A 57,671-nucleotide genomic window follows, 5' to 3' on the forward strand; every position below is an offset into this window, starting at 1 on the left:
TTTTTTATACCTTATTCACTCCGGCAGATATAGGTAGGATAACGCCGGTCCTGAATCAGCCACACGGCGGGTGAAAGTTCCGAAATCGTCAGGTAGTAGCGAGCGGTCGGCCAGGCAAAGCTTCCCCACTGGGCATCGGGGGTGTTGTCATTGTGTCGACGCCAGGTTTTGGTGTAACTCAATACAATGACGTTGTCATCGTCCCGCCGCTCCCACGTAAAGTCTACATCCCTGTCAATAATCAAATTTTGCCCCCCAGCTCTTGCCGCACCTTTGTAGGTGGTCAAGCCTGTACCGTCCCGATGAAAATAGAACTGGGCAATGGTATTGACCTTCACTTCACTTGTTTTTCCCTCATTGCGCGTAAAGTTAAATTCAGTGCTGCAGGCCAGCACATCGCTTTTGCCGACCGCGCCGCAAAAGTAGAACAGCGCCAGCGCGCCGCCAACCACAGCACCGCCCAATCCAAAAAGAAGCCTTATTTTCATTTTTCGGCCCCACTTTTATAGCGAATAGTCTTGCACAGGCTGGTTTTACTGACCGGGCAGGCACCGATGAACATTTCATCGGCGGTGGCGAGCGAAAAACGAGCGCTGAAATAATAAATATCGTACTCCTCGCGCTCACAAGCCACGTTATTGGCCTCCAGTCGCTCAGCTAATTTCGAGAGCACTAACGGTCGTCCATGATCGTTGATAATCCAGACACTACAACGTGCGATTTTTTCCTCGACCGGCTTTAATTTCGCCGGAACGGTTATCTCCTGCGGGCGGCTAAGGTAAATGCCCGCCCCCAACGCTGCGACGATCAATGTCGCTATAATCAACCACCTTTTCAGGTAAGTGCGCCGGGGCTGTATGTCTGGTTGCATGGAAGGGGATTGCGGCTCAGCGGTTTGAATGTTCTCACCAAGCTGAAAAATCACATCGGCATCAAAACGGAATCCATAGCGCGGGACAGTGACGATAAATTCGTGCCCCTCTCCCAGAGACTGGAAGCTTTTACGCAGTTCGCTCACCGCTTTATTAAGATTATTTCCGGATGGCGTAAAGCCAAACTCTTCCCATACGCGAGTGATCAATTCCTCCCGGCTCAGGTCGCGTCCTCGGTGTTTAATAAATTCCTGTAAAAGACGAACGGCTGGCGCCGAAAGTGTTAATACAGTCTCAGGTTGTCCAACAAGGCTTATTGCATGTGCTTCAGGATCAAATAACAACGAATTATTGCATATAAAAAACATCTTTTATTCTCGGCTGTAACCGCATGCTTTTTATTCCCTGGTACATCGACATGAAAACCACCTCCTGATCTGCTTGTTTTTTCATCAGAAGGAATTTTCTTCCCATCCTTGGCCGCGGTATTTTCGCTTAACTATACAACCTTAAAGCCAAAAAAGCAGGATAAAAAACTGTATATAACGAGTTAACTAATACAAATTTTCACAAACCGCTGTTCTGGTTAAAGTTTCCCTGCCCTGAAGCGATACGAAAGCAGACGGTGTCCTGGTGTTAACGCGCCGCCTTTAAACTCAGAGCAGGCAGACTGATTGTGAAACAGAAAAAAAGAGTGAGCATGACAACCGCCTTTTATGTCGCCGCGCTGTCATTGCCATTTTTCTCAGAAATGACAATGGCCAATATGAGCGTGTATCCCATGGAACTGAATGTAGACAGTTCCGGTGCGGCACAAATTAAGGTGGCTTCAAAAACGGATGATATTCAGTTCATTCGGGTGAGGCAAAAGAAAATTCTTAATCCCGGCACAGCTCAGGAAAAAGAAATTGACGTGGCGTCATGGAAAGAAGATGGCGTGGTGGTTACGCCCGAAAAATTTGCCCTCGCGGCCGGCGCGATGCGCGTAGTTCGTCTGGTATCACTTATGCCTCCGAAAAAAGAGACCACCTGGCGCGTCTATTTTGAAGGGGTAAAACAACCAGACAGCATTATTCCGGGCAAGGCAGAAAGCCCTGCCGCGATGGCGACATTGGGCGTCAACGTGATTTGGGGCGCACTGGTCCATATTGCTCCAGAAGAAAACGTAATTTCACTGTCGTTCGACCCTCGCCGCGGGACGTTAAAAAACAATGGCACGCTGCGTGTACCGCTCAGAGAGATTGGTATTTGTGATGCAAATTCATCGTGTAAATGGATAAAAGAAGACGCGACGATTTATCCGGATACTGAACGGAAATTAAAAACACTCACAATGAGCCATGGCCAGAAATATAAATTCCGCTACTTCAACTGGGTAAATAAAACCGCTGAAGAAGCTGACTTACCCGTCGTGCAATAACACGACATCACAGTAAAAACCCACGTAGTTCGTTGAAAGAGCCAAGGTGCTCATTTGTAAATATGGAGATATCAATGCGTAAGTATATTAAACCTCTGATGATCGTTGCCGCGATGACCTCGTCCTTTAGCGCGCTGGCAATTCAAAAAGATATTACCGTTAACGCCAGCGTTGACTCACAGTTGGATATGACCCAGGCCGATAACACGCCGCTGCCGGCCAGCATCGACATGCAGTACCTGCCTGGTCGTGGTCTGGAAAGCTACCGTCTTAACACCAAGGTGTGGTCCAACTCCGCCACCAGCAACGTCAAAGTGCGCCTCGTTAGTGCGGCAAAACTCACCAACACGGATGGTGACCAGATTGTACCAATGACGGTCATTCTGGGTGATAAAACACTGTCTACCACCGATGCTGAATTTACCGGAACTGAACTGTTCCCTGGCAGCATTGAAAACGGTTCCGCAGTACTGCCGCTGACCATTTCGCAAACCACTAAAGGCATTCTGAAAACCGGTCAGTACAGCGGCGTTGTCAGCCTGATGCTGACGCAGGCGACAACCACGGAAGGCGGTGCGTAACACCACAGTACCTAAGGAATAACGTCAGAGGGTGCCCACCCTCTGACGTCAGGATGATGTCGAGGCTCGGTCATGGCGTTTCACAGAAATACTCTCCTCTTAGTTGCTTTGTTACCCGCATCCATCCAACTCGCCTGCGCAGAGATGGCCGTCCCGGCAGGTTTTGAAGATCTGGCGAAAACACAGCGCCTGTGGACAGAAGTCAATCTCTATGGCGAGTCGCTTGGCCTTTTTGAAACGGATATCACGCTTGAAACAGTAAGTTTTGTCACGCCTGAAACCGTGGTCACGGCCATCAAACGGCAGTTTAATGACGATCCTGCCCTCATTGCCACCGTGTCTGCAGCCCTGGCCGTTCCACTGGCCCGTAACGGCAATCTGGCATGCAGCAGCAATGGCTCCGCAACGGGGTGCGATTACCTTGATACCCAGCGCGCGGCCATTATCTATGATGAAAATAACGCCCGTATTAATCTTTTTTTCGACAAGAAATTTCTGCCTAAACAAACCACTGAAAGCCAGTGGTATCAGCCCACGCAGGACACCGAGAATGCGTTAATCCATCAGCAGAATATCAATTTTGTTGCCGACAGGGATTACCAGTCAGCCACCGTTCAGGGCAATGGCGCACTGGCACTCACCCAGGACGGCTACTTTAACCTCGACTGGACCTGGATGGGGCAACGTTCGAAGCACCAGCAGCAACAGGAGATAACCGTCAACAATGCCTGGTTTCGTCAGGATATCTGGCGCCAATACTATGTTCAGTTGGGCGAGATGGACACTCGCGATCTGTTCAGCAATGCCGGCGGGAATATCAATCTCAGCCAACTGCCGCTGGGTAAAATTCGCGGCTTGCGCACAGGCTCAACAAGGGCATGGATCAATCCGGTTCAGCAGTCAAAGGGTACGCCTATCACCGTATTGCTTTCTCATGATGCGCGTATTGACGCCCGCCGGGGTAATCAACTGCTGGCCAGTTTTTATCTGAATGCCGGGGCGCAGACCCTGGACACCCGTTCGTTCCCGGACGGGAGCTATACCGTGACGTTGTCCGTCTATGAAAATAACCGGCTGACGCGCACCGAGCAGGTACCGTTTACCCGAACCGGCATTACACCTTTCGATCGCGTCGAGTGGTTCCTGCAGGCAGGCGAAACTGACAATAACGATCAAAACGACAAACGCAGCGCGGTCGCGCAAGCGGGCATCCGCCTGCCCGTCACTCCAACGCTGGCGCTGACCAGCGGCGCAACAATAAAAAAAAACCAGCGTTTTCTGGAAAATGCGCTCGACTGGAGCCGCGGTTTCAACACCGGCCCGATCGATGGCGTGCTAAGTACCCGCTTTAGCTACCTATACGGCACCGAAGGTCAACGCGGCAATATTCAGCAAATCAGCTATAACGACGGTTTTTCACTGAGCTTCTATCGCAACGCGTTATCAGCAGAAAACTGCAATACCCGAAGCGCAGGGTTTGACGCCGTGAATGGCTGTTACCGAAGCCTGTCGGTCATGTTCTCCGTCCCTGTCGGCACCTGGTACGCGAGTCTGGGGTATTCAGATAACCGCAACGAAGGACGTTACGTTGCTCGTCGGGAACTCCCGGACAGCGACGATCGCCACGATGCGGGCTTGCCATGGGAGTCGGTTTATATGACCCGCTCGCGCACGCGGGCCTGGCAGGGCGGCTTAAGTACAGCTTTCAACGCTCGCGGCCTGAACATCAACAGCAGCATTAACCTTTTCATGCGAAACGATGACTCCCGCGCAGGTAGGGATAAAGGCGGCTACCTGAGCGTAAGCCTGTCAATGGCGCATAACCGTCAGGGCGATGCGACGAGTTATACCTCTCTGGGCGCGACGTGGCAGCACCAGCAGCATGAAAAAAACCAGCTGAGCTACAACGTGGCGCACAACTGGTATGCCGATGCACGTGGTGAAAATGAGTATGGACTGAGCGCGTCAGGCATTAACAGCGATTCGCTCAATGCCTCTGCCTATACGCGCCAGGGCGGACGCTATGGCAACGGTAGTCTGACCGTCAGCGACGCCTGGGATCGTCAGGATGGGCGTCATACTCTGAGCAGCAGCGGCAATTACAGTTCAACGCTCGCGCTATCTCGCTCTGGCCTGTGGCTGGGCCGTTGGAGCGACGGACGCCCTGCTTCAGCCATCGCAGTTAACGTTGCCACGCCGGAAGATTCCCAGGATCCGCGCGTCGCTGTGTCGCTGGATAACGGCGGCAGCGCAGATATCCCAGGCAATAGCCGCGCCCTCTTCGCCGTGCCTGGCTATCAGCAGACGACGTTGACGATTAACGAATCGCTGGATGTCTCCCGAGGTGCCAGCAGTGAAATCACACAAGGTTCCGGCAGTAGAACATTGTTTATGGTGCCAGGCAAACTGCTCCGTCGGCACGTGCAAACCACCGCAAGCTACACATGGCTCGGCCAGTTAACCGACGAACAACATTCGCCGTTTATTGGCGGCGTGCCCCTGAACGTAAACGGCTGGAGCGACCTTGGCAACGGCGGGTTTAGCGCCCAAAGCAACGCTCTGCTGCATAACCTCTACCTGGTGCGTCAGCAGCAGTTTTATCAGTGCGCGCTAAACGTGAAGAGTATGCGCGACATCGTGCGTTATGTCGGGTCGATCCCTTGCCGGGAATTAACCTTCTCTGCCCTGCCGGATACGGTCCAGCAACAGGCGCAGCTAATGCTCGCCGGACGTAGCGTGCCGACCGGCCCGACTGCCATGAACGCAGACAACCTCACTAAAGGGAAATGATGTGAACAAAAGCCTTATTATTTTACTTTTCCTGCTCCTGTGGGCTGGCCAGACGCTGGCCGGCGTCCCGGCCGGAAGAAACTCCAGCGTCGGTATAAGCTACGATCGCATGGCACCGCCCGCGCGTTTCGATATCTGGCTTCATGAATCAGGCGGCTATGATGCCGCCGATCCGCAAAAGTGGGGACGCAATACCCTGACCTGCTTATCCCGTACCGATACCACCTATGGCGCCTGTATGACCGCCCCGGTGTGGTTCTCGGCGAACCCGGCCGCGCCTTATACCATCAACTTACGTTTTACGCATACCCTTACCAACAAAACGGTGGATATTAAGGTGTATGGCGATCACTACCTGTTTATCAATAACAAAGTCTTTACCTTTGCCAGTTTTGTCACGGGGGGGACAACTACTATTGCAGCCTGGAACAGAGAACCCTACTTCGATTTCTATATCGTGAAAAGCGAACTGGAAAAGCTCGCTCTGCCGGGTATCTGGACCGCCACGCTGAAACAGAATCTGCGTGAGTGGGGGAGCGCCGACTGTGGCGGCGACTACAATGACGTGAATGTCGGATGCCCGGGCTATCTCACCCTCGCCAACTGGCAGGCAAATATTCGCATTGAGGTGGTCGATCCGGGTAATCAGCAGATTTATCTGCCCGCATTTCCACACTCAACGCCTGTCGTAAACCTCAACCTCACCAACTTCCCGGGGCGGCCCGGCGGCAGCGAGATCCAGGGGGAAAACACGCTGGATATGTGCTTGTACGACGGAAAAAACAGTACCAGCACTCGCACTTATCTGCGGTTTGAGGACAACGAGCTCAACGCTTCAGGCCGTGCCGAAGGCGCGTTTTCAATCCGGCGACGTGGCGGAAGTCAGACCGATGCGCGGGATCGTCTCGACTATCAGGTCTTTGTCACCAATCCCATCACTGGCGCAACCGAAACTGTCGCTAACGGTAAAACCGTGGTCTGGCAAGGCACCAACGATCCACAGTATCTGCGTCAGGTCGTGCTGCCCGGCGGGCGCGAGGGCGTACTGTGCGTACCCGCCCCTATTATCCTGAAAACGCCTGCCTTTGCCGCCAGCAGCAAAAATGCCGGGGATTACACCGGTACGCTACGCATTATTTACACGCCCAGTACGTTATAAAGAGGCCGCCGTGAATTACGTCATTCTTGATAATAATCGTTTTTATGCCGAAGGGTTGCGCTATGCCCTTCTGCGTCGTAACGCGCCGACTCAGGTGAAGTGCGGCACGGTAAAGTGGCGTCGTTCGCTGCTGGCCTGCGACACCCTCGTTGTACGTTGCCGCTTTTCCGTCACGAGAACGCATCTGGCGCTGGTCGACATTCTGCTGCAACTGGAGGCCAGGTGCTGGGAGGGAACCGTTTATCTGGTGTGCAATGAAAAAGGCTGGGCACTGGCAACGCATTTGCGAAAGCGTTTTACCACGCTGACCTTGTATATCATTGATGACCGAATTGCCGTCGTGGATGCGGCGTATATGTTTGCTAAAGAGCCCCGTCGGGTACGCAGCCTGAATTGTTGCCTGACAGGCATGGAGTTCAATGTTCTCGACAGGCTGGTTAACGGACAATCGGTAAAACATGTTGCGCATATGACGCAGATTAGCGAAAAGCAGGTATCGACGTATAAATGTAACGCGCTGAAGAAGCTTAATGCCAACAATCTGCTACAGCTTCTTCTGTAGGGCAAGGTTTCTCACGCCGCCCCTTATTTGCTAGACTAGGGGCGGTTTTTACTTTATCGACAGAGCACTATGTTCATTTTTGCAGGCCAGGAAATTGAGACCGATAGCGAAGGCTATCTGAAAGATACCACGTTGTGGAACGAGCCGCTGGCGGAGAAAATCGCCGAAAACGAAGGTATCGACCTCTCCCCTGAACACTGGGAAGTGGTGCGTTTCGTACGCGAGTTTTATCTGGAGTTTAATACTTCCCCCGCTATCCGCATGCTGGTAAAAGCGATGGCCAACAAGTTTGGCGAAGAGAAAGGCAACAGCCGTTATCTTTACCGTCTGTTCCCAAAAGGTCCGGCCAAGCAGGCGACTAAAATTGCCGGCCTGCCGAAACCGGTCAAATGTATTTAATAACGGATACTAAATCCCTTTAGCTCGTCGCCAGGGCGGTGTGGCTCACTGAGAACCCGTTCTACCCTGGCGCTGCTCGGGCCTCCGGCTTTTAACCACTTCATTAGCTGTTCCACCCGATCGCTTTCGCCGCAGGCGACAACCTCTACGCTGCCGTCATCCATATTTTTAGCGTATCCGGTCAATCCCAGTCGTTGCGCTTCATGCTGCGTGGTGTAGCGAAATCCTACCCCCTGAACCCGACCATAGACCCAGGCGATTATGCAGACTTTCGACATTGCGGTTCTCCTAATCAACATAAATGAAGGAACAGTTACAAGGCCTCAGCGCACCTGTTTCGGCAGGCATCCGTAATGCTGGCGGAATCTTGCGGTAAATCGTGAGCCTGACAGATAGCCACAGCGTAACGCAATTTCGCCAATCGGCAGCGTGGTCGATTGTAGTTGAGAGAGCGCGCAGGACATGCGCACCTCTTCGACTATCTGCCGGTAACTCTGCGATTCCATCTGTAATCGTCGGCGTAATGTTGAAGTACCGATGGACAAGTGACCGGCAATCTCCTGAGCTGTCCATAGCTTAGCAGGGGATAACATAATAAGTTGTCGCACCTGTTCAGTCAGATTAAACCGTCGCTCGATAAGCAGAGGCCCCGCCACACCATCATGCAGTAGCGCCAGCAATAATCCCATCGCCTGATGCTCCTGCAATTTTGCAGGTAAGTCCTGGCGTACAGCGTCCAGCAGGCTTTCCCACATAAATGCCAGTCCGTTACTCATGGGCGTGCATAGCGACGTCAATTTTGCCGGAGGGAAATCCTTGACCCAGTTATTTTTAAACGTGCTAATGATGCTCGTCGACAGCAACAGCAAATCCGAGCGAAATGCTCCCTGCTCCGGCTGATTAATAATCTCCAGAGGCGTATTCGCCGGGATGATAATCAGCTCACCCGGCCCTGCAACCAGACGATTGTCATCCTGAATAATGACCTTACTTCCCTGCGTAATATGGCAAATAGCAGCAGAAAACAGTTTAACCTGGTGCAGGCGGTGCAGATGGCCGGAACGCACCTCAGCGGTGGTAAGGTTGTTATGGCGAAAATGGACATCCTGCACCAGTGTATCCTCTTTATTTTCTTGCGTAAGTGGCGGTTAATTCCGCTTTGGCGATCACGTGGCTGTTCAGCATAAAACCGACCAGCGCACCGCTGGCGTTACTGTCAATTGGCAACGCGTCGGTATTTAACGCCCACACGGTAAACTGATAGCGATGAGGTTTATCGCCCGGTGGTGGACAGGCGCCGCCAAATCCAGCATAACCGAAATCATTGCGTCCCTGAACTGCTCCAGCGGGTAACTTATCCATGCTGGCTCCGCCAGGAAGCGTGTGGACCTGAGCCGGAATATTTACGATGGTCCAGTGCCACCAGCCGCTTCCCGTTGGCGCATCAGGATCAAACAGCGTAATGGCAAAGCTTTTGGCATCAACTGGCGGATTTTGCCAGCTCAGCTGCGGGGAAATATTGTCGCCACTGCAGCCAAACCCCTTAAACACTTGTTTTTGAGTTAATTGCAGGTTAGCGGGTATATCGGCGCTGCTGAGGCGAAATGTCGAGGCGGCAGAGGCATCAAAACTCAACGCGACAATAGCGGCGGTAGCCAGAGAGTAGACAGCTTTCATTACATTTCCTTTTTCTGATTAAGAAATAGCAATGTAAACGGTGGGTATAAAAGAAACTGTGCCTCTGTGATAGCGTTTTGTGCCGAAACGCCCAGCGCCATACGCTGATGATTGACCTCATCATCTGTGCTACTCTACGCGCCATTTTATTTTAATGGTTTCAGGTTGGTACTTTACTCCAGCCCGCGTCACTGTTTGTGAGAGGTTGCTCCGCATGACTGAATCTACAATTCCACATTATCCTCGTTTAGTGTTAGCCAAAGGGCGCGATAAATCATTACTGCGCCGCCATCCGTGGGTATTTTCCGGTGCTGTCGCACGTATGGAAGGTAAAGCCAACCTCGGTGAAACCATCGATATTGTTGACCATCAGGGTAAATGGTTAGCACGCGGCGCGTACTCACCTGCGTCGCAGATCCGTGCCCGCGTCTGGACATTCGACAAGTCTGAATCCATCGATATTGATTTCTTCACCCGTCGTCTGCAACAGGCGCAAACATGGCGCGACTGGCTGGCGAAAAAAGACGGGTTGAACAGCTATCGTCTGATCGCAGGAGAATCCGATGGTCTGCCGGGCATCACCATTGACCGCTTCGGCAACTTTCTGGTATTGCAACTGCTCAGCGCCGGTGCTGAATATCAACGCGCCGCGCTGATTAGCGCTCTGCAAGTTGTGTTCCCGGACTGCGCTATTTATGACCGTAGTGATGTGGCCGTGCGTAAAAAAGAAGGTATGGAGCTGACCCAAGGGCCAGTAACGGGAGAACTGCCGCCAGCCCTGCTGCCTATCGAAGAGCACGGGATGAAGCTGCTGGTTGATATTCAGCACGGTCACAAAACCGGTTACTACCTTGATCAACGCGACAGCCGTCTGGCCACACGTCGTTATGTAGAAAATCAACGGGTTCTGAACTGTTTCTCTTATACCGGCGGCTTTGCGGTCTCGGCATTAATGGGCGGATGCCGTCAGGTGGTCAGCGTCGATACCTCTCAGGAAGCGCTTGATATTGCCCGCCAGAACGTAGAACTGAACAAGCTGGATCTGAGCAAAGCCGAATTTGTGCGTGATGACGTATTCAAACTGCTGCGCGCTTATCGCGATCGCGGTGAGAAATTTGATGTCATTGTGATGGATCCGCCGAAGTTCGTCGAAAACAAAAGCCAGTTAATGGGCGCCTGCCGCGGCTATAAGGACATCAATATGCTGGCTATTCAGTTGCTCAACCCCGGCGGCGTATTGCTGACATTCTCCTGCTCCGGACTGATGACCACCGATTTATTTCAGAAAATCATCGCTGATGCCGCAATAGATGCTGGTCGTGATGTACAATTTATAGAGCAGTTCCGTCAGGCCGCCGATCACCCGGTGATCGCTACCTACCCGGAAGGGCTGTATCTGAAAGGGTTTGCCTGTCGCATCATGTAACTTGAAAAGTGGAATATTACCCTTACATAGAGGGTATCTATTTCCCGGGAGGTGACTATGATTGCCAGCAAATTCGGTATCGGCCAGCAGGTCCGCCATTCCCTGTTAGGTTACCTCGGAGTGGTCGTGGATATCGACCCGGAATATTCGCTTGATGAACCGTCAGCCGATGAGCTGGCGGTTAACGACGAACTTCGCGCCGCTCCCTGGTATCACGTGGTGATGGAAGACGATAATGGTCTGCCGGTGCATACGTATCTGGCCGAAGCACAGCTGAGTGGCGAGCTACAGGAAGAACATCCGGAGCAACCGTCGATGGATGAACTGGCGCGAACAATCCGTAAACAGCTTCAGGCTCCGCGTCTGCGTAATTGATGCGAACACAAGCCCGATGGCAATTCGCGTATCGGGTTTATGCTGCTCATCCGCCCAGCAACACGGGCCGGATGAGCAACGTGCCTAAGGCAACAACACAACCTTACTTCGCCAGTCCCAGCCGTGGGATCTCAATCGCCGGACAGCGATCCATGACCACCGCCAGCCCCGCGTCACGTGCCAGTACGGCTGCCTGCTCGTTAATTACGCCAAGCTGCATCCATAAGGTCTTCGCACCGATGGCGATAGCCTCCTGAGCAACGCCCCACGCCGCTTCAGAATTACGAAAGACATCAACCATATCCACTTTCTCCGGCACATCCGCCAGCGTCGCGTACCCCTGCTGCCCCAACAGCGTTTTCCCGGCAACTTTTGGCGAAACGGGGATAACGTGATAGCCCTGATCGAGTAAATACTTCATTACCCGATAGCTTGGACGATCGGGTTTATCGCTTGCACCAACCAGTGCAATCGTACGGGTAGATGTCAAAATGCCAGCAATATCGGTCTCTTTCATCGTCTTCCTCCAGGCTGTTTAACAAAGTGTACGACAAACCTGGCCTTGCAACCATTCATCCCATACTGGCGCATGAGAGCTAAACTCAAAAATATGTCTATATGTTAGTAAACGTGACCAGTGAAAAAATTAGATACATCTGATGCAGATATTTTCTGGACAGGAGAAACCTATGAAAGCCGGCATTATGACAGCCTTGATTGCTCTGTGTTTGCCGGTAACTGTTTTTGCCACCTCTTTGCGTCTGTCGAGTGAAATTGATCTTCTGGTGCTGGATGGAAAAAAAGTCTCCAGCTCATTACTGCGTGGCGCCGACAGTATTGAGCTGGAAAATGGTCGGCACCAGCTTGTATTTCGCGTAGAAAAAACCCTTCGCCTGTCCAGCCACGAAGAACGTCTGTATATTTCCCCTCCGCTGGTTATCAGCTTTGATACCCAGCTCGTCAGCCAGGTTAATTTTCACCTTCCGCGTCTGAACAATGAGCGGGACGCATCACATTTCGATGATGCACCGCGTGTGGAACTGCTGGATGGGGACGCCATGCCCATCCCCGTTAAGCTGGATATTCTGTCAATCACCTCCACGGCGAAAATCGTGGATTATGAAATGGAAACTGAGCGCTATAACAAAGCGGCTAAACATGCGTCATTGCCACAATTCGCCACCATGATGGCCGACGACAGCTCGCTGCTTTCTGGGGTGTCTGAACTGGATCGGGTGCCGCCTCAGTCGCAAACGCTGACCGAGCAACGATTAAAATTTTGGTTTGAGCAGGCCGACGCCCAAACGCGAAGTAACTTTCTGCAATGGGCCCAGAAACAGCCTTCTTCATGACATTTATGTTCACAGACGCATTTTTTTTGTCTTTCTCTTGCAGCGTCAAGTGCTTCCAGTACTCTGTAACAAGGTTAACTTGGGAGCTGTACTATGGAATTAACGACTCGCACATTGCCAGCGCGTAAGCATATTGCGCTGGTGGCACACGATCACTGTAAAAATATGTTGATGAGCTGGGTGGAACGCCACCAGCCGTTACTGGAAAAACACGTTCTGTATGCCACGGGAACAACAGGAAACTTAATTCAACGCGCGACAGGAATGGACGTCAACGCAATGCTGAGCGGTCCAATGGGGGGTGATCAGCAGGTGGGCGCGCTGATTTCAGAAGGGAAAATAGATGTGCTGATCTTCTTCTGGGATCCGCTCAACGCCGTTCCCCACGATCCTGATGTCAAAGCTCTGCTGCGCCTTGCCACAGTCTGGAACATTCCGGTCGCCACCAACGTGTCGACGGCAGATTTTATTATCCAGTCGCCAAACTTCAACGATGAGACGGACATACTGATCCCGGATTACGCCCGTTATCTGGCAGAACGCCTCAAATAATGCCCAGGCAGGCGGCAACTACCGCCTGCGTTTCAGGGTTTCCTCGTCACCGGGACATCCAGTCGCTTAAGCTCATCAACAAAACACGATGGTGTTTCTTTATTGAACAGCAGCCACACCCGATGACGTGCGCGCGTTAGTGCCACATACAGCAACCTTCGCTCTTCGGCATCCGGAAAATCTTCAACCGCCGGGAGCAGCGCCTCTTCCATAATCGACTCGCGGGCTGGCGCGGGAAAGCCATCATTACCCTCATGAAGACCGACGACAATAACGTAGTCCGCTTGCTGTCCTTTACTGGCATGGATAGTCATAAAATCCAGCTGTAGCTTAGGCCAGCGGGTAGCCGCTTTCTCCAGACTGGCCGGTTTCAGATGATGGTATCGCGCCAGGACCAGAATTCTCTCTTCTGTTTTCACAAAACCCGACAGTTTATCCAGCAACAGATCCAACTGGTTTTCATCAAGCAAGGTGACGGCTTTTTTATCCCCTGTCATCAGGCTGTTGAGCGGTTTCGTAAGCTGGTGGGGATTCTGCTGGATAAACTGATTTGCGACTTCACCAATACGGCTATTGAAACGGTAAGTCGTATCCAGATTACAGCGATCGCCCTCGCCAAAGTTTTGCTGGAATGCCGTGGTCAGCGAAAGTTGCGCCCCGCTAAACCGGTAAATGGCCTGCCAGTCATCGCCTACGGCAAACAGCGTAGTCTGCGAGTTTTGCTTGCGTAGCGCGGCCAACAAGGCGGCACGCTGAGGAGAAATATCCTGAAATTCGTCAACCAGAATATGCTTCCAGGGACTGATAAACCGCCCTTTTTCCAGAATAACAATGGCCTGATGGATTAACCCGGAAAAATCGACGGCATTCTCGTCCTTCAGGGCGCTCTTCCAGGCTTTGAGCAGGGGCGCCATGAGCTTTATGCGTTTACTGAACAGGTCGCGTATCTCCTCCGGAGCATTGGCAATCATCTCCGCCTGCGCTCCGCCATGCATACGCATCAGGCTAACCCAGCGATCGAGCCGGGAGGCCAAACGCCGCTGTAACTTTTCGTCGTCCCAGAAGTTACCTTCGGGTACAGGCCACTGCATCTCTTCTTCTAACCATTGTCGCCAACCTTTGGCCTGCGCTTTTTTCTCGCTGCACTGCTGACGCCAGGTAGTAATGAAGAGTTTGCTGCGCGCAACGGCGTCATTTTCCAGCTTGCTAACTGTCGGGACTTTTTTGCTGCCCTGCGAAATGATATGCAGCGCCAGTGAATGAAACGTCCGCGCGGTGACCTCATCCGTATGCAGACGTTCACGGATGCGGTCATCCATCTCCTGAGCCGCTTTACGACCGAACGCCAGCAACAGAATTTGTTCTGCCGCCGCCTCGCCTCGCGCCAACAGCCAGCCCGCACGGGCAACCAGAACCGATGTTTTGCCGCTTCCCGCCCCGGCAAGTACCAATAAGGCTTGCTCACCATTCACCACCGCGCGCGCCTGGGCAGGGTTCAGCGGCGAAGATTCAATGTGCTGGAAAAACTCGGCATGCTCTGCCAGCATCGCATCGGTATAGGTCTGATTGTGCTGTAAACGACAGGCCTCAATATCCTGCAACCATGCCTTGCATTGGCGTAACGCTTCACGACAATTTTCAAATTCTTCCAGCCGCTTCAGCGGTAGCGGCAACGCCGCAAAGGCACGGAGGATCTGCTGTTGCAATCCTGAGGTTTGGCTACGTGTCAGCCATTTATTTTCACTTGTCCGGGCTGCAATCGCATCCAATTGTTGCTGTAACACTCCAGCAGCCACCTCACTCATTTCCTGGCTCCACTGCTGCCAGAGCGTATTTAAATGGTGATGGAAGCGTTGGGTTTCCGCCCATTCTGTGCCGTGAAGCCGTACCACCTTATCATCCGGAAGCACAAACTCCAGCTCTCCCCACACCAGGCCGCGTTTGCAATGAATAGCCAATAACTGGTTGAAGGGAATAAGATACTCGTGACGATCGCCGGAAACTTTAATCCCGGCATTGAGAATAACGGCCCGATCGTAAGGGTGTTGCGCCAGACGTTTTCCAAGAGAAGTTGCTTTCAGTTCCATAAGACTCAAGCGGATCCACACGAAGAGGTTTGCATATCAGTGTAACCGCCAGAGAAAACGTGCTCCAGCCCAAAAAAACGTTACAATTGCCGAATTCACAGAAAACCAGAGTTAATCGAGGGTTTATGCGTACTGTTCTGAATATTTTAAATTTTGTGCTAGGTGGGTTCGCCACCACCTTAGCCTGGTTATTGGCTACGCTGGTCAGTATTGTGCTTATTTTTACTTTACCCTTGACCCGGTCATGCTGGGAAATAACCCGACTCTCGCTATTTCCCTATGGCAACGAAGCGATTCATGTCGATGAACTTAATCCGGCAGGGAAAAATGTGCTTCTTAATACCGGTGGCACATTGCTCAATATTTTCTGGCTGATTTTCTTCGGTTGGTGGCTGTGCCTGATGCACATTGTCTCCGGCATTGCCCAGTGCATTTCGATTATCGGTATTCCGGTGGGCATTGCGAACTTTAAAATTGCCGCTATTGCGCTCTGGCCGGTGGGGCGTCGGGTGGTTTCAGTCGAAGTTGCCCGCGCTGCGCGTGAAGCCAATGCGCGCCGTCGCTTTGAATAATCAGGACTGATGGCCTTTATGTTAAGTCCGCTGTTTAAACGCTATACCTGGAACAGCACCTGGCTGTACTACGTAAGAATTTTTATCGCGCTTTGTGGCACAACAGCGCTACCCTGGTGGCTGGGCGATGTTAAGCTGACCATCCCGCTCACGCTGGGTATGGTCGCTGCTGCGCTGACCGATCTGGACGATCGCCTCGCTGGCCGACTGCGCAATTTGATCATTACGTTGATCTGCTTTTTTATTGCCTCAGCCTCCGTAGAATTGCTCTTCCCATGGCCATGGCTGTTTGCCATTGGGTTAACGCTTTCCACCAGCGGCTTCATTCTGCTGGGGGGCTTAGGCCAGCGCTATGCAACCATCGCCTTTGGTGCGTTGTTGATTGCCATTTATACTATGCTGGGAACGTCGCTTTACGATCAGTGGTATCAGCAGCCGATCCTGTTGCTCGCTGGCGCTATCTGGTACAACCTTCTGACGCTGACCGGGCATCTTCTGTTCCCCATCCGCCCACTGCAGGACAATCTGGCGCGTAGCTACGAACAGTTAGCGCACTACCTGGAACTGAAATCACGCCTTTTTGATCCCGACATTGAAGATGAAAGCCAGGCGCCGTTGTATGATTTGGCCCTCGCTAATGGGCAATTGATGGCGACGCTAAACCAGACAAAGGTATCGTTACTGACTCGCCTGCGCGGCGACCGCGGTCAGCGCGGAACGCGTCGCACGCTACATTACTATTTTGTAGCGCAGGATATTCACGAACGCGCCAGCTCCTCCCATATTCAGTATCAAACGCTACGCGACCATTTCCGTCACAGCGACGTGATGTTTCGCTTCCAGCGCTTGATGTCGATGCAGGGGCAAGCCTGCACCCAGTTGTCCCGCTGTATTTTATTACGCACGCCTTACCAGCACGATCCGCACTTTGAGCGCGTCTTCACGCATATAGATGCCGCCCTGGAGCGTATGCGTGCGAGCGGTGCGCCTGCAGACCTGCTCAACACGCTGGGATTTTTACTCTCAAACCTGCGAGCTATCGACGCCCAACTGGCCACCATCGAGTCAGAACAGGCTCAGGTACTCTCGCGTAATGAGTCTGAAAATCAGCTTGCCGATGACAGTCCGCATGGGTTCAGCGATATCTGGTTACGTCTGAGCCGTAATTTTACGCCTGAGTCAGCCCTGTTTCGCCATGCAGTACGCATGTCGCTGGTGCTTTGTGTCGGCTATGCCATTATCCAGATTACCGGGATGAACCACGGATACTGGATCCTGCTGACCAGTCTGTTTGTCTGTCAGCCAAACTACAACGCCACCCGACATCGCCTGGCGCTAAGGATTATCGGTACATTGGTAGGAATCGCCATTGGTTTACCTATCCTGTGGTTCGTTCCCTCTCTGGAAGGTCAGTTAATACTTTTGGTGATCACTGGCGTACTGTTTTTTGCCTTTCGCAACGTCCAGTATGCACACGCCACGATGTTTATCACGCTGCTGGTACTGCTGTGCTTTAATCTGCTCGGTGAAGGTTTCGAAGTTGCGCTGCCGCGCGTTATCGATACGCTGATAGGGTGTGCCATTGCATGGGCTGCCGTGAGTTTCATCTGGCCTGACTGGCGTTTTCGTAACCTGCCGCGTGTCATTGAGCGGGCCACTGACGCAAACTGTCGTTACCTTGATGCTATTCTCGAACAATATCATCAGGGTCGTGATAACCGTATGGCATACCGTATCGCCCGTCGTGACGCACACAATCGTGATGCAGAACTTGCCTCCGTGGTGTCGAACATGTCGAGTGAACCGGATGTCACGGCCCAAACGCGAGAAACAGCATTTCGCTTGCTGTGCCTCAATCATACGTTTACCAGTTACATTTCTGCCCTTGGCGCACACCGCGAACAGTTAACCAACCCGGAAGTTCTGGCATTACTGGATGATGCCGTCTGCTACGTTGATGACGCGCTTCACTATCAACCCGCAGACGAACAGCGCGTCTACCAGGCGCTGGAGGGGCTAAAGCATCGAATTCAGCATCTTGAGCCACGTCCGGATAGTAAAGAACCGCTTGTTATACAGCAGGTTGGGTTATTGATCGCCCTGCTACCGGAAATCCGGCGATTACAACAGCAAATTGCCGTGCTGCCTTCTAATACCCCGGCTTCGGCGTCAGTGAACTGACCCACTCCACCAGTTCCTGGCGACGGACCGCCGGGAGCGCAGCTTCATGCACGCCACCGACCGCGCCTTCAAGGGCATAAAGTATTTTTACCGTCAGGGCTGGATTATTTTGCCGCAGTTTCAGCCAGCACATTTGGGCGCCCAACGTTCGCAATGTTCCCTCATCTTTAATTCCTGCTTCATTTAGCAGGGTCTCCAGATGAAACGTCATATTTGGTAGTTCCCGCAGACGATGTTGAGCAAAGCGACTCTGTTTTTCCTTAACAGCAGCATCTAATGAGTACCGCGATAACGACACCAACTGCTGCTGGTTTTGCCACAGCGCATCATTCACCTGATAGTAGTTGAGTACCACCGGACGCCCGCGCTTTATAAATGTCAGCCAGACAGGCGAATTTTTTGCACAGTACTGTACGCTCTGTTCGCAGGCCCGAAGATATAACTCACCGCTGGCGACCATAGCAAAGACCGTATCCCCAACCGTCAAACTGTAGCTGCCAAATAATGAGCGATAGTGAATTGTTCCCAGAGACGCCAGATATTCTTGTGATTTATAGATCTTTGCATAAGAAAGCTCTTTCATAAAAATCCTTTTAAATCATAACGTAAGCAAATGATTTTCAATAACAGATCCGTTAATGACGAAAATAGGCAACTTATTCGCACGGGGCAAGATGAATTTTATTTTTCCCGTAACTACGACTAAAAATTGCGAACCTGTTTCCGAAAATAAGGTTGATCTTTGTTGATAGCAGGGTTACTGTATATTCATACAGTAACTCACAGGGCTGGATTGATTATGTACACTTCAGGCTATGCAAATCGTTCTTCGTCGTTCTCTTCCGCATCAAGCAACATTGCGCGCGTTTCATCAGAGAACGCAACCGCTGGGCTTATCAGTGAAGTGGTCTATCGCGAGGACCAGCCCATGATGACGCAACTACTGCTGCTTCCCCTGCTGCAGCAGTTAGGGCAGCAATCACGCTGGCAACTGTGGCTGACGCCTCAGCAAAAATTAAGCCGGGAGTGGGTACAGTCGGCCGGGCTTCCATTGACAAAAGTGATGCAGATTCGCCAACTCTCCCCCTGCAATACACTGGAATCGATGATCCGTGCGCTGCGCACAGGTAATTACAGCGTCGTTATCGGCTGGCTGGGAGAAGAGTTAACGGAAGACGAACACGCTGAACTGGTTAAAGCGGCTGAAGAAGGAAATGCTATGGGATTTATCATGCGTCCTGTTCGCGCACAGTCACTTGCGGGGAGACAGCATTCCGGGCTAAAAATTCACTCGAATTTGTATCATTGAGTAAAATTAGGATTTATCCTGGAATTTTTTTTCATGCTTCAATTTGCCTTTGAGCTTTAACGCGTTTTTCGTGCGAACGCCTGTCTCAAGCGGTTTTCAGGAAATCTCCAGTGCATTTAGACATCAATAAATGTTAAATATTATGTATACAAGCCTTTTTTTTTCATATGCCTGACGGACTTCACACTTGTAAGTTTTCAACTACGTTGTAGACTTTACATCGCCAGGGGTGCTCGGCGTAAGCCGCAGATATCGGTAGAGTAACTATTGAACTGGTCCCCGGGTGAAGGATTTAACCGTGTTATCTCTCTTCGGAGATATTCATGGCGAATTTTGGATGATAACGAGGCGCAAAAAATGAAAAAGACAGCTATCGCAATTGCAGTGGCACTGGCTGGTTTCGCTACCGTGGCGCAGGCCGCTCCGAAAGATAACACCTGGTACGCTGGTGCTAAACTGGGCTGGTCTCAGTACCATGATATTGGCAACAACCAGATCAACAACGCCGGCCCTACCCACGAAAGCCAACTGGGTGCTGGTGCGTTCGGTGGTTATCAGGTTAACCCGTACGTTGGTTTCGAAATGGGTTATGACTGGTTAGGCCGTATGCCGTACAAAGGCTACACTGACCAGACTCACAACAACGGCGCTTTCAAAGCTCAGGGCGTTCAGCTGACCGCTAAACTGGGTTACCCAATCACTGATGATCTGGACGTTTATACCCGTCTGGGTGGTATGGTTTGGCGTGCAGACGCTAAAAACAACACCGGCTTCAAAGACCACGACACTGGTGTATCCCCAGTATTCGCTGGTGGCGTAGAGTATGCAATTACTCCTGAAATCGCTACCCGTCTGGAATACCAGTGGACCAACAACATCGGTGACGCGAACACCGTTGGCGGTCGTCCGGATAACGGTCTGTTAAGCGTTGGTGTTTCTTACCGTTTCGGCCAGCAGGAAGAAGCAGCTCCAGTAGTTGTTGCTCCAGCTCCGGCTCCAGAAGTACAGACCAAGCACTTCACTCTGAAGTCTGACGTTCTGTTCAACTTCAACAAAGCAACTCTGAAACCAGAAGGCCAGCAGGCTCTGGACCAGATGTACAGCCAGCTGAGCAACCTGGATCCGAAAGACGGTTCCGTAGTGGTTCTGGGCTTCACTGACCGCATCGGTTCTGAAGCTTACAACCAGGGTCTGTCCGAGAAACGTGCTCAGTCCGTTGTTGATTACCTGATCTCTAAAGGTATTCCTTCTGACAAAATCTCTGCACGTGGCATGGGCGAATCTAACCCGGTTACTGGCAACACCTGTGACAACGTGAAAGCTCGCGCTGCACTGATCGACTGCCTGGCTCCGGATCGTCGTGTTGAGATCGAAGTTAAAGGTATCAAAGACGTTGTAACTCAGCCTCAGGCTTAAGTTATCGTCTTATAAAAAAACCCCGCATCGCGGGGTTTTTTTTCATCTGTGTTTTAATCAAAGCACACTACTACGTCACCCATTAAACCACCCTGCCACTACTCTTTTCCCAGCAGTGCCTGTAAATCCTGTTTTAATGTCGACATTTTATTTGCGTACTTCTCTTTATGCTCCGCATCTTCAATCAGTTGCACAATGGTTTCAGAAAGCGTTTTACCGCGCCGCTGCGCAAGGCCTGCTAAGCGTTGCCAAACCATGAATTCCAGATCGATAGATTTCTTTCGTGTATGCTGATGCTCAGCATTAAAATGCCGCTTGCGCCTCGCCCGTATGGTCTGTTTCATACGATTGAGTAGCGCAGGGTTCATGTGTTCTTCAATCCAGGTATTGACCCGAACCGGTTCATTTTCGAGGGTTAGCAATAAATCAACGGCTTCTTTGGCAGCGCTGGCCTCTACGTAACGGGTTATTAATTCCCCCTCACGATGCTTCTTCACCAGGTACTTCCACTTCCAGCCGCTTTCAAGATTTTCAAGTTGTTGATATTTCATTGCGATCTCAATGTTACCGTGTAACTCTTATCAGAATATCAGCTTTTTGAGCAACTGAAGAAAAGAATATCCAGCCTGTGAACTGCCGCGCGTCATCACTTCCGTTTCGCGGTGCTTTCCAGGTGTGTAGTGATGAGGGTTACGGTATAATCTCGTTTTTAACAACAGACTAAAAAACATCAACTTTGACCATTACGAAACTTGCATGGCGTGATCTGGTTCCTGATACCGACAGTTATCAGGAAGTATTTGCACAGCCGCACGTCACTGACGACACCGATACCTTACTTAGTGATACTCAGCCACGTTTACAATTCGCGCTAGAGCAGCTTCTGCAGCACTGGACGACGTCCTCGTTCATGCTGGTAAAAGCACCGGAAGAGCTTGAATACCTTAACCTTATTGCAACTGCTGCACATACACTGCACACGGACGCAGGACGCCTGACTGGGGGTCATTATGATATCTCTGGTCACACTATCCGCTATCGTACAGCGGAAAAAGCAGAAGACAATTTTGCGACGCTAACTCAGGTGGTCAACGCTGACTGGGTTGAAGCCGAGCAACTGTTTGGCTGCCTGCGTCAGTTCAATGGCGATATTTCCCTGCAACCAGGTCTGGTGCATCAGGCGAATGGTGGGGTGTTGGTTATCTCATTACGCACTCTGCTGGCACAACCGCTGTTGTGGATGCGTCTGAAAGCCATTGTCAGCCACGAGCGCTTTGACTGGGTAGCTTTTGATGAGTCTCGCCCATTGCCCGTTTCCGTTCCGCCGATGCCGCTTAAACTGAAAGTGATTTTAGTCGGGGAGCGTGAATCACTGGCAGATTTTCAGGACATGGAGCCAGAACTGGCTGAGCAGGCCATCTACAGCGAATTTGAAGACAACCTGCAGATAGTCGATGCCGAAACCATGACACAGTGGTGCCAGTGGGTAACGCATACCGCCACGCGCAACAATTTGCCCTACCCCGCGCCTGATGCCTGGCAGGTTCTAATCCGCGAAGCGGTGCGCTATACCGGCGAACAGGATACGTTGCCGCTTAACCCCTTGTGGATCATCCGACAGTTCAAAGAAGTGGCCCCGCTATGCGAGAGCGAAACCTGCACAGCGGAACAGTTCAGCCTGATGCTGGCGCAGCGCGAATGGCGAGAAGGATTCCTGGCCGAACGTATGCAGGATGAGATCCTGCAAGAGCAAATCCTTATTGAAACGGAAGGCGAGCGAATTGGTCAGATCAACGCCCTGTCGGTCATTGAGTTTCCGGGTCATCCTCGCGCGTTTGGAGAACCATCACGTATCAGCTGCGTGGTGCATATTGGCGATGGCGAATTCACAGATATTGAGCGCAAAGCCGAGCTGGGAGGAAATATTCATGCCAAGGGGATGATGATTATGCAGGCGTTCCTGATGTCTGAACTCCAGCTTGAGCAGCAAATTCCCTTCTCGGCCTCGCTGACCTTTGAACAATCATACAGCGAAGTTGATGGTGACAGCGCGTCCATGGCGGAATTGTGCGCATTGATTAGCGCCCTCGCCGACGTCCCTGTGAATCAAAGCATCGCCATTACGGGTTCTGTCGATCAATTTGGTCGGGCGCAACCTGTCGGCGGTCTTAACGAGAAAATTGAAGGTTTCTTCGCCATCTGCCAGCAGCGTGAGCTGTCAGGTACTCAGGGCGTTATCATTCCATCAGCTAATGTCAGACACCTGAGCCTGCAACCGGCCCTGCTACAGGCCATAGAAGAAGAAAAATTCACTATCTGGGCGGTGGACGATGTAACCGATGCATTGCCGCTATTACTAAATCTGGTGTGGGATGGCGAAGGCCAGACAACGCTGATGCAAACCATCCAGGAACGTATTGCGACAGCAACGCAACAGGAAGGCCGTCACCGTTTTCCATGGCCGCTACGTTGGCTGAACTGGATTATTCCGAACTGATCGGACTTGTTCAGCGTACACGTGTTAGCTATCCTGCGTGCTTCAATAAAATAAGGCTTACAGAGAACATGGTAGATAAACGCGAATCCTATACAAAAGAAGACCTTCTTGCCTCTGGTCGCGGTGAGCTGTTTGGCGCAAAAGGCCCGCAACTGCCTGCACCAAGCATGCTGATGATGGACCGTGTCATTAAGATGACCGAAACCGGTGGCAACTTTGACAAAGGTTATGTTGAAGCTGAACTGGATATTAACCCGGACCTGTGGTTCTTCGGATGCCACTTCATCGGCGATCCGGTGATGCCAGGCTGCCTGGGTCTTGATGCCATGTGGCAGCTGGTTGGATTCTATCTCGGCTGGCTGGGCGGCGAAGGTAAAGGCCGCGCGCTGGGCGTAGGCGAAGTGAAATTCACCGGTCAGGTTCTGCCGACTGCGAAGAAAGTCACTTACCGCATTCACTTCAAACGCATCGTTAACCGTCGCCTGATCATGGGCCTGGCTGATGGCGAAGTGCTGGTTGATGGTCGTCTGATCTACACCGCAAACGATCTGAAAGTGGGTCTTTTCCAGGACACTTCCGCGTTCTAATCGCAGAGATCAGGCGTTGCGTCGTTGTCGGATGACAGCGTGAACGCCTTATCCGGTCTGCAAAAAGGCGAAACCTCCGCTCTGCGGAGGTTTCTTTTATCTAAAGAGACAGAATCAGGCCATTAAAACCCTATCCCCCATGGCTTCTCGCCAGCCTCCCAGCCAGTATGATCTCTGATTCAGCGCCTGATAGGGACACATTTCTTTTGAGCGTCCGGCAATGCCGGCCTGATATCCACGTTGATGTGCCCGTTCCAGGCGATCTCGTTTTTGTCTCTTCATGCCTCGTTTCCCTCATCTTTAGTTCTGGTGGAAAAGAAAACAGTGATTACTAAGTGTGCAATCACACTAAACGAATACCCCTAAACATCAGGCTCGTCAATGCGCAAAATTCACGCCAGTGTCATATTTGTGAGCTACCCGCGAAATCATTTGTACAAAAAAAATCAGACAGAACAGTTATCTCCGCGGCTAAAAAATAAAAAAAACCGCCCCGGGCGGTGAACCAGGGGCGGCATAATTTACAATTATTTAAGCTTAAGGGATGCGTTTCAGCTCTTGAGCTATGGCCGTCGCTTCCTGACTCCAGGCGTTGGCGAGAACCTTCACCATCTCATCGTAGCCGTCCCTGGTCTGCACTGCCTCGATGTGGAACGGACGCTTGATCAACTGCCCCTGGTGATTCAGTAACCATTCTCCGCTGACAATAACCTTCCCATCGTACCTACCGTGGAAGCCGGTCACAGTGACGTTCAGCGTGTCCTGTGTGCTTCCCAGCGGCTGCGAAGCGACAACCCAGCCAGGTAATTGCATACTGAGGTTCGTCACCAGCGTATTGCGCAATTGCTGATCTAAAGGACTGGCCCAGAGATTATTATTCGCTATCACATATTGCACATCGCTGGTCTGGTAAACCACTCCATTACCCGCCAGATAGTCCGGCACCGCAATCTGCTCAACCCACAGCAGCCGGTTACCCTGGTTGGCGGAGCTTTGGACGCCCCCTTGCGCGATAGGAAGCTGGTAATAGCTTTTATTTTCTCCGCTGGAGCTGCATGACGTCAGCCAGACCGCCATCATCACCACTAGCCACTTTTTCATTGTTTCGCCCTCTTCGGCTCTGGATCTTTTTTGTCCTTCGCTTCAAATACCAGCGCATTGCTCTTATCGTTCAACGTTTTCAGTACCGGTTGCAGTTCGCGCAGTACCTGATCAAGACGCTGCATATCCGCCACCATCTTGTTGTAGGCTGCCGAACCCGGCTGGAAGCCCTGCATGCTACGATTAAGTTCACGCAACGTATTTTGCATATCCGCCGGAAGATCCTGCATTGACTGGCTGGATGTGATCTTATTCATATTATCCAGCGTGGTTTGCAGATGCTTCATCGTACGCTGGCTTTCTGACAACGTATTGGTCGCCTGCTCAATCATCGGGTTCAACGGCAGATTATTAATCTTATCCAGCGCTTCCATCAGGCGCTGCTGGATCTGCGCTAAACCGCCACTCACCGTCGGGATAATCTGATAACCATTAAATTCTCGTACACCGCTAATCGGTGGTTCTTTCGGGTAGAAGTCGAGATCGACATACAGCGCGCCGGTCACCAGATTCCCGGTTTTCAGCGATGCGCGTAATCCGCGTTTGAGCAATTGCTCCAGATGAGCGCCAACATCAGTGTCCTCGCCCAGCTGTGCTTTCAGGCGCTCAGGCTCGATGCGTACCAACACCGGAATGCGGTAATCATTGTTAAATACCTGACGCATGTTCGGTGAGAAGAAAGGTACTTTACTCACCGTCCCCAGACGAATGCCGCGGAATTCCAGTGGCGCGCCTGGCTGCAGGCCACGAATCGAATCCTTAAAGAACATCAGGTAGTCAATATGATCGGTATACAGGGAATCCTGAATACTTTTTTGATCGTCATAAAGATTAAACGCGGACTGTTGCCCAACCGGCTCACCTTGTTCTAAACCTTCTGGCACATCAAAACTTACGCCACCGCCAAACAGCGTGGAGAGCGATCCCATTTCCACACGCATACCTGCGGAGGTAAGATCCACGGCGATCCCACTGTCTTTCCAGAAACGCACATTGCTGGTCACCAGACGATCGTTAGGCGCATTAATGAAAAGCTGGTAGCTGATAGTACGCTTTTGCGCATCGAAGGTGCTGGTCTCAACCGATCCCACACGATATCCACGGAACAATACCGGATCGCCTGGGCTTAACTGCCCGGCTTTTTTACTGTCCAGTATCACGCGGATCCCTTTCGCATCTGGCGGTGCCAGCGGCGGTGAATCCAGTAGTTGGTAATTTTCCAGCTTATTCCCTTTATTGCCGGGCTGCAGTTCAATATATGCCCCGGACAATAGCGTGCCCAGACCGCTGATACCTTCACGACCAACCTGCGGCTTCACCACCCAAAAAACAGAGTCTTTATGCAGCAGCTTTTCCATTCCGGAGTTAAGACGAGCTTTAATCTCCACATGGGTCAAATCATCCGTCAGAGTCGCGCTCTCGACGATGCCGACATCCACGCTGCGGCTTTTAATCGTCGTTTTGCCTCCTTCAATCCCTTCGGCATTGGTGGTAATCAGCGTGACTTCCGGCCCCTGATGGCTGTAATGATAAAACAGGACCCACGCGCCAATAAGCGCAGTAACGATCGGGAATATCCACACGGGCGACCAGTTTTTCACCTTCTGCACTTTGGCTTCCCCACTTTTAGATTCCATGCTGTCAGGACTCCTCATGATCTGGTTCTGGTTCACGGTCCCACGACAGACGCGGATCAAATGTCATCGCAGAAAACATTGTCATAATGACGACTAAAGCAAACATCAAAGCACCCATTGCAGGATAAATGTTCATTAACCCTCCCATGCGCACCAGCGCAGAGAGTACCGCAATCACAAAAACGTCGATCATTGACCAGCGACCGACAAATTCCACCACTTCATAAATCAAGTGCATACGTTCACTGTCACGTTTGCCGTGCCCCTTGGCATCCCAACATAGCCAGGCAATGGCAATCATTTTCAACGTCGGCACCATAATACTGGCGATAAAGATAACCGCCGCCACCGGATAAGAGCCCTCGCTCCAAATCAAAACCACGCCTTCAAGAATCGTTGACGGCAACTTGGATCCGAGCAAATCGGTAATCATGATCGGCAGGATGTTGGCAGGAAGATAAAGCATGATTGACGTGAACAATAACGCCATCGTCCATTGCAGACTGTTTTTGCGACGCACGTAGCCTTTCGTCTCGCAGCGCGGGCACACCCGTTCGTCAGCGGGAAGAATCGCAGTGCAGCAGGAACAAGAACGCAACCCCTGCCGGATGCCGGGCACGCCTGGCTTTAATTCCTGGTTAATGACAGGCATTGGCGCAATATCATCCCACAGCCAACGGCGGTCAACGCACTGAAACGCCCGTAGCTGTAGTACACAAAAGAAGCACCATGGGATGAAACTGCTGCCCACGCCGATATCACCATAAGCCATCAGCTTAACGAAACTGACCAGCACTCCGGCGAGGAAGATTTCCGCCATCCCCCAGCTTTTCAACTGGAACAGGACGCGCGCAAGCCGGGCCTTTAGCCAGCCAGGCATTTCGGCACGGTTCACCAGCAGCAGAATAGTCAGTAAACAAAACGCGGGAACTAACTGGACGAATAATAAAAAAAACGTGCCGAGGCTGGCGTAATCTTCAGAGAAGAGCACGCTGGGGATTTCCAGCAACGTCACTTCGCTGCTTACCCCTGCGACGTTCATATTCACAAAAGGGAAGAGGTTTGATAAAAGCAGCATGAACAGCGCTGCTAAAACATAGGCAGTAGGACGCTGCCTCGGCGCGTCCCACTCAACCGTTAACGTAGTGCCACATCGTGGACATGCCGCTTTCTGACCATGCTCAAGGCGCGGTAACGCCACCAGCATGTCACACTGCGAACACAAAATATGCTTCGCGGCATGGTGATGTTCGCACATATGTGCTCCTTTAAATTATGCGCCATTCTTCAAAGATTCAAGATACTCCCAGCGCTCAAAGGCTTGCTCAAGTTCTTGTTCCGCTTCGTTCAGATTAGCTAAAACTTGTTGCGTTTGCTCGTGCGGCTGACTGAAAAAAGCGGCGTCAGCAACCTGAGCTTGTAATGTTTCCAGCTTAGCTTCCAGTTCTTCAAGCAATGCGGGGAGCTGCTCCAGTTCGCGCTGCAGTTTATAGCTTAGTTTGCTCGTGCCACGTTTGACAATTTCTGCTTTAGGAGCAACAGCTTCCTCTGTTTTTTTCACAACGGGCTGTTTAAACGCCACATGCTGCGCTTGCTGGCTGCGCGCGTCATGGTAACCGCCGACATAACGACCAATTTTACCACCGCCTTCGAAGATCCAACATTCCGTAACGGTATTATCCACAAACTGACGGTCGTGGCTCACCAGCAGTACGGTGCCCTGATAGCTGTCAATCAGCTCTTCAAGCAGTTCCAGCGTTTCGACGTCAAGATCGTTCGTTGGTTCATCGAGAATTAAAAGATTACTGGGTTTCAGGAACAAACGCGCCAGCAACAGACGATTTCGTTCCCCACCGGAGAGCGCGCGTACTGGCGTCATCGCCCGTTTCGGGTGGAACAAGAAGTCCTGCAGGTAGCCCAGCACATGGCGGGGTTTACCGTTAACCATCACCTCTTGCTTACCTTCGGCCAGATTGTCCATCACGGTTTTATCCGGATCCAGTTCAGCCCGGTGCTGATCGAAATAAGCCACTTCCAGCTTGGTCCCAACATGAATACGTCCACTGTCAGCCTGCAGTTGGCCTAGCATCAGTTTGAGCAGCGTCGTCTTGCCGCAACCGTTAGGGCCAATTAACGCAATTTTGTCGCTGCGCTGCACCTGCGCGGAGAAATCTTTTACCAGTTGCTTACCATCAACCTGATAATCCACATTCTCCATTTCGAAGACAATCTTGCCCGAACGGCTCGCCTCTTCAACCTGCATCTTCGCCGTGCCCATCACTTCGCGACGTTCACCGCGCTCGCGACGCATCGCTTTCAGGGCGCGCACACGGCCTTCGTTACGGGTACGACGCGCTTTGATACCCTGGCGGATCCAAACCTCTTCCTGCGCCAGCTTGCGATCAAACTCCGCGTTTTGTAACTCTTCTACCCGCAGCGCTTCTTCTTTCTCCAGCAGATACTGATCGTAGTTCCCCGGATAGGTCACCAGTTTGCCGCGGTCAAGATCAACAATACGCGTCGCCATGTTGCGAATAAATGAACGGTCGTGGGAAATGAAAATGATTGTCCCGTTGAAGGATTTCAGGAACCCTTCCAGCCAGTCGATTGTTTCAATGTCCAGATGGTTCGTCGGTTCATCGAGCAGCAATACGCGCGGATTACTCACCAACGCGCGGCCCAGCGCCGCTTTACGCAGCCAACCACCAGACAGCGACGAAAGCGCGGCGTTAGGATCCAGCCCCAGTTGCGCCAACACTTCATTAATGCGACTTTCGAGCTGCCACAGATTGTGGTGATCGAGCATTTCCTGAACCCGCGCCATCTCATTCAGATTTCTGTCGCTGGGATCGGTCATGACAAGGCGCGAAATATCATGATACCGCTTCAGGTATTCAGCCTGTTCCTCAATACCTTCGGCAACGAAGTCATACACGCTGCCCTCGACGTTACGCGGCGGATCCTGTTGCAGACGCGCGACGACCAGATCCTGCTCATAAATAATACGCCCATCGTCAAGACCCTGTTCACGGTTCAGGATCTTCATCAGCGTCGATTTGCCCGCGCCGTTACGGCCTACCAGACAGACGCGTTCGTTATCCTCGATATGCAGTTCCGCATTATCAAGAAGGGGCGCATCGCTGAACGACAGCCATGCACCATGCATACTGATCAATGACATTTACTTATCCTTTCAGGCTGCGGTAATCAGCCAGCAATTGTGGATCTGACGGTTACGGGCAAAGTCCTGGGAAAGCGTTTTTTGGGTAATTTCTTGTGCTTTCAATCCCAGCTCAGCCAGACCCTCGAGATCCATACGGAATCCACGTTTGTTGTTGGAGAACATGATAGTCCCGTCTTTACGTAACAGACGTTTCAGATCTTTCATCAGCGCCAGATGATCGCGCTGCACATCAAACGAATCTTCCATGCGTTTAGAGTTAGAAAACGTTGGCGGATCGATGAAAATCAGATCGAACTGTTCATTGGCATCGCGCAGCCAGCCCAGACAATCGGCCTGAATTAAACGGTGAGCGCGACCACTCAGGCCGTTCAAACGCAGGTTGCGTTCCGCCCATTCCAGGTAGGTACGCGACATATCAACCGTCGTGGTGCTCCGCGCGCCGCCCAGTCCGGCATGAACGCTGGCGCTACCGGTGTAGGAGAACAGATTGAGGAAATCCTTACCTTTACTCATCTGACCCAGCATGCGACGCGCAATGCGGTGATCGAGGAACAAACCGGTATCAAGATAGTCAGTCAGGTTCACCCACAGACGTGCGTTGTACTCGCTTACCTCAATGAATTCACCCTTCTCATTCATCTTCTGATACTGGTTCTTGCCTTTTTGACGTTCACGGGTTTTCAGCACCAGTTTATTCGGGGCAATCTCAAGTACCGAGAGCGTAGCGGCAATGATGTCGAACAGGCGTTGACGCGCTTTCTGCGCATCGACCGTTTTCGGCGGCGCGTATTCCTGCACCACGACCCAGTCACCGTAGCGATCTACCGCCACGTTGTATTCCGGCAGGTCGGCATCGTACAGGCGATAGCATTCAATACCTTCCTGACGCGCCCATTTTTCCAGCTTCTTAAGATTCTTACGCAGGCGGTTGGCATAATCTTCCGCGACCGTGACAGGCTTACTGTCGGCGGTGGTTTCTGCAACGTGATAGTTCTTCTGCACGCAATCCAGCGGACCATTTTTCGCTTTAAACTGCTTATCAGCACGTAATTGCAGGCTGCTGAGCAAATCCGGCGAGGCGCTAAACAGGGACAGATTCCAGCCGCCAAACTGGTTTTTCATTGTGCGCCCCAGCAGGCTGTGCAGGGCAATCAGCGCCGGTTCACTATCCAGACGTTCGCCGTACGGCGGGTTGCTGATAACCGTCCCGTACGGTCCTTTCGGTAACGGGTTGCTCAGTTTGGCGACATCTTTAACTTCAAACGTCATCAGATCGGCAATTCCGGCGCGACGGGCGTTACTGCGTGCTTTTTCAATTACGCGAGCATCGCTGTCAGATCCATAGAAGTGCGAGGTGTAGTCTGCGAGACCCTTACGCGCGCGCACCTGCGCTTCGGCTTTAACCTCTTGCCACACAGCGTCATCGTGCTGCGCCCAACCGCTAAAGCCCCAATAACCACGGTGCAGACCAGGCGCACGATCGGTTGCCCACATCGCCGCTTCAATCAGCAGTGTACCGGAGCCACACATCGGATCGAGTAACGGCGTGCCCGGTTGCCAACCTGAACGCATCACAATGGCGGCAGCCAGCGTTTCTTTAATCGGCGCCTGACCTGCGCGATCGCGATACCCACGCTGATGCAGGCCATCACCGCTCAGATCGAGCGCAATACTGGCGGTATCTTTATTCAGCCACACGTTAATGCGCAGATCCGGAGATTCACGATCCACATTCGGACGCGGCAGATTTTTACGGGTAAAGGCGTCGACAATCGCATCCTTTACCTTCAGCGCCCCGTACTGACTATTACGAATGGTTTCGTTCAGGCCGCTAAAATGCACCGCAAATGTAGCGCCCGGATTAAATATCTCTGTCCAGTCGATTGCCTGAACACCGAGGTACAGATCAAGATCGCTGTAGACCTTGCACTCTCCCATCGGCAGGATAATGCGCGAGGCCAGGCGGCTCCACATCAGGCTCTGGTAAACAAGCCGCGTGTCGCCCTTAAAATGGACCCCACCCTGAACGACCTGACACTCCAGCGCGCCAAGGTTTTCCAGTTCAGTTTTTAACAGCTCTTCCAGCCCGCGGGCCGTACTGGCAAACAGAGAATTCATAATGTCACTTTTACTCCGAGAAAATTGCTGCGCATTATAGCTAATATGGGCGGTATGTCATAAAGTTGAAGGCTTATTTTCGCTCGAGGGGCTGTACAGTGGTCACGTTAACCCGACTTTTTATTCATCCGGTTAAATCAATGCGCGGTATTGGGCTTACCCACGCTCTGGCAGACGTTAGTGGTCTCGCCTTTGATCGCATATTTATGATTACCGAACCCGACGGGACGTTCATTACCGCCCGACAGTACCCACAGATGGTGCGTTTTACCCCTTCCCCTTTCCACGATGGATTGCATCTTACGGCGCCAGACGGTAGCAGCGCGCTTGTGCGATTTGCCGACTTCGCCCTGCAGGATGCGCCGACGGAAGTGTGGGGCAACCATTTTACCGCGCGTATTGCGCCAGCGGCTATCAACCAGTGGCTGAGCGGTTTTTTCTCCCGTGACGTGCAGCTTCGCTGGGTTGGTCCGCAGCTGACGCGCCGAGTGAAGCGCCGCGATGATGTTCCTTTATCCTTTGCCGATGGTTATCCCTACCTTTTAACTAACGAAGCGTCATTGCGCGATTTGCAGCAGCGCTGCCCGGCAAGCGTAAAAATGGAGCAGTTTCGCCCCAATCTGGTGGTTTCAGGCGCTGCCGCCTGGGAAGAAGATACCTGGAAAGTGATCCGCATTGGCGAGGTTATTTTTGACGTGGCTAAACCTTGTAGCCGCTGCATTTTCACCACCGTCAGCCCTGAGAAAGGTCAGAAGCATCCGTCCGGCGAACCGCTGGCCACGCTGCAAAGCTTTCGCACTGCGACGGATAACGGCGATGTCGATTTTGGTCAGAATCTCATTGCGCGTAACAGTGGCGTGATTCGCGTCGGCGACGAGGTTGAAATTCTGTCCACCGGTCCGGCCAGAGTATATGGCGCGGCAGAAACCGATGATACTGCCCCGGTGCAACAACCCGATGCCACGGTGCTTATCGAGTGGCAGGGACAGACCTTTCGCGGAAATAATCAGCAGGTATTGCTTGAACAGCTGGAAAACCAGGGTATCCGGGTTCCCTACTCATGTCGGGCGGGAATTTGCGGATGCTGTCGAATTCGGTTGGTAGAAGGCGAAGTGAGCCCGCTGAAAAAATCAGCGATGGGAGATGACGGGACAATTCTGTGCTGCAGTTGTGTGCCCAAAACGGCAATCAGGCTGGAAAGTTAAACCGCCTGCTCAAGGCTGAAACTGTCAACCATTGTCTGCGGTTTCAGTCTGTCATTCATGATTTTAATTGCGTCGCCAAGCTGCATGGTGCGTCCGGCAATCACCACGCCCGGTTGCGCCAGCAGACAAAGCGCGGCGTTTTCACCCGGCTCAACCACTAACAGGTTTACCTGTTCATCGGTATCGCTTAAATCGACACAGGCAGCGTCCCCTGGCACTGGCGTCCAGTTAATGCCGTGGGCGACAAAGTGCCAACTTTTTGGCATCTGCGGCTTAAGATAACGAATAGCCACCAGCGCATTGAGCACCAGTTCCGCTTTTTGTTCTTTCGCTAAATCCAGGTAGCGGCATTTTTCTTCAAAGGAAAAATAAAGCGCGGCGTCATCAACGCAAAATCCGGAAGGAGTAAAGGCATCAGGCGTGAGCATTTTACGAGCAAAACGCGAACGGAATAACATACCATTGGCTAAATCGAGCATCATACGATCGTGCTCTTCATCATAATACCAGCGCCAGTTATCGTCGGGTTTAATTCGCATCAGTTTCTCTCCTTTCCTTAATCATCGCCGTTACGACAGTATCCTTTTGCCGCTTCGTTTATTGCCCTAATAATAAAAGCTCAGAATGTTTAAATAAGCAACAGTAAAGGAATATAAAACAACCAGGGCTAGAAATAAAGCCCTGGATTGTGATTAAGGTAGCATTCAGATATTGGTGACGATTTCTTTAATCAACGGCGGGCCTTTAAAAATAAAGCCCGAATAAATCTGTACGAGGGTTGCGCCGGCGGCTATTTTCTCGCGCGCGGCAATCACCGAGTCAATACCGCCAACGCCAATAATTGGCAACTGACCATTTAATTCCTGAGACAACTGGCGAATAATTTCTGTACTTTTTAATTGTAACGGACGACCGCTCAGTCCCCCCATTTGATCGCAATTTTTCATTCCCTGTACGAGAGAACGATCGAGAGTGGTGTTAGTTGCAATTACACCATCAATATTATGCCGAACTAAACTGTCGGCAACTTGGATCAGTTCTTCGACGGAAAGATCCGGCGCGATCTTTACGGCCACCGGAACATATTTATGGTGGATCGCTTGCAGATCGTTTTGCTTATTTTTAATTGCCGTCAGCAGATCATCCAGCGCTTCACCGTATTGCAGCGTGCGTAATCCCGGCGTATTCGGTGAAGAGATATTAATCGCGATATAACCGGCATAAGCATAGACTTTCTCCATACAAATCAGATAGTCATCTTTGCCGTTTTCTACCGGAGTATCTTTATTCTTACCAATATTAATGCCGAGAATGCCGTCAAAATGTGATTTCTTAACGTTCTCTACCAGGTTATCAACACCCAGGTTATTGAATCCCATGCGGTTGATCAAACCTTCCGCATCCACCAGACGGAACAGACGTGGTTTATCGTTCCCGGGCTGGGGGCGTGGCGTCACGGTACCAATCTCAATTGAACCGAATCCCATCGCACCGAGCGCATCAATGCACTCCCCGTCTTTATCCAGTCCGGCAGCAAGCCCGAGCGGATTTTTAAACGTCAGCCCCATACAGGTAACCGGTTTTGCGGGTACTTTCTGGCGGACAAGCGCTTCGAGCGGCGTGCCGGTAATGCGACGTAACTGCTGGAATGTCAATTCATGAGCGCGCTCAGGATCGAGCTGGAAAAGGGCTTTACGAACGAAGGGGTAGTACATGAACTCTCCTGGATTCCCGGTGTGCAAACCGGGGGCGTATTATGTGCGATCGCGAGCAAAAAGGGAATTGACCTGCGGCAATAAATAGCAATCGTTTTCCTACTTCTGCCGTTTTATTCATTTTTCAACTTTTCTATCCCGTATAAATCATTTCGATAAACAAAATCTCTCTGCCAGACTGCACGAATTGTTATCAATGTTAAATAAAAGCGAACAATTAGTTATAAGGGGAGATTGAAATTATGCGCGTCATTACTCTGGCGGGAAGTCCACGCTTCCCCTCTCGCTCCAGCGCCTTACTGGAATACGCCCGGGAAAAACTGAACGGCCAGGATGTCGAAGTCTGTCACTGGAATCTGCACAACTTTGCCCCAGAAGACCTGATCTATGCGCGCTTCGACAGCCCGGCGCTGAAAACCTTTGTCGAACAACTGCACGACGCCGACGGATTGATTGTTGCAACGCCGGTCTACAAAGCAGCTTACTCCGGAGCGTTGAAAACGTTGCTCGATCTGCTTCCCGAACGCGCACTGGAAGGCAAAGTGGTTTTGCCGCTGGCAACAGGCGGTACCGTTGCGCATTTACTGGCCGTTGATTACGCGCTTAAGCCGGTGCTGAGCGCGTTAAAAGCCCAGGAAATCCTGCACGGTGTTTTTGCTGATGATTCACAGGTCATTGATTATCAGCATAAACCGCAGTTTACGCCCAACCTGCAACTGCGTCTGGACAATGCGCTCGACACCTTCTGGCTGGCGTTGCATCGTCGTGATGTCCAACTTCCTCAATTGAATGCTCTGCGAGGTGCCGCCCATGCTTAATCTGCTCAAGCGTCACACGCCGTGGTTGGCGTTGACCGGATTGCTGTCACTTTCAACGCTCGTCCATGCCGCAGAGTCTGCACCAGACGCGCTGCGCATAGGCTACCAGAAAGGAAGCGTCAGTATGGTGCTGGCAAAAAGCCATCAGTTACTGGAGAAACGCTACCCACAGACCAAAATCTCGTGGATTGAGTTTCCGGCAGGGCCGCAAATGCTGGAAGCACTCAATATTGGCAGTATCGATCTCGGCAGTACCGGTGACATTCCACCGATTTTCGCCCAGGCCGCCGGAGCCGATCTGGTTTACGTTGGCGTCGAGCCGCCCAAACCAAAAGCCGAAGTGATTCTGGTGCCCAAAAACAGCCCGATCCAGAGCGTTGCGCAGCTCAAAGGGCATAAAGTCGCCTTCCAGAAAGGTTCCAGCGCCCACAATTTACTGCTGCGAGCCTTACAACAGGCCGGGCTGAAATTTACCGATATTCAACCAACATATCTGACACCCGCAGATGCCAGAGCAGCCTTCCAGCAAGGTAACGTTGATGCGTGGGCTATCTGGGATCCTTACTATTCCGCCGCGTTGCTGCAGGGTGATGTGCGCGTGCTAAAAGATGGCTCAGACCTCAAACAGACCGGCTCCTTTTATCTCGCCGCGCGTCCTTATGCCGAGAAAAATGGCGCGTTTGTTCTTGGCGTGCTGGATACCTTTAGCCAGGCTGATGCGTTAACCCTCAGCCAGCGCCAGCAAAGTATTACCCTGCTGGCCAAAACCATGGGACTGCCAGAGCCGGTGATTGCGTCTTATCTTGATCACCGGCCGCCAACGACCATCTCACCCGTCAGCGCCTCGGTTGCCGCCCTGCAACAACAAACCGCCGATCTGTTTTATGACAATCGTCTGGTGCCGAAAAAAATCGATATTCGCCAGCGTATCTGGCAACCCACTCAGCAGACAGGAGCAAAATTATGAGTCTGAACATGTTCTGGTTTTTACCCACCCACGGGGATGGCCACTATCTGGGGACGGAAGAAGGCTCGCGTCCGGTCGATCAAAGTTATCTGCAGCAAATCGCGCAGGCTGCCGATCGCCTGGGATTTACCGGCGTTTTGATCCCAACCGGTCGCTCCTGTGAAGATGCCTGGCTGGTAGCCGCCTCCATGATCCCTGTTACTCAGCGGCTCAAGTTTTTGGTCGCGCTGCGTCCAAGCGTAACCTCGCCAACGGTTGCCGCACGCCAGGCTGCAACGCTCGACAGACTCTCTAACGGTCGGGCGCTGTTTAACCTGGTGACCGGCAGCGATCCGCAGGAGCTGGCTGGCGACGGCGTGTTTCTTGATCATACAGAGCGCTATGAAGCTTCTGCTGAATTCACCCAGATCTGGCGTCGGCTGTTACAGGGAGAAACGGTGGATTTCAACGGCAAACATATGCACGTCCGCGGCGCGAAGCTGTTTTTTCCTCCCGTACAACAACCCTGGCCGCCGCTTTATTTCGGCGGTTCTTCCGATGTCGCGCAAGACCTGGCTGCCGAGCAGGTTGATCTCTATCTGACCTGGGGCGAACCGCCTGAACAGGTGAAAGAGAAGATTGAGCAAGTGCGAGCCAAAGCAGCAGCGCTTGGACGCAAGATCCGCTTTGGTATTCGTTTGCATGTGATCGTGCGGGAGACGACGGATGAGGCGTGGCAGGCAGCGGAGCGTCTGATTTCGCATCTTGATGACGACACGATTGCCAAAGCCCAGGCCGCCTTCTCAAGAACAGATTCGGTTGGCCAACAGCGGATGGCCGCGCTGCACAACGGTAAACGCGACAAACTGGAAATAAGCCCGAACCTGTGGGCAGGCGTTGGGCTGGTGCGTGGCGGCGCCGGAACCGCGCTGGTCGGCGACGGCCCGACCGTCGCAGCGCGCATAAACGAGTACGCCGCGCTGGGTATCGACAGCTTTGTGCTGTCGGGGTATCCGCATCTGGAAGAGGCGTACAAAGTTGGCGAGCTACTGTTCCCGCATCTGGATGTTTCGATACCTGAAATTCCACAGCCACAGCGTCTGCACCAACAAGGCGAAGCGGTGGCTAACGAATTTATTCCCCGTAAGGTCGCGCAAAGCTAAGGAGCACGCTGATGACAACACCGAAAAACAGGTGGCTATTGCGCCTCGCACCCTGGTTTTTGCCGGTAGGTCTGGTGGCGCTCTGGCAGATAGCCTCGTCAATGGGCTGGCTATCCACCCGCATCTTGCCCTCCCCGGAAGGCGTTGTCGAAGCCTTCTGGACACTTTCCGCCAGCGGCGAGCTTTGGCAGCATCTGGCGATCAGTTCCTGGCGCGCGCTGATCGGATTCTCGATCGGTGGATCGTTGGGTTTGACGCTGGGACTCATCAGCGGTCTTTCACGCTGGGGGGAACGCCTGCTGGATACGTCGATACAGATGCTGCGCAACGTACCCCATCTGGCGCTGATCCCGCTGGTGATTTTGTGGTTCGGCATTGATGAATCGGCGAAGATCTTTCTCGTCGCCTTGGGCACACTGTTCCCGATTTACATCAACACCTGGCACGGGATCCGCAATATCGATCGCGGCCTGGTGGAGATGGCGCGCAGCTATGGATTGTCCGGCTTTTCACTGTTTATCCATGTGATCCTCCCCGGCGCCCTGCCCTCGATTATGGTTGGCGTACGTTTTGCTCTCGGACTGATGTGGCTGACGTTGATCGTTGCGGAAACCATTTCCGCCAATGCCGGCATTGGTTATCTGGCGATGAATGCGCGAGAATTTCTGCAAACCGACGTGGTGGTAGTGGCCATCATTCTCTACGCCCTGCTCGGCAAACTTGCCGATGTCAGCGCCCAACTGCTGGAGCGAGTCTGGCTGCGCTGGAACCCGGCTTACCATGTGAAGGAGGCTACTGTATGAATACCGCTCGCTTGAATCAGGGTACGCCGCTTTTGCTGAGCGCCGTGACCAAACAATACGCCGCCAATACAGTGCTGAATCAATTAGATCTGCATATTCCGGCAGGGCAATTTGTTGCCGTAGTGGGCCGCAGCGGCGGTGGCAAAAGCACCTTGCTGCGCCTGCTGGCTGGGCTGGAATCGCCCACTTCAGGCGCATTACTTGCCGGAACTACCCCGCTGGCAGAGATTCAGGATGATACGCGCATGATGTTTCAGGATGCGCGTCTGCTGCCATGGAAAACGGTTATTGATAACGTTGGTCTGGGGCTGAAAGGTCAATGGCGCGATGCGGCCCGTAATGCGTTGGCCGCTGTTGGCCTCGAAAACCGGGCACAGGAGTGGCCTGCCGCCCTGTCTGGCGGCCAAAAACAGCGCGTGGCCCTGGCGCGGGCATTAATTCACCGCCCTGGCCTGCTGTTACTGGATGAACCGCTCGGCGCGCTGGATGCGTTAACCCGTCTTGAGATGCAGGATCTGATCGTCTCGCTATGGCAGGACCACGGCTTTACGGTGCTGCTGGTGACGCACGATGTCAGTGAGGCCGTCGCAATGGCAGACCGCGTGCTGTTGATCGAAGATGGTAAAATCGGGCTGGATCTGACGGTGGATATTCAGCGCCCCCGCCGTTTGGGATCGGTGCGATTAGCCGAACTGGAAGCGGAAGTGTTGAACCGGGTTATGAAGCGTGGCGAAAATGAAGTTCAGCTACGCAAGCAGGGTTAAAAACGCCGGATGGCGCTACCGCTTATCCGGCCTACGCGTGAATGGTAGGCCGGATCCATCCGGCAATATTATCAGGCTAACGCTTTGTCAATCTTCTCGAACAGATCGCCGGAGAGATTCTCGAGGCCTTTCAACTGTTCCAGCGCCGCACGCATCTTCGCCTGACGTTTGGCATCATAGCGTTTCAAACGAATCAACGGCTCAATCAGACGTGACGCCACCTGTGGATTGCGGCTGTTCAGCTCAGTCAGCATATCGACCAGGAACTGATAGCCGCTGCCATCTTCCGCATGGAAAGCCGCCGGGTTGCTGCCCGCAAAAGCACCAATCAGGGAACGAATACGGTTCGGGTTACTCATACTGAAGGAACGATGCTTCAGCAGACCGCGTACCGTTTCCAGCACGTTTCTCGCCGGGCTGGTGGATTGCAGGATAAACCATTTATCCATTACCAGACCGTCATGATGCCATTTATCGTCATACTCCTGCATCAATGCGTCACGGCATGGCAGTTGCGCCGCCACCGCAGCGGACAGCGCCGCCAGGGCGTCAGTCATATTGTTCGCTTCGCGGTACTGCTTACTAACCAACGTGTCAGCCAGATGGGTTTCGCCAAAGGCCAGGAAGCGCAGGCAGGCATTGCGCAGCGTACGCTTACCAATATCAGCATGCTCAACGCGGTACTCGTCAAGATGATTAGCGTTATAGATAGCGAGGAATTCATCCGCCAGCTCAGCCGCCAGCGTGCGGGTCAATGCTTCGCGAACTTCCGTTATCGCGACCGGATCGATGATATCGAACAGTTCGGCGATTTCATTTACCGAAGGCAACGTCAGGATCTCTGCCGCCAGCGCCGGATCGATTTTCTCATCGAGCAAAATGGCGCGGAAAGCATCGGCCACATGTACCGGCAGCGACAACGGCTGGCCCTGCTGATGACGGGCAACGTTGAGCTTAATATAGGTCGCCAGCAGACTTTGCGCCGCATCCCAACGAGAGAAATCGTTACGCGCATGACGCATCAGGAAGGTCAGTTGCTGATCGCTCCATTTGTATTCCAGTTTTACCGGTGCGGAGAATTCGCACAGCAGTGCCGGAACTGGCTGGAAGTAGACGTTATCAAAGACAAACGTCTGTTCTGCCTGGGTCACGTTGAGCACAGCATTCACCGGATGCCCGCCTTTTTGTAGCGGGATCACTTTCCCTTCGTTGTCATACAACTCGAGGGCGAAAGGAATATGCAGCGGTTGTTTCTCGGCCTGATCCGGCGTGGCTGGCGTACGCTGGCTGATAGTCAGCGTGTATTGTTCCGTTGACGGATTGTAGTCATCACGCACGGTCAGAATCGGCGTACCGGACTGACTGTACCAGCGGCGGAAATGAGAGAGATCGACATTGGACGCATCTTCCATCGCCTGCACGAAATCATCACAGGTAGCAGCGCTGCCGTCATGACGCTCAAAGTACAGCTGCATCCCTTTCTGGAAGTTAGTCTCACCCAGCAGAGTGTGGATCATACGAATGACTTCAGCGCCCTTTTCATACACGGTCAGGGTATAGAAGTTGTTCATTTCGATAACCATATCCGGGCGGATCGGGTGCGCCATCGGGCTGGCGTCTTCGGCAAACTGCAGGCCGCGCATGGTACGTACATTGCTGATACGGTTTACCGCACGTGAGCCGAGATCGGAACTGAACTCCTGATCGCGGAACACGGTTAAACCTTCTTTCAGGCTCAACTGGAACCAGTCGCGACAGGTCACACGGTTGCCGGTCCAGTTATGGAAATATTCGTGACCAATAACGCGTTCAATATCAAGATAGTCTTTGTCGGTGGCCGTATCGGTGCGGGCCAGCACATATTTGGAGTTAAAGATGTTCAGACCTTTATTCTCCATCGCACCCATATTGAAGAAGTCGACGGCGACAATCATATAGATGTCGAGGTCATACTCAAGGCCGAAACGCTCCTCATCCCATTTCATGGAGTTTTTCAGCGAGGTCATTGCCCACGGCGCACGGTCCAGATTGCCGCGATCGACATACAGTTCCAGCGCCACTTCACGTCCTGAGCGGGTGGTAAAGGTGTCACGCAGGACGTCGAAATCACCGGCTACCAGCGCAAACAGATAGCACGGTTTCGGGAACGGATCCTGCCACTGCACCCAGTGACGACCGTTTTCCAGTTCACCCTGCGCCACGCGGTTGCCGTTAGAGAGCAGGAACGGATATTGGGTTTTATCGGCGATAATTTTGGTGGTAAAACGCGCCAGAACATCGGGTCTGTCGAGATACCAGGTAATATGGCGGAACCCTTCTGCCTCACACTGGGTGCACAGCGCATCGCCAGACTTATACAGTCCTTCCAGCGCGGTATTGGCCGCCGGGCTAATTTCATTCACGATACGCAGCGTAAAACGTTCCGGCAACTGACTGATGACCAGAGCGCCCTCTTCTTCTTTATACTCTGTCCACGGCTCGTCGTTCACGTGGATTGACACCAGGGTCAGATCTTCGCCATCCAGGCGCAGCGGCGCACTGGACGCACCATGACGGACAGCCTGGCTCACGGCGGTGACCACGGTTTTTTCAGCATCCAGGTCAAAGGTCAAGTCAATATCAGTAATCTGGTAATCCGGCGCACGATAGTCGTGACGGTATTTGGCTTGTGGCTGTTGTGTCATAAAAAAACCTTTAGCATCTTTGGTAGAGTCTCGGCTTCAGTCTATTCCTGTTGCGTAAATCGCGCTACGCAGAATGTTCATCTTTTCAGGCACAAACACCCTTTTTGCTACATTTTCATAACACGCGGCACGAATTGCCCTCGACCAGAAAGACAGCTTATGGTGTGATCGGGGTTCAATAAATCGCTAAACAGGGTATACTCCAGCGGTTTTCTTAGTTGTTTATTGTACTAAACGCTCCCGTGAGAGGATGCTACTGCGCACCTATGACACAATTCGCTTCTCCTGTTCTGCACTCGCTGCTGGATACAGACGCTTATAAGTTGCATATGCAGCAAGCCGTTTTTCACCACTACTATGATGTACAAGTAGCGGCTGAATTTCGTTGCCGTGGCGATGACCTGCTCGGTATTTATGCCGATGCTATTCGTGAGCAGGTGAATGCCATGCAGCACCTGCGACTGCAGGAGGACGAGTACCAGTGGCTCTCCGGCCTGCCTTTCTTTAAAGCTGATTACCTCGCCTGGTTACGTGATTTCCGCTATAACCCGGAACAGGTGTGCGTCACCAACGATAACGGCAAGCTGAACATCCGCTTAACCGGTCCATGGCGTGAAGTGATCATGTGGGAAGTCCCGCTGCTGGCGGTTATCAGCGAACTGGTGCACCGTTACCGTTCGCCCGAATCAGGCGTGCCACAGGCACTCCATGAGCTGGAAAGCAAACTAGTCGAATTCTCTGCTTTAACGAAAGATGTCGATATGTCCCGCTTCCATCTGATGGATTTCGGTACGCGCCGTCGTTTTTCACGCGAAGTACAGCAGGCCATTGTTAAACGCCTGCAGCAAGAATCCTGGTTTGTCGGCACCAGCAACTACGATCTCGCCCGTCGTCTGTCATTAACCCCGATGGGTACGCAAGCGCATGAGTGGTTCCAGGCTCATCAGCAAATCAGTCCGGAGCTTGCTACCAGCCAGCGCGTTGCGCTGGCCGCATGGTTAAATGAATATCCTGATCAACTCGGGATTGCGCTGACGGACTGCATCACCATGGACGCGTTTTTACGCGACTTTGGCGTTGAATTTGCGACCCGTTACCAGGGCTTACGTCACGACTCTGGCGATCCGGTTGAATGGGGTGAAAAAGCCATTGCCCACTATGAAAAACTAGGGATTGATCCGCTGAGCAAAACGCTGGTGTTCTCCGATAACCTCGATCTGAAAAAAGCGATTGAGCTCTACCGCCACTTCTCTTCTCGCGTACAGTTGAGTTTTGGCATTGGTACACGGCTAACGTGTGATATTCCGCAGGTTAAGCCGCTCAATATTGTTATCAAGCTGGTGGAATGTAACGGCAAACCGGTAGCGAAGTTATCTGATAGCCCCGGTAAAACCATCTGCCACGATAAAGCGTTTGTTCGTGCGTTGCGCAAAGCTTTCGATTTGCCGCATATTAAAAAAGCCAGTTAATCTTCACAGGGAGCCACATCGGCTCCCTTTTCGCGTTTATTTCCGAAATCTTTCACTCCAGCAACGAATTCTGCTTGTCTGATTGCAGATGCCAGGTAACATAGGTATCCCCCCCATTACGGGTGGACATGTGTTTATATATCCGACTATTAACAGAGAGAATATTATGAGCGTTGTGCCTGTAGCCGACGTACTCCAGGGCCGCGTAGACGTTGACAGCGAAGTCACCGTGCGCGGATGGGTACGTACCCGCCGAGATTCAAAAGCTGGCATCTCCTTCCTCGCCGTTTATGACGGTTCCTGCTTTGATCCTGTACAGGCCGTCATCAATAATTCTCTGCCCAATTACAATCAGGACGTATTGCGCCTGACAACCGGCTGTTCAGTTATCGTAACGGGTAAAGTCGTTGCGTCGCCTGGACAGGGACAGAGCTTTGAAATTCAGGCCACTGAGGTTGAAGTCGCGGGCTGGGTTGAAGATCCTGACACCTACCCGATGGCGGCCAAGCGTCACAGCATTGAGTATCTGCGTGAAGTGGCGCACATGCGTCCGCGTACCAACATGATTGGTGCGGTAGCGCGTGTACGTCATACGCTGGCGCAAGCGCTGCATCGCTTCTTCCATGAGCAGGGTTTCTTTTGGGTATCCACGCCGCTGATCACCGCTTCCGATACGGAAGGCGCTGGTGAGATGTTCCGCGTTTCTACGCTGGATCTGGAAAACCTGCCGCGTAACGATCAGGGAAAAGTCGATTTCGATAAAGACTTCTTCGGTAAAGAAGCCTTCCTGACCGTTTCCGGTCAGCTGAACGGCGAAACTTACGCCTGCGCCCTGTCCAAAATTTATACCTTTGGCCCGACGTTCCGTGCAGAAAACTCTAACACCAGCCGTCACCTGGCGGAATTCTGGATGCTGGAGCCAGAAGTGGCTTTCGCCAATCTGGACGACGTGGCAGGCCTCGCTGAAGCCATGCTGAAGTATGCTTTCAAGGCCGTACTGGCAGAGCGTGCGGATGATATGAAATTCTTCGCTGAACGCGTCGACAAAGACGCGATTTCACGCCTGGAACGTTTCATTGACGCCGACTTCGCGCAGGTGGACTACACCGACGCGGTAAGCATTCTCGAAAAATGCGGCAAACAGTTTGAAAACCCGGTTTACTGGGGTGTGGATCTCTCTTCCGAGCACGAACGTTATCTTGCTGAAGAGCACTTTAAAGCGCCGGTCGTGGTTAAAAACTACCCGAAAGATATCAAAGCGTTTTATATGCGCCTTAACGAAGACGGTAAAACCGTTGCGGCAATGGACGTACTGGCTCCGGGAATCGGTGAAATCATCGGTGGTTCTCAGCGTGAAGAGCGTCTGGACGTGCTGGATGCCCGTATGCTGGAGATGGGTCTGAATAAAGAAGATTACTGGTGGTATCGCGACCTGCGCCGCTACGGTACCGTTCCGCATTCCGGCTTCGGCTTAGGCTTCGAGCGTCTGATTGCCTACGTTACTGGCGTGCAGAACGTCCGTGATGTCATTCCGTTCCCGCGTACTCCGCGTAACGCCAGCTTCTAAAGCTGAATTTTTAATCCAAAGGCCAGCATTCATTGCTGGCCTTTTTTGTAACCGTGCCACGTGACAGGGATCCCCATAACACGTTAAATACAACCCTTCGCCTCTCCTCTTCCTGTTACGTAATATTTCACAGCAACACATTCGAACAAAAAATAATCAGCAGTTTTATTGTGGATTAGCATTTTCTGATTAAATAGTACATTTTTTAACCTTTCACATGGCTGTCCAGATGTCCATAAATCACCTTCAGTTAAATCAGTTCTTTTAGTCATCGCGAAGAAAAAGCGGTCTTAGCAAAATTAAATATAAGAAAATCATATAAATAGAAATAACAGGGGTGGTTTTTAGCGCGGAGACATCTGAAGTTTGAAGTTGTTCACAAAGTTGCACAAAAATAACATATTGTTACACATTTTTTCTTTTTGAAACCAAATCTTTATATTTGTAGCACTTTGAGAGTAGCGAAACGATAGTTTGAATGGAAAGATGCCTGTCAGACACATAAAGACACCAAACTCTCATCAATAGTTCCGTAAATTTTTATTGACGGAATTTATTGGCGGCAGTGGCAGGTGTCATATAAAAACCGATGAGGGTAATAAATAATGATGAAGCGCAATATTCTGGCAGTGGTTATCCCTGCTCTGCTGGTAGCCGGGGCAGCTAACGCTGCAGAAGTTTATAACAAAGATGGCAACAAAGTAGACATTTACGGTAAAGCCGTGGGTCTGCACTATTTTTCCAAGAACAACGGTGATAACGCCTACGCGCCTAACGGCGATCAGACCTATGCCCGTCTTGGTTTCAAAGGGGAAACTCAGATTAACGACCAACTGACCGGTTACGGCCAGTGGGAATACCAGTTCAGCGGCAATAACCCAGAAGGCGGTGACGATGCCCAGAAAGGCAACAAAACCCGTCTGGCGTTCGCCGGTCTGAAATTCGGCGACGCGGGCTCCTTCGACTACGGTCGTAACTACGGCGTCGTATACGATGCGCTGGGTTACACCGATATGCTGCCAGAATTCGGTGGTGATACCGCTGCTTCTGACCAGTTCTTCTCCCAGCGTAACGGCGGTCTCGCAACCTACCGTAACTCCAACTTCTTCGGTCTGGTTGAAGGTCTGAACTTCGCCGTTCAGTACCTGGGCAAAAATGAGCGTGATGACGTTCGTCGCTCTAACGGTGATGGCGTTGGCGGTTCTATCAGCTACGAATTCGACGGCTTCGGTATCGTAGGTGCATATGGCGCAGCTGACCGTACCGATGCTCAACAAAACCCGGCTCTGCGCGGCCATGGCGACAAAGCTGAGCAGTGGGCGACCGGCGTTAAGTACGATGCGAACAACATCTACCTGGCGGCGAACTACAGCGAAACCCACAACGCTACCCGTATCGCTAACGGTTATGCCAACAAAACTGAAGACGTGCTGTTGGTTGCCCAGTATCAGTTCGACTTCGGCCTGCGTCCGTCCCTCGCCTATACCAAATCTAAAGGTAAGGACATTGAAGGCATCGGTGACGTAGATCTGGTGAACTACTTCGAAGTGGGTGCGACTTACTACTTCAACAAAAACATGTCCACCTATGTTGATTACATCATCAACCAGATCGATTCTGACAACAAACTGGGCGTAGGCTCTGACGACACCGTCGCAGTAGGTATCGTTTACCAGTTCTAATAGCAGACCTCTTTGTTAAATGCCTAAAAAACAGGACTTCGGTCCTGTTTTTTTATCTCTGCTAGCGGATTCTTGCGTCTTAAAAAAACACCTCAGCTTTTCGTCAGTAACGGTTGGCATTTTGTAAATCTACCGTTAACCTGATAGCGGACTTCCCTTCTGTAATCACTATGGAACCTCGTCATGTTTGAGAACATTACCGCCGCTCCTGCCGACCCTATTTTGGGTTTGGCTGATTTGTTTCGTGCCGATGACCGCCCAGGAAAAATAAACCTCGGGATCGGTGTATATAAAGATGAGACAGGCAAAACGCCGGTACTGACCAGCGTTAAAAAAGCCGAGCAATATATACTGGAAAATGAAACCACCAAAAACTACCTTGGCATTGACGGTATTCCAGAGTTTGGTCGCTGCACTCAGGAATTACTGTTTGGTAAAGAGAGTTCGCTTATCAACGACAAACGCGCACGTACAGCACAGACCCCTGGTGGTACTGGCGCACTGCGTGTAGCAGCTGATTTCCTGGCAAAAAACACCTCGGCTAAACGCGTTTGGGTGAGCAATCCAAGCTGGCCGAACCATAAGAGCGTCTTTAACTCTGCCGGTCTGGAAGTTCGTGAATACAATTATTACGATGCGGCAAACCACTCTTTAGACTTTGATGCGATGCTGGCAAGCCTCAGTGAAGCGCAGGCAGGCGACGTGGTGTTATTCCACGGCTGCTGCCATAACCCAACCGGTATCGATCCAACATTGGAGCAGTGGCAAACGCTGGCTCAGCTTTCCGTCGATAAAGGTTGGTTGCCGCTGTTTGACTTCGCCTACCAGGGTTTTGCCCGTGGTCTGGAAGAAGATGCGGAAGGTCTGCGCGCATTCGCGGCGCTGCACAAAGAGCTGATCGTCGCCAGCTCCTACTCCAAGAACTTTGGTCTGTACAATGAGCGCGTAGGCGCCTGTACGCTGGTTGCAGCCGATGCTGAAACCGTTGACCGCGCGTTTAGCCAGATGAAATCAGCCATTCGTGCTAACTATTCCAACCCGCCGGCACACGGCGCATCCGTAGTCGCTACGATTCTGAGCAACGACGCGCTGCGCGCCATCTGGGAACAAGAGCTGACTGATATGCGCCAACGCATTCAGCGCATGCGTTTACTGTTCGTGAATACGCTGCAGGAGAAAGGTGCAAGCCGCGACTTCAGCTTTATCATCAAACAGAACGGCATGTTCTCATTCAGCGGCCTGACTAAAGAGCAGGTTCTGCGTCTGCGTGAAGAGTTTGGTGTCTATGCTGTCGCTTCCGGACGTGTAAACGTAGCCGGAATGACGCCAGATAACATGGCGCCGCTGTGCGAAGCGATTGTCGCAGTACTGTAATCAATAGCGCACAAAAAAAGGCCGCAATCGCGGCCTTTTTATTTATCTGCGCTTTTACCAGACAGGCATTTCATCCTGCAGGAACGGGTTATGCAACCGTTCGTGACCCAGCGTAGAAAGTGGACCGTGGCCCGGAATAAACGTCACGTCATCGCCCAACGGCAACAGTTTACGTTTAATTGAATCAATCAATTGGCTGTGATCGCCGCGCGGGAAGTCGCTGCGTCCTACGCCGCCTTTGAAAATCACGTCACCCGAAATCAGTAATTTTGACTGCTCATCAAAGAAGACCACATGCCCCGGCGTGTGGCCCGGACAATGCAGTACGTGTAACGTCACATTGCCCACGCTTATCCGGTCGCCTTCATTCAACCAGCGATCGGGCGTCAGCGGCTCACAATCTCCCAGGCCAAACATCCGGCTCTGAGCAGGCAGCCCCTGTAGCCAGAACTCATCTTCTTTTTCCGGGCCAATAACCGGGACACCATAATGCTGTGCCAGTTCAGCCGCCGCCCCAACGTGGTCAAGATGACCATGAGTGAGCAGGATCTGCATAAGCGTCAGACCGCTGGCATCCACTTCCTGTTTGATTTTCCCGGCATCGCCGCCGGGATCGACCAGCGCGGCCAGACGAGTCTGCTCACACCAGATTAACGAGCAGTTCTGGGCAAATGCAGTGACCGGAATAATACGATAGTTCATACAGCTCCTGTTTCATTAAGCTTATGGATCACCAGTGCCGTGCAGGTCCGGTGTCAATATGCACAAAGTTACTGCTGGGGTAGTATCCTACACCACCTGCGCGCATAGATAACGCAGCTTTGCGAATATTACTTAATGCGATGCCTTCAATATGGAAATCCATAGCCTGGCCTTTCGTGTGGTAGCTTTTCTTAGCGACACCACGGCTGCGCGCACGGAGTTCATTATTGGTATCGATTGAGCGATAGCCAGAGATCAGCTGTACGGGTTTACGCGTGCCCAGCAGGCCCTGCAGACGGAAGAGTTGGTCAAACAATCCCGGGTCAATGGATTTCACTTTATTGGCCCGAAAATCACGGAAAAAGTGGTTAAGTTTTGCTAATTCGTCCTGAATATAGCCCCTGCCATCAAAAAACTCTGCTTTTATTGACTCACCGGTATGCAGGTTATTCAGAGTCAAGATACGCGGACGTGGGGTAGAGAGTGTGGCAAACGCGGGCGTAGGCAGGATGGCAGCGCCGAGGGCAATGCCACCAAGCGCCAGCAGTTTGCGGCGATTAGCGTCAAATTTGTCCATGGTATTAAGATCTACAAGGTCAATGTTATCGTATGTATGCTCTAGCGCACGCGGGAAACCTTATCTGGCTAAGTAGTCTACGTCAAGGCTCCCACCCCCAGGAAATACGGGGCTTACAGCCATTTTGCCCCGTTTCCGACATAACTTACGACAATCATTTTTCTCGAACTGCTTCATTTATCTGATTAATTGTTCGGCTTTTGACACAATTTGTGCGCTGGATCGCGCTGTCAGATCGTAATTGTAAATATCTGTACGATACTGCGTCCGACCATCCGCTCCCACAAACGCGGTCAGGTAGTAGAGATTGACCGGAATATTCTGGCGAATATTCACGTACCGTGTATCCCCTTGCTTCAGGGCGTCCGAGATGCGCGAATCATTCCATCCCGCATCCTGTAACAGCATATTCGCCAGCTCAGATGCCTTATTCACACGCACGCAGCCTGAACTAAGCGCCCGCGTATCTTTCTGGAACAGATTGTGATTCGGCGTATCGTGCAAATAAATAGCATCTGAACTCGGCATATTAAATTTATAACGTCCGAGTGAGTTACGCGCGCCCGGCGCCTGCTGGAAGCGGAACGGCAGATTGGATGCGGTGATGGTCGCCCAGTCAACCTGCCACGGATCTATCGTCTCTTTGCTATTCCAGCCGCGCATTACGGTATAGCCGTGACGCTCAAGGTATCCCGGATCATTCCACAACTTAGGCAGAATATCTTTTCGTGCCAGCGTCGGCGGGACGTTCCACGGCGGGTTCACGACCACATTATTCAGCGCACTGCTCATCATCGGCGTTTTACGATCGGGACGCCCGACGATGACGCGGGAGGCCAGCACCTGATTACCGTTCTGGTAATAGACCAGCGAGTAGGCAGGAATATTGACCATGATACCGGTAGATAAGTCACTCGGCAGCAGGCGCAAACGCTGAATATTCAACGCCAGCACCCCCGCACGCTGCGCGGGCGTTACGTTCAGCCAGTCACGTGTCGCGGGTCCAATTGCGCCATCAGCCCCCAGCCCCTGCCAGGTCTGAAACCGCTTCACCGCCTCGACCAGTTCACTGCCGTAAGCGCTACGCCCTTCTTTAGCTGCCGTACTGACGACTGATTCGAGCATCCCGGTACGGCGTAAAATTTCACGCAACGCGGGGATGTCGTTACTCCACTCGCCAGGACGCAGCGTCGCGGTACTGGTTAACTGCGGCCAGGGACGCGTATCGCTCACCAGTTTTAGCAACGATTCATGCATGGCTGCATACTGCGGATGCTGAGGCGCCAGGCTGGCAATAAACGAAGTCAGCTGGCCATTATCCAGCGCCACCTGCCATTGGTTGATCACGGAAATCGGCGGAGTTGCCAGCGCATAGGGCTTGTTACTGTAGAGCCAGCGATTACCTTTGACAGGAATATTCGCGATAAAGTGCAGATATCCCATCAGGGCATCAGAAAGCACGATGTCTCGCGCCTGACCGGTTACCGCCGGGTCAGTCAGCAATGCGACCCAAGTGGTAAATTGCGGCTGGAAACCAGCAATCGCCACCTCGGCTAACTGTTGCTGAAATGCTTTTACCGCATCACGATTTTCCCACATCGGTTTCATATCGCGCGCAGCGTACAGCAGCTCCAACTGACTCATGTATACCGGCGTGAAGCCCGCTGGAAGTTGAGATTGTAAATCGGCTCGCGCCTTATCGACAGACATGCCCTCTGGCAGCGGTTGAATACCCGCCATAATAGCAGTAGCGGAAGATTGAACCTGCGGTTGCGATAACGCCGTAGGCTGTTCACTGACGGACGCTGAGCTGTCGCCAGGGATCATTTCAGGCTCATCGGCCTGCGCATTGAACAGTGGAGCGAATGTTACGGCCAGGCACAAACTGATTGCCGAGAGCCGACGACCACACATTTTATTAAGCAACATCCCTTGCCCCCTGTTTTCTTTATCATACTTTGAATAGCCAGGCCGTATGCATTCCCCCCTAAGTTAGTTGGGGTCGGACCTGTAAAACGCCAATACACGCTGAAGTATGACGAGCAAGCCTGCGATGCGTTAGGCTTACCTTTAGTATATAAACATCAAATAGTTTTTGCCTAACCTAATGTAAAGAAGTCTAAAGAAATCACACCAGGCATTACGTGCTTTTCAGAAAAGCAGAAGGCGGCTATTTAGCCGCCTTCTTCGTTAGCTTGCCTGTGAGGAAGCGTCTTCAGTTCCCGGCAGTGGTTCAGGTAACTGCGGGGCAAACCCGCGTAGCCCCACCACGTGAACGTGCTCGGTGTTCTGGAAGACTTTACGCACCAGTTTGTAGGTGGTGCCTTTCTCCGGGCTGATGTTTTCCGGTGCCGCGATAATCAGTTGCATCTGCAAACGCTCGCACAGTTCAAACAGGGTCGCGATGGAGCGGGCATCAAGTCGTGCGGCTTCATCAAGGAACAACAGTCGGCATGGCGAGATATCTTTCCCACGCAGTCTGCGACCTTCGTCTTCCCAGCTTTGCACAACCATCACCAGAATAGACATCCCGGTCCCGATCGCTTCACCGGTGGACAGTGCGCCAGATTCAGCACGCAGCCAACCGTCAGATCCACGGTTAACCTCGACTTCCATTTCCAGATAGTTACGGTAGTCCAGCAGCTCTTCGCCAATGGTTTGCGGCGTGCGTTGCCCCATATCAATCTGCGGATTCAGTCGCTGATACAGCTTCGCCAGTGCTTCAGAGAAGGTCAGACGGTTGCTGTTAAACAGATCCTGGTGCTGTTCATGCTGCTCGGAAAGTACGTCCAGCAAGGTGGCATGCGTTTCACGCACGTTGACGTTCAGACGCACGCTGTTGACCTGGCCAAACGACACGTTTTGCAGCCCCTGGTTCAGCATACGAATACGGTTTTGTTCGCGCTGAATCGTCTTACGAATGATGTTTGCCACGCTGCGGGAGCTGATCGCCAGCTTCTGTTCACGCGAGGTTAATTCTTCCGTCAGACGGCTCAGTTCGATCTCCATCTGTTCGATCGCTTCCACCGGATCGTCGGTACGAATAATATCCTGACGAATACGTTCACGCAGATGCTGATAAACCGCGACAAAGAACTGAATTTTACGCTCCGGGCGCTTCGGATCTTCAGACATGCGCAACACATCACGCAGGTGTTCGTTATCCGCCACCGCCAGACGCAGCGCACCGAGCGCCTTATCCGACATCGAACGCAGTTCATCACCAGAAAGATATGCCAGCTCGCGACGGTGCAGACGGCGTTCAACGCCGTTGTCTTTCACCATGCGCATCACGGCACACCAGCCGGCTTTCGCCATCACTACCTGTTCGCGCATCTCAAAATAATCGCGTTCCAGTTTGCGCAGTTTGCGGGTCAGGTTGTCCATCTCCGCTTCGCAGAAGGTCAGCGCTTTTTCCAACTGGTTACGGCGCGCACGGTTGTTACTGAGCTGCGCGTGCAGTTCATCCCGACGAATACGGGCACGCTCTTCCGCACCGCTGTCAGCACGAACGCCGATATCCTGCAGTTCACGTTGTAAATCGTTGAGCAGTTCTTTTTTAGTGTCATAGGAGCTTTTCAGCGACGCCATGACCTGGTTGTACTGGCTTAACTGCGCGGCGTGGCTGCGCAGCGCTTCACGAGCGCGGGTACGTTCAGCTTCCGCCTGTTCCAGGCGTTGGCGCAGTTTTTCGTTCAGATCGCTGTTGCCGCTCAGCATTTCGGCTGAATCGGAATAGCTAAAGTGCGCCCGACGTTGTACGACCTCTGTCAGCGCAAACGCCTGCTGACGCGCATCACGCTGCATCTGCTGGGAATAGGCGTAATCTTCCTTCAGTTGTTCAAACTGCTCAGGGTCATTTTGCAGAACCGAAACCATCGGTTCCAGTTTGGCTAACTGATTGCCGTGCTGCTGCACAAAACGCGCCGCTTCCTGAGCTTCATCCAGACGCTCGCGAATTTCGTCCACGCGATCGGCAAGCGTTTCATCGACCAGCAGATTTAAACGCGGCAGCAGGCGGTTCAGCGCAGAAACCCCCTCTTTCGCCTGTTCAAACTGCATACGGCTTTGCTGGTTATCATTTTCATGATTGGTCAGCGCACGCTCCAGCTCAACGCGGCGGCTGTTCAACTGACGAATCTCCGCTTCTGGATCGGCTTCAAACGCCACCGACAAATGGCTGCCGATAAAGCGGCTGAACGCCTGATGCAGACGCTGGGTTTTCTGGACGTCAAAAGAGAGCGTGGCGAAACGTTCAGACAGCCCTTCACGCTCGGCATGCAGGGTTTCGATACGGCTTTCGCGCGCGGCGCGGCCAAAAATCGGCACCGTTGGGAAGCGGGAATAACGCCACTGACGTTCGGCGGTTTTCACCACCACCGCTTTTTCCAGTTCATCAACGCTGAAAACGCTGTCATCAAACGACTGCGGATCCCCTTCGATAAAATAGAGATCTTCCGGACAATCCGTCAGTCCTTCAAGCTGTTCGGTAATCAGCGACAGATCCGGCACCACGATAGCATGGCGCGACGGACCGTACAGCGCGGAGAAGTACGGCGCATCTTCAAGGCTAACGTCGTCATAAATTTCAGACAGCAGCACGCCGCCGAAGCGTTCCGCCAGCGCGTTCAGACGCTGATCTTCCGCCCCGCCCGGCTGACTTAAACGTTCAATTTCTTCATCAACCGCGTTTTTGCGCGCGCCAACTTCATCGCGCTCAACAATGGCTTCACGCTCGCGCTCCAGCAATTGCTGCAAATACTCGGTCACGTCCTGGCTGGAGGTAAACTCTTCGCCACACTGTTCGCTAAGTTGATTCAGGCTATTTTGCGCGGCCAGCCAGACCGGCGCGCGTTTCATCAAATGCTGGATACGCGACTGCAGTTGTTCCTGTTCCTGACGCAGCGTCATTCGCTGTTCGCTGGCTGACGATACGCTGTCCGACAAGGCGGCAATGCGCGCTTCCAGCTCCTGATGCAGCGCTTCCAGTTCATCGATATCGAACTGTTTACCCTGGCGTTTGCAGAATTCAGCCAACAGCCGCTCGGCGTCCTGCTGCTCGCGCAGACGCTGCTCCAGTTCGCTAAGACGCATACGCAACGGCTGAACCTGTTCCGCCAGGTGACGCTGCTCAACGCCTTCCCGCAGCAGTTCACGCGCCACGCTCCAGGCCTCACCACGCGCCAGTGGGCCGTTAATCGCCGCCACCAGTTGATAAGCCTGTTCAAACTGGCTGTGCGCGGTTTGCGCCACGCTCATTTTTTGTTCCAGCGTCAACAGTTTTTCTGTGGCTTCCTGCTCTTTGGCCTGGAAGGTTTCCAGCCATTCGGCAGCGCTGTCGGCTGTCAGATCCGGTAAGTGGCACAACTCTTTGGCCCGGCTTAACGCCTGAATCGCCTGGGTATACTGGATAGCTCGCGTTTGCTGGACATCCAGCGCCTGCTGATAATCGGCAAGCTGACTTTTCAGCTCATCCACTTCCAGCTCAGCGGCTTCCGCGCGGGCTTCGTTTTCATCCTGGCGGTCAACGGCTTCCGCGACGACCTCATTTTGTTCTTCGAGACGGATCTGTAATTCCTCGAGATCCGCTTCATAGCGTTCAATTTTTTCCTGCTGACGCAGCGCGGTTTGCACCAGATTGAGGTGATCGCTCGCCGCCTGGTAATCAGCTTCCAGATCGCCTTCCGCGCCGTTGTGCTCGCCCAGTTCGCGCGCCATATCCACGTGCTTATACTGCTCAGCAGCCAACTGCTTGCGTGAGGTATGCAGTTCACGACGATATTCCAGCGCTTTATCCAGATGAATACGGCGCTCGTTGGCATGGCGCATATAATCCGCTGCCACGTAGTTGGTCGCTTCGCTGATCAAATGCTTAAACAGATCGCGGTCAGACTGGGTTACGCGAATCGCTTCCAGGGTCATGCGGTTTTCACGCAGCGCGGCTTCCATATCCTGGAACGCTTTGCGTACGCCGCTGTTTTCTGGCAGCAGGTAATCACGCAGCGAGCGAGTAATAGCGCTGGAGATACCGCCATACAGCGAGGCTTCAATCAGACGATAGAATTTACTACGATCGGACGCAGAGCGCAGACGACGGGCAATGATGCCCAGATCGAACATCAGCGAGTGATAATCCGTTATCGAGTTGAACTGCTTAAACTGCACGCCTTCCATCTCATCAAGCTTTTCTTTCAGCTCAGGGAGAGACAGGACGCGCGCCTGGCGTTCGTTCAGCGTTTCCGTAACCAACTGAGTGGGCTGCACCGACATCGGCAGCCCCTGAATGGCAAACGGCTTGATATCCACTTTACGATCGCGACCGGCAACCTGTTGCAGACGAACGCCGACAACCACGCGCTGATGGCGGGAGTTGAGGACGTCAAGCATTGAGTAACAGACCCCCGCCTTCAGCTTACCGTGCAGACCTTTGTCACGTGAACCGCTGGTCGCACCGGCTTCGGTGGTATTACGGAAATGCAGCAGGGTTAAATCCGGGATGAGCGCCGTAACAAATGCCGCCATGGTCGTGGATTTACCCGCACCGTTACCACCGGACAGCGTGGTGACCAGTTCATCCAGGTCGAACGTACGGGCAAAAAAGCCATTCCAGTTAATCAGCGTAAGTGAGCGAAATTTACCGCGTTCAATCATTATTCTTCTTCTCCACTGTCCGGCTGATTCTCTTCGGGCTCATCGTTGAGCTGCAGGCGGTTCTCGACCGGCATTGCTTCGCCATCACGAATTAAGCGACGCTGGGCTTCACGCGGATCGTCACCGGTGCGTACGTCCGCGCCAAAGCGGAAGACCGATTCCGTAATACGGAATTTGCTGCTGTCGTGACCCAGAAACCACACCATGCCTAAGCGACGCAGACGGTTTAGCGAAGAACGTACCTTTTCCTGTAGCTTCTGACGGTCAACGTCCGAACCGGTTGAACGATTGTTCACCAGCTTCAGCAGTTTCGCTTCATCCGCCAGCGTCAACAACTCGTCGTATAACTCTTGCTGGGTAAAAATCCCTTCATTCGCCAGGCGTTCCGGGCTGAGATAGAGATAGCAAAGAATTTTACCTACCATCATGTCCAGTTCGGACAGAACCGAACGCGGAATGAGCGTCGTTGAACGCGGACGAAGGTAGAAGAATCCTTCCGGCGCGCGGATCAGTTCCACGTTATAGCGGCTGTAAAATTCTTCAAAATATTCCTGAAAATCCATCAGGAAGGCATGATTATCCAGTTCATCCAGGCCGATATGTCGGCCCGAACGTAAGGCGCTATCCAGCGCCGGAAATAACGGATTCGCCAGCGCCTGCGCCAGCTTTACCGGCATCACTTGTTCAATATTTGTCAATGACATGCGCCTGTACCTTGGCTCCGTAATCATTAATCGGCTGCCATTTGGCTGGCAGTCCGGTGAAATCTGCTTGCGCTACGCCAAGACGTACCGCCTGATCGATAACAATACGCGCGACGTCGAAGTGACGCGCACGTGGATATTGCGCCAGATACTCGCGCACTACCAAACCGAGATCCAGTGGCGTTTGTCTGGATTTGTAGATAGCCAACTGTTCTTCGATGATCGCCGCCAGTTGCTCACGGATCTCGTTAAATTCTTCATATTCCAGATCTGTCGGAAGCTCACCGGTGACCTCTTCGTCACGCAGGACCATCTCTTCATCACGCATATCCAGCAGACGGTCGGCGTTGGCATAAGTCAGCGCCCATGGATCGTCAAAATAAGTCTGCACGGACTGGCGCAAACGCTGGGCAAAGACGCGGTTTTTATCCATATCAATCGCGGTACGGATAAACTTATGCACATGGCGATCGTAACCGATCCACAAATCAATAGACTGCTGGCCCCAACTGATAATACGGTCGAGCTTACTTTGTAAGTCAAACACCAGTCTGTCGACAAAATGCAAATCGTCATGCGCCATCGTGGCATCCTGGATTCGTAGCAGGTTTGCCTGTAGCTTATCCCCCGCCGCTTCCAACGTATCCTGCAGTTCGCGCAGCGTCCCGGAAGTTTCAGAAAGCAGCAGTTCACAGCTGGAAATCGCCGCCCGCCAGTCTTTGTTCAGCAACTGCGCGATATCGTCTTTCACCTGCTGCTGCTGTTCATCCATGATGCGCTGGGTGAGATCGATACTGTCGAAAATCTCCGCCACCGAATATTTCAATGGCGCGTAAACATTGCGATGCCAGTGGAACTCATCGCCGCCTTCCGCTGCCGCATCCGCCGCGCGCTTCAGTTCGCCTGCAACAATCGACAGTTGCATTGAAAGACGCAGCGTAGAGAATTCGCGCTGACGTATGTAGTAATCCGTGATGCCAATCCCGAGCGGCG

General features: G+C 52.4%; 50 protein-coding genes (1 of these 50 only partly in view). 26 read left to right on the forward strand and 24 right to left on the reverse strand.

Translation table 11 applies throughout. From position 1 onward, the window contains the following. Positions 1-11: 11 nt before the first annotated feature. Both FDX09_RS23015 and FDX09_RS23020 read right to left on the reverse strand, forming a co-directional pair. The gene (locus FDX09_RS23015; protein WP_137347922.1) at positions 12-488 is read right to left on the reverse strand and encodes a hypothetical protein; all 477 of its coding nucleotides are present in this window, start codon (positions 486-488) and stop codon (positions 12-14) included. Beyond that, positions 485-1,240: a winged helix-turn-helix domain-containing protein gene (locus FDX09_RS23020; RefSeq protein ID WP_137347923.1), complete on the reverse strand. Its 756-nt coding sequence runs from the start codon at positions 1,238-1,240 to the stop codon at positions 485-487. Before FDX09_RS23020 ends, FDX09_RS23015 begins: the two co-directional genes overlap by 4 nt. 308 nt (positions 1,241-1,548) lie before the next feature. Between FDX09_RS23020 and FDX09_RS23025 the strand changes: the two genes are divergently transcribed. From FDX09_RS23025 to tusE, 6 genes are all read left to right on the forward strand, one after another. Next, the gene (locus tag FDX09_RS23025; protein ID WP_069323275.1) at positions 1,549-2,292 is read left to right on the forward strand and encodes a fimbrial protein; all 744 of its coding nucleotides are present in this window, start codon (positions 1,549-1,551) and stop codon (positions 2,290-2,292) included. Between the two features lie 74 nt (positions 2,293-2,366). Then, positions 2,367-2,873, forward strand: coding sequence for a CS1 type fimbrial major subunit (locus FDX09_RS23030; RefSeq protein WP_069323274.1), 507 nt, complete (start codon positions 2,367-2,369; stop codon positions 2,871-2,873). Between the two features lie 72 nt (positions 2,874-2,945). Then, positions 2,946-5,663, forward strand: a complete 2,718-nt coding sequence (locus FDX09_RS23035; RefSeq protein WP_137347924.1) for a TcfC E-set like domain-containing protein — start codon at positions 2,946-2,948, stop codon at positions 5,661-5,663. Between the two features lies 1 nt (position 5,664). Next, positions 5,665-6,822, forward strand: a complete 1,158-nt coding sequence (locus tag FDX09_RS23040; RefSeq protein ID WP_137347925.1) for a CfaE/CblD family pilus tip adhesin — start codon at positions 5,665-5,667, stop codon at positions 6,820-6,822. Positions 6,823-6,832: 10 nt separating this feature from the next. Further along, positions 6,833-7,384, forward strand: coding sequence for a LuxR C-terminal-related transcriptional regulator (locus tag FDX09_RS23045; protein WP_038639461.1), 552 nt, complete (start codon positions 6,833-6,835; stop codon positions 7,382-7,384). Positions 7,385-7,453: 69 nt separating this feature from the next. Continuing rightward, entirely contained in the window at positions 7,454-7,783 is a 330-nt protein-coding gene (gene tusE / locus FDX09_RS23050; protein ID WP_042314164.1) for a sulfurtransferase TusE, read from the forward strand. On the opposite strand, the gene yccX is transcribed toward tusE, so the two are convergent. Genes yccX through FDX09_RS23065 form a run of 3 tightly spaced genes read right to left on the reverse strand, consistent with a single transcriptional unit; the run spans position 7,780 to position 9,460 of the window. Next, positions 7,780-8,061, reverse strand: coding sequence for an acylphosphatase (gene yccX / locus FDX09_RS23055; protein ID WP_038643100.1), 282 nt, complete (start codon positions 8,059-8,061; stop codon positions 7,780-7,782). The genes tusE and yccX overlap by 4 nt on opposite strands. 45 nt (positions 8,062-8,106) lie before the next feature. Beyond that, positions 8,107-8,895: an AraC family transcriptional regulator gene (locus FDX09_RS23060; protein WP_137347926.1), complete on the reverse strand. Its 789-nt coding sequence runs from the start codon at positions 8,893-8,895 to the stop codon at positions 8,107-8,109. 13 nt (positions 8,896-8,908) lie between these two features. Next, the gene (locus tag FDX09_RS23065) at positions 8,909-9,460 is read right to left on the reverse strand and encodes a YbhB/YbcL family Raf kinase inhibitor-like protein (protein ID WP_085048592.1); all 552 of its coding nucleotides are present in this window, start codon (positions 9,458-9,460) and stop codon (positions 8,909-8,911) included. 214 nt (positions 9,461-9,674) lie between these two features. Here FDX09_RS23065 and rlmI point away from each other — a divergent pair, with 214 nt between their 5' ends. Both rlmI and hspQ read left to right on the forward strand, forming a co-directional pair. Further along, positions 9,675-10,886, forward strand: coding sequence for a 23S rRNA (cytosine(1962)-C(5))-methyltransferase RlmI (gene rlmI, locus FDX09_RS23070; RefSeq protein WP_087857541.1), 1,212 nt, complete (start codon positions 9,675-9,677; stop codon positions 10,884-10,886). Positions 10,887-10,943: 57 nt separating this feature from the next. Beyond that, a complete protein-coding gene (gene hspQ, locus FDX09_RS23075; RefSeq protein WP_038639447.1) occupies positions 10,944-11,261 on the forward strand; it encodes a heat shock protein HspQ in 318 nt (105 codons plus the stop codon). A 103-nt stretch (positions 11,262-11,364) separates the two neighbouring features. Here the strand turns inward: hspQ and FDX09_RS23080 are convergent, their stop codons facing one another. Then, positions 11,365-11,778 carry a CoA-binding protein gene (locus FDX09_RS23080; protein ID WP_006685217.1) on the reverse strand — a complete coding sequence of 138 codons (414 nt, stop codon included), beginning with the start codon at positions 11,776-11,778 and terminating at the stop codon, positions 11,365-11,367. 172 nt (positions 11,779-11,950) lie between these two features. Between FDX09_RS23080 and FDX09_RS23085 the strand changes: the two genes are divergently transcribed. Both FDX09_RS23085 and mgsA read left to right on the forward strand, forming a co-directional pair. Then, positions 11,951-12,613, forward strand: coding sequence for a DUF2057 family protein (locus FDX09_RS23085; protein ID WP_038639445.1), 663 nt, complete (start codon positions 11,951-11,953; stop codon positions 12,611-12,613). 93 nt (positions 12,614-12,706) lie between these two features. Continuing rightward, positions 12,707-13,165, forward strand: a complete 459-nt coding sequence (gene mgsA / locus FDX09_RS23090; RefSeq protein WP_038639442.1) for a methylglyoxal synthase — start codon at positions 12,707-12,709, stop codon at positions 13,163-13,165. Positions 13,166-13,197: 32 nt separating this feature from the next. Here mgsA and helD read toward each other — a convergent pair whose 3' ends face one another. Continuing rightward, positions 13,198-15,252 (reverse strand): DNA helicase IV, encoded by a 2,055-nt coding sequence (gene helD, locus FDX09_RS23095; RefSeq protein ID WP_137347927.1) that lies wholly within the window; start codon positions 15,250-15,252, stop codon positions 13,198-13,200. Positions 15,253-15,377: 125 nt separating this feature from the next. Between helD and FDX09_RS23100 the strand changes: the two genes are divergently transcribed. Further along, a complete protein-coding gene (locus FDX09_RS23100; RefSeq protein WP_038639436.1) occupies positions 15,378-15,824 on the forward strand; it encodes a YccF domain-containing protein in 447 nt (148 codons plus the stop codon). An 18-nt stretch (positions 15,825-15,842) separates the two neighbouring features. Next, positions 15,843-18,005, forward strand: coding sequence for a YccS family putative transporter (gene yccS / locus FDX09_RS23105; protein WP_137347928.1), 2,163 nt, complete (start codon positions 15,843-15,845; stop codon positions 18,003-18,005). Here yccS and FDX09_RS23110 read toward each other — a convergent pair. Then, a complete protein-coding gene (locus FDX09_RS23110) occupies positions 17,974-18,588 on the reverse strand; it encodes a TfoX/Sxy family DNA transformation protein (protein ID WP_042314181.1) in 615 nt (204 codons plus the stop codon). The two genes, yccS and FDX09_RS23110, sit on opposite strands and share 32 nt — an antisense overlap. 216 nt (positions 18,589-18,804) lie before the next feature. Between FDX09_RS23110 and sulA the strand changes: the two genes are divergently transcribed. Both sulA and ompA read left to right on the forward strand, forming a co-directional pair. After that, positions 18,805-19,314 carry an SOS-induced cell division inhibitor SulA gene (gene sulA, locus FDX09_RS23115; RefSeq protein WP_137347929.1) on the forward strand — a complete coding sequence of 170 codons (510 nt, stop codon included), beginning with the start codon at positions 18,805-18,807 and terminating at the stop codon, positions 19,312-19,314. Positions 19,315-19,671: 357 nt separating this feature from the next. Next, positions 19,672-20,730 carry a porin OmpA gene (gene ompA, locus FDX09_RS23120; RefSeq protein WP_137347930.1) on the forward strand — a complete coding sequence of 353 codons (1,059 nt, stop codon included), beginning with the start codon at positions 19,672-19,674 and terminating at the stop codon, positions 20,728-20,730. 98 nt (positions 20,731-20,828) lie between these two features. On the opposite strand, the gene matP is transcribed toward ompA, so the two are convergent. Continuing rightward, positions 20,829-21,281 carry a macrodomain Ter protein MatP gene (matP, locus tag FDX09_RS23125; RefSeq protein WP_042314187.1) on the reverse strand — a complete coding sequence of 151 codons (453 nt, stop codon included), beginning with the start codon at positions 21,279-21,281 and terminating at the stop codon, positions 20,829-20,831. A 185-nt stretch (positions 21,282-21,466) separates the two neighbouring features. On the opposite strand from matP, the gene FDX09_RS23130 reads away from it, so the two are divergent. Beyond that, entirely contained in the window at positions 21,467-23,227 is a 1,761-nt protein-coding gene (locus tag FDX09_RS23130) for a Lon protease family protein (RefSeq protein ID WP_087857545.1), read from the forward strand. Between the two features lie 68 nt (positions 23,228-23,295). Continuing rightward, entirely contained in the window at positions 23,296-23,814 is a 519-nt protein-coding gene (fabA, locus tag FDX09_RS23135; RefSeq protein WP_003035875.1) for a bifunctional 3-hydroxydecanoyl-ACP dehydratase/trans-2-decenoyl-ACP isomerase, read from the forward strand. Positions 23,815-23,928: 114 nt separating this feature from the next. Here fabA and rmf read toward each other — a convergent pair whose 3' ends face one another. The 6 genes from rmf to rlmKL all read right to left on the reverse strand — a co-directional run bounded on the left by rmf (position 23,929) and on the right by rlmKL (position 31,854). Beyond that, positions 23,929-24,096 (reverse strand): ribosome modulation factor, encoded by a 168-nt coding sequence (gene rmf / locus FDX09_RS23140; RefSeq protein ID WP_071888121.1) that lies wholly within the window; start codon positions 24,094-24,096, stop codon positions 23,929-23,931. A gap of 255 nt (positions 24,097-24,351) precedes the next feature. Beyond that, positions 24,352-24,915, reverse strand: coding sequence for a membrane integrity-associated transporter subunit PqiC (gene pqiC, locus FDX09_RS23145; RefSeq protein WP_087857546.1), 564 nt, complete (start codon positions 24,913-24,915; stop codon positions 24,352-24,354). Further along, positions 24,912-26,552, reverse strand: coding sequence for an intermembrane transport protein PqiB (gene pqiB, locus FDX09_RS23150; protein ID WP_038639416.1), 1,641 nt, complete (start codon positions 26,550-26,552; stop codon positions 24,912-24,914). The genes pqiC and pqiB overlap by 4 nt, the downstream gene beginning before the upstream one ends. 4 nt (positions 26,553-26,556) lie before the next feature. Next, entirely contained in the window at positions 26,557-27,810 is a 1,254-nt protein-coding gene (gene pqiA, locus FDX09_RS23155) for a membrane integrity-associated transporter subunit PqiA (RefSeq protein WP_038639412.1), read from the reverse strand. 15 nt (positions 27,811-27,825) lie between these two features. Beyond that, on the reverse strand, positions 27,826-29,733 hold the full coding sequence (locus FDX09_RS23160; protein ID WP_087857547.1) for an ABC transporter ATP-binding protein: 1,908 nt from the start codon (positions 29,731-29,733) through the stop codon (positions 27,826-27,828). Between the two features lie 12 nt (positions 29,734-29,745). Further along, complete coding sequence (rlmKL, locus tag FDX09_RS23165; RefSeq protein WP_087857548.1) at positions 29,746-31,854, reverse strand: bifunctional 23S rRNA (guanine(2069)-N(7))-methyltransferase RlmK/23S rRNA (guanine(2445)-N(2))-methyltransferase RlmL; 2,109 nt, start codon at positions 31,852-31,854, stop codon at positions 29,746-29,748. Positions 31,855-31,952: 98 nt separating this feature from the next. On the opposite strand from rlmKL, the gene FDX09_RS23170 reads away from it, so the two are divergent. Further along, positions 31,953-33,059: a YcbX family protein gene (locus tag FDX09_RS23170; RefSeq protein WP_137347931.1), complete on the forward strand. Its 1,107-nt coding sequence runs from the start codon at positions 31,953-31,955 to the stop codon at positions 33,057-33,059. Here the strand turns inward: FDX09_RS23170 and zapC are convergent. Then, a complete protein-coding gene (gene zapC, locus FDX09_RS23175) occupies positions 33,056-33,598 on the reverse strand; it encodes a cell division protein ZapC (protein ID WP_038639397.1) in 543 nt (180 codons plus the stop codon). The two genes, FDX09_RS23170 and zapC, sit on opposite strands and share 4 nt — an antisense overlap. Positions 33,599-33,763: 165 nt before the next feature. Beyond that, entirely contained in the window at positions 33,764-34,774 is a 1,011-nt protein-coding gene (gene pyrD, locus FDX09_RS23180) for a quinone-dependent dihydroorotate dehydrogenase (RefSeq protein WP_038639394.1), read from the reverse strand. A 242-nt stretch (positions 34,775-35,016) separates the two neighbouring features. On the opposite strand from pyrD, the gene ssuE reads away from it, so the two are divergent. The 5 genes from ssuE to ssuB are packed head-to-tail and all read left to right on the forward strand — an operon-like array spanning position 35,017 to position 39,268. After that, positions 35,017-35,592, forward strand: coding sequence for an NADPH-dependent FMN reductase (gene ssuE / locus FDX09_RS23185; RefSeq protein ID WP_061381850.1), 576 nt, complete (start codon positions 35,017-35,019; stop codon positions 35,590-35,592). Next, positions 35,585-36,559, forward strand: coding sequence for a sulfonate ABC transporter substrate-binding protein (locus FDX09_RS23190; protein ID WP_087857549.1), 975 nt, complete (start codon positions 35,585-35,587; stop codon positions 36,557-36,559). The genes ssuE and FDX09_RS23190 overlap by 8 nt, the downstream gene beginning before the upstream one ends. Then, positions 36,556-37,701 carry an FMNH2-dependent alkanesulfonate monooxygenase gene (ssuD, locus tag FDX09_RS23195; RefSeq protein ID WP_087857550.1) on the forward strand — a complete coding sequence of 382 codons (1,146 nt, stop codon included), beginning with the start codon at positions 36,556-36,558 and terminating at the stop codon, positions 37,699-37,701. Before FDX09_RS23190 ends, ssuD begins: the two co-directional genes overlap by 4 nt. 11 nt (positions 37,702-37,712) lie before the next feature. Continuing rightward, positions 37,713-38,504, forward strand: coding sequence for an aliphatic sulfonate ABC transporter permease SsuC (gene ssuC, locus FDX09_RS23200; protein ID WP_038639375.1), 792 nt, complete (start codon positions 37,713-37,715; stop codon positions 38,502-38,504). Continuing rightward, on the forward strand, positions 38,501-39,268 hold the full coding sequence (gene ssuB, locus FDX09_RS23205; protein WP_110498494.1) for an aliphatic sulfonates ABC transporter ATP-binding protein: 768 nt from the start codon (positions 38,501-38,503) through the stop codon (positions 39,266-39,268). Before ssuC ends, ssuB begins: the two co-directional genes overlap by 4 nt. Positions 39,269-39,339: 71 nt before the next feature. Here ssuB and pepN read toward each other — a convergent pair whose 3' ends face one another. Continuing rightward, positions 39,340-41,952 (reverse strand): aminopeptidase N, encoded by a 2,613-nt coding sequence (gene pepN / locus FDX09_RS23210; RefSeq protein WP_137347932.1) that lies wholly within the window; start codon positions 41,950-41,952, stop codon positions 39,340-39,342. A gap of 266 nt (positions 41,953-42,218) precedes the next feature. On the opposite strand from pepN, the gene pncB reads away from it, so the two are divergent. From pncB to aspC, 4 genes are all read left to right on the forward strand, one after another. Further along, a complete protein-coding gene (gene pncB / locus FDX09_RS23215) occupies positions 42,219-43,421 on the forward strand; it encodes a nicotinate phosphoribosyltransferase (protein ID WP_069323257.1) in 1,203 nt (400 codons plus the stop codon). A 166-nt stretch (positions 43,422-43,587) separates the two neighbouring features. Further along, entirely contained in the window at positions 43,588-44,988 is a 1,401-nt protein-coding gene (asnS, locus tag FDX09_RS23220) for an asparagine--tRNA ligase (protein ID WP_085049200.1), read from the forward strand. 605 nt (positions 44,989-45,593) lie between these two features. Then, positions 45,594-46,670 carry a porin OmpF gene (gene ompF / locus FDX09_RS23225; protein ID WP_121528839.1) on the forward strand — a complete coding sequence of 359 codons (1,077 nt, stop codon included), beginning with the start codon at positions 45,594-45,596 and terminating at the stop codon, positions 46,668-46,670. Positions 46,671-46,853: 183 nt separating this feature from the next. After that, positions 46,854-48,044 carry an aspartate transaminase gene (aspC, locus tag FDX09_RS23230; RefSeq protein ID WP_042309427.1) on the forward strand — a complete coding sequence of 397 codons (1,191 nt, stop codon included), beginning with the start codon at positions 46,854-46,856 and terminating at the stop codon, positions 48,042-48,044. A gap of 54 nt (positions 48,045-48,098) precedes the next feature. On the opposite strand, the gene FDX09_RS23235 is transcribed toward aspC, so the two are convergent. The 6 genes from FDX09_RS23235 to mukF all read right to left on the reverse strand — a co-directional run. Next, positions 48,099-48,746, reverse strand: coding sequence for an MBL fold metallo-hydrolase (locus FDX09_RS23235; protein WP_038639351.1), 648 nt, complete (start codon positions 48,744-48,746; stop codon positions 48,099-48,101). A gap of 28 nt (positions 48,747-48,774) precedes the next feature. Beyond that, positions 48,775-49,323 (reverse strand): YcbK family protein, encoded by a 549-nt coding sequence (locus tag FDX09_RS23240; RefSeq protein ID WP_003831948.1) that lies wholly within the window; start codon positions 49,321-49,323, stop codon positions 48,775-48,777. A 177-nt stretch (positions 49,324-49,500) separates the two neighbouring features. Next, a complete protein-coding gene (gene ldtD, locus FDX09_RS23245) occupies positions 49,501-51,252 on the reverse strand; it encodes a L,D-transpeptidase (RefSeq protein WP_085049198.1) in 1,752 nt (583 codons plus the stop codon). Between the two features lie 261 nt (positions 51,253-51,513). Next, a complete protein-coding gene (gene mukB / locus FDX09_RS23250) occupies positions 51,514-55,974 on the reverse strand; it encodes a chromosome partition protein MukB (protein ID WP_137347933.1) in 4,461 nt (1,486 codons plus the stop codon). After that, positions 55,974-56,678 carry a chromosome partition protein MukE gene (gene mukE / locus FDX09_RS23255; protein ID WP_038639343.1) on the reverse strand — a complete coding sequence of 235 codons (705 nt, stop codon included), beginning with the start codon at positions 56,676-56,678 and terminating at the stop codon, positions 55,974-55,976. Before mukE ends, mukB begins: the two co-directional genes overlap by 1 nt. After that, positions 56,659-57,671, reverse strand: partial view of a chromosome partition protein MukF gene (gene mukF / locus FDX09_RS23260; RefSeq protein ID WP_038639340.1) — the 3' portion only. The gene runs 310 nt beyond the window's last position; the window shows 1,013 of its 1,323 coding nt (coding positions 311-1,323); the start codon falls outside the window, past its right edge; the stop codon is at positions 56,659-56,661. Before mukF ends, mukE begins: the two co-directional genes overlap by 20 nt.

Origin of the sequence: Citrobacter sp. wls717 (assembly GCF_005280955.1) — a bacterium.
In the GTDB taxonomy this organism is placed as follows: Bacteria; Pseudomonadota; Gammaproteobacteria; order Enterobacterales; family Enterobacteriaceae; genus Citrobacter; species Citrobacter werkmanii.

Excerpts from the sequence above, each read along its gene's own strand:
- ompF (WP_121528839.1), top strand. The coding sequence starts at position 45,594 with ATGATGAAGCGCAATATTCTGGCAGTGGTTATCCCTGCTCTGCTGGTA.
- tusE (WP_042314164.1), top strand. The coding sequence starts at position 7,454 with ATGTTCATTTTTGCAGGCCAGGAAATTGAGACCGATAGCGAAGGCTAT.
- rmf (WP_071888121.1), bottom strand. The coding sequence starts at position 24,096 with ATGAAGAGACAAAAACGAGATCGCCTGGAACGGGCACATCAACGTGGA.
- FDX09_RS23065 (WP_085048592.1), bottom strand. The coding sequence starts at position 9,460 with ATGAAAGCTGTCTACTCTCTGGCTACCGCCGCTATTGTCGCGTTGAGT.
- pqiA (WP_038639412.1), bottom strand. The coding sequence starts at position 27,810 with ATGTGCGAACATCACCATGCCGCGAAGCATATTTTGTGTTCGCAGTGT.
- FDX09_RS23080 (WP_006685217.1), bottom strand. The coding sequence starts at position 11,778 with ATGAAAGAGACCGATATTGCTGGCATTTTGACATCTACCCGTACGATT.
- pyrD (WP_038639394.1), bottom strand. The coding sequence starts at position 34,774 with ATGTACTACCCCTTCGTTCGTAAAGCCCTTTTCCAGCTCGATCCTGAG.
- ssuD (WP_087857550.1), top strand. The coding sequence starts at position 36,556 with ATGAGTCTGAACATGTTCTGGTTTTTACCCACCCACGGGGATGGCCAC.
- FDX09_RS23020 (WP_137347923.1), bottom strand. The coding sequence starts at position 1,240 with ATGTTTTTTATATGCAATAATTCGTTGTTATTTGATCCTGAAGCACAT.
- FDX09_RS23030 (WP_069323274.1), top strand. The coding sequence starts at position 2,367 with ATGCGTAAGTATATTAAACCTCTGATGATCGTTGCCGCGATGACCTCG.
- FDX09_RS23110 (WP_042314181.1), bottom strand. The coding sequence starts at position 18,588 with ATGAAAGAGCTTTCTTATGCAAAGATCTATAAATCACAAGAATATCTG.
- FDX09_RS23035 (WP_137347924.1), top strand. The coding sequence starts at position 2,946 with ATGGCGTTTCACAGAAATACTCTCCTCTTAGTTGCTTTGTTACCCGCA.
- mukE (WP_038639343.1), bottom strand. The coding sequence starts at position 56,678 with ATGTCATTGACAAATATTGAACAAGTGATGCCGGTAAAGCTGGCGCAG.
- pqiC (WP_087857546.1), bottom strand. The coding sequence starts at position 24,915 with ATGAAAAAGTGGCTAGTGGTGATGATGGCGGTCTGGCTGACGTCATGC.
- FDX09_RS23240 (WP_003831948.1), bottom strand. The coding sequence starts at position 49,323 with ATGGACAAATTTGACGCTAATCGCCGCAAACTGCTGGCGCTTGGTGGC.
- yccX (WP_038643100.1), bottom strand. The coding sequence starts at position 8,061 with ATGTCGAAAGTCTGCATAATCGCCTGGGTCTATGGTCGGGTTCAGGGG.
- rlmKL (WP_087857548.1), bottom strand. The coding sequence starts at position 31,854 with ATGAATTCTCTGTTTGCCAGTACGGCCCGCGGGCTGGAAGAGCTGTTA.
- zapC (WP_038639397.1), bottom strand. The coding sequence starts at position 33,598 with ATGCGAATTAAACCCGACGATAACTGGCGCTGGTATTATGATGAAGAG.
- ssuC (WP_038639375.1), top strand. The coding sequence starts at position 37,713 with ATGACAACACCGAAAAACAGGTGGCTATTGCGCCTCGCACCCTGGTTT.
- FDX09_RS23160 (WP_087857547.1), bottom strand. The coding sequence starts at position 29,733 with ATGTCATTGATCAGTATGCATGGTGCATGGCTGTCGTTCAGCGATGCG.
- FDX09_RS23085 (WP_038639445.1), top strand. The coding sequence starts at position 11,951 with ATGAAAGCCGGCATTATGACAGCCTTGATTGCTCTGTGTTTGCCGGTA.
- ssuB (WP_110498494.1), top strand. The coding sequence starts at position 38,501 with ATGAATACCGCTCGCTTGAATCAGGGTACGCCGCTTTTGCTGAGCGCC.
- pepN (WP_137347932.1), bottom strand. The coding sequence starts at position 41,952 with ATGACACAACAGCCACAAGCCAAATACCGTCACGACTATCGTGCGCCG.
- rlmI (WP_087857541.1), top strand. The coding sequence starts at position 9,675 with ATGACTGAATCTACAATTCCACATTATCCTCGTTTAGTGTTAGCCAAA.
- pqiB (WP_038639416.1), bottom strand. The coding sequence starts at position 26,552 with ATGGAATCTAAAAGTGGGGAAGCCAAAGTGCAGAAGGTGAAAAACTGG.
- helD (WP_137347927.1), bottom strand. The coding sequence starts at position 15,252 with ATGGAACTGAAAGCAACTTCTCTTGGAAAACGTCTGGCGCAACACCCT.
- matP (WP_042314187.1), bottom strand. The coding sequence starts at position 21,281 with ATGAAATATCAACAACTTGAAAATCTTGAAAGCGGCTGGAAGTGGAAG.
- ssuE (WP_061381850.1), top strand. The coding sequence starts at position 35,017 with ATGCGCGTCATTACTCTGGCGGGAAGTCCACGCTTCCCCTCTCGCTCC.
- FDX09_RS23100 (WP_038639436.1), top strand. The coding sequence starts at position 15,378 with ATGCGTACTGTTCTGAATATTTTAAATTTTGTGCTAGGTGGGTTCGCC.
- yccS (WP_137347928.1), top strand. The coding sequence starts at position 15,843 with ATGTTAAGTCCGCTGTTTAAACGCTATACCTGGAACAGCACCTGGCTG.
- FDX09_RS23015 (WP_137347922.1), bottom strand. The coding sequence starts at position 488 with ATGAAAATAAGGCTTCTTTTTGGATTGGGCGGTGCTGTGGTTGGCGGC.
- fabA (WP_003035875.1), top strand. The coding sequence starts at position 23,296 with ATGGTAGATAAACGCGAATCCTATACAAAAGAAGACCTTCTTGCCTCT.
- hspQ (WP_038639447.1), top strand. The coding sequence starts at position 10,944 with ATGATTGCCAGCAAATTCGGTATCGGCCAGCAGGTCCGCCATTCCCTG.
- ompA (WP_137347930.1), top strand. The coding sequence starts at position 19,672 with ATGAAAAAGACAGCTATCGCAATTGCAGTGGCACTGGCTGGTTTCGCT.
- mgsA (WP_038639442.1), top strand. The coding sequence starts at position 12,707 with ATGGAATTAACGACTCGCACATTGCCAGCGCGTAAGCATATTGCGCTG.
- aspC (WP_042309427.1), top strand. The coding sequence starts at position 46,854 with ATGTTTGAGAACATTACCGCCGCTCCTGCCGACCCTATTTTGGGTTTG.
- mukB (WP_137347933.1), bottom strand. The coding sequence starts at position 55,974 with ATGATTGAACGCGGTAAATTTCGCTCACTTACGCTGATTAACTGGAAT.
- pncB (WP_069323257.1), top strand. The coding sequence starts at position 42,219 with ATGACACAATTCGCTTCTCCTGTTCTGCACTCGCTGCTGGATACAGAC.
- asnS (WP_085049200.1), top strand. The coding sequence starts at position 43,588 with ATGAGCGTTGTGCCTGTAGCCGACGTACTCCAGGGCCGCGTAGACGTT.
- FDX09_RS23190 (WP_087857549.1), top strand. The coding sequence starts at position 35,585 with ATGCTTAATCTGCTCAAGCGTCACACGCCGTGGTTGGCGTTGACCGGA.
- ldtD (WP_085049198.1), bottom strand. The coding sequence starts at position 51,252 with ATGTTGCTTAATAAAATGTGTGGTCGTCGGCTCTCGGCAATCAGTTTG.
- FDX09_RS23235 (WP_038639351.1), bottom strand. The coding sequence starts at position 48,746 with ATGAACTATCGTATTATTCCGGTCACTGCATTTGCCCAGAACTGCTCG.
- sulA (WP_137347929.1), top strand. The coding sequence starts at position 18,805 with ATGTACACTTCAGGCTATGCAAATCGTTCTTCGTCGTTCTCTTCCGCA.